This window comes from Actinophytocola algeriensis (assembly GCF_014203735.1).
GTDB lineage: Bacteria > Actinomycetota > Actinomycetes > Mycobacteriales > Pseudonocardiaceae > Actinophytocola > Actinophytocola algeriensis.
In genome coordinates this window covers 339,811-396,959 of record NZ_JACHJQ010000003.1, presented here as the reverse complement: position 1 = coordinate 396,959, position 57,149 = coordinate 339,811, and the positions used below count along the sequence as shown (strand labels likewise).

51 protein-coding genes and 1 pseudogene (2 of these 52 only partly in view) are annotated in these 57,149 nt (G+C 70.3%); 27 read left to right on the top strand and 25 right to left on the bottom strand.

Annotated features, from left to right (window positions below):
* The 3 genes in view from FHR82_RS14150 to FHR82_RS14140 are tightly spaced (at most 24 nt apart) and all read left to right on the top strand, a layout consistent with a single transcriptional unit that may run on beyond the window.
* Window positions 1-440: the 3' portion of a deoxyribonuclease IV gene (locus FHR82_RS14150; protein ID WP_184810843.1), read on the top strand. The gene continues 331 nt to the left of window position 1, outside the view; only the last 440 of its 771 coding nucleotides appear in the window; the start codon falls outside the window, past its left edge; the stop codon is at window positions 438-440.
* A complete protein-coding gene (locus FHR82_RS14145; protein WP_311771069.1) occupies window positions 437-1,888 on the top strand; it encodes a glycosyltransferase family 87 protein in 1,452 nt (483 codons plus the stop codon). The genes FHR82_RS14150 and FHR82_RS14145 overlap by 4 nt, the downstream gene beginning before the upstream one ends.
* Window positions 1,889-1,912: 24 nt before the next feature.
* Window positions 1,913-2,404, top strand: a complete 492-nt coding sequence (locus FHR82_RS14140) for a hypothetical protein (protein ID WP_184810842.1) — start codon at window positions 1,913-1,915, stop codon at window positions 2,402-2,404.
* Window positions 2,405-2,925: 521 nt separating this feature from the next.
* On the opposite strand, the gene FHR82_RS14135 is transcribed toward FHR82_RS14140, so the two are convergent.
* From FHR82_RS14135 to FHR82_RS14125, 3 genes are all read right to left on the bottom strand, one after another.
* Window positions 2,926-4,506, bottom strand: a complete 1,581-nt coding sequence (locus FHR82_RS14135) for a glycosyltransferase family 87 protein (protein ID WP_184811516.1) — start codon at window positions 4,504-4,506, stop codon at window positions 2,926-2,928.
* A gap of 116 nt (window positions 4,507-4,622) precedes the next feature.
* On the bottom strand, window positions 4,623-7,565 hold the full coding sequence (locus FHR82_RS14130; RefSeq protein WP_184810841.1) for a transglycosylase domain-containing protein: 2,943 nt from the start codon (window positions 7,563-7,565) through the stop codon (window positions 4,623-4,625).
* Window positions 7,566-7,647: 82 nt separating this feature from the next.
* Complete coding sequence (locus FHR82_RS14125; protein WP_311771068.1) at window positions 7,648-8,052, bottom strand: DUF5318 domain-containing protein; 405 nt, start codon at window positions 8,050-8,052, stop codon at window positions 7,648-7,650.
* Between the two features lie 265 nt (window positions 8,053-8,317).
* Here FHR82_RS14125 and FHR82_RS14120 point away from each other — a divergent pair, with 265 nt between their 5' ends.
* Together FHR82_RS14120 and FHR82_RS14115 are read left to right on the top strand one after the other, a co-directional pair.
* A complete protein-coding gene (locus tag FHR82_RS14120; RefSeq protein ID WP_184810839.1) occupies window positions 8,318-8,887 on the top strand; it encodes a PadR family transcriptional regulator in 570 nt (189 codons plus the stop codon).
* A gap of 96 nt (window positions 8,888-8,983) precedes the next feature.
* Window positions 8,984-10,075: an inositol-3-phosphate synthase gene (locus FHR82_RS14115; protein ID WP_184810838.1), complete on the top strand. Its 1,092-nt coding sequence runs from the start codon at window positions 8,984-8,986 to the stop codon at window positions 10,073-10,075.
* Here the strand turns inward: FHR82_RS14115 and FHR82_RS14110 are convergent.
* A complete protein-coding gene (locus FHR82_RS14110) occupies window positions 10,072-10,449 on the bottom strand; it encodes a winged helix-turn-helix transcriptional regulator (protein WP_311771067.1) in 378 nt (125 codons plus the stop codon). The two genes, FHR82_RS14115 and FHR82_RS14110, sit on opposite strands and share 4 nt — an antisense overlap.
* A gap of 110 nt (window positions 10,450-10,559) precedes the next feature.
* Between FHR82_RS14110 and FHR82_RS14105 the strand changes: the two genes are divergently transcribed.
* The 7 genes from FHR82_RS14105 (at window position 10,560) to FHR82_RS14075 (ending at window position 18,163) form a co-directional block, all read left to right on the top strand.
* Window positions 10,560-11,201: an LUD domain-containing protein gene (locus tag FHR82_RS14105; RefSeq protein ID WP_184810837.1), complete on the top strand. Its 642-nt coding sequence runs from the start codon at window positions 10,560-10,562 to the stop codon at window positions 11,199-11,201.
* 31 nt (window positions 11,202-11,232) lie between these two features.
* Entirely contained in the window at window positions 11,233-11,790 is a 558-nt protein-coding gene (locus FHR82_RS14100) for a sigma-70 family RNA polymerase sigma factor (RefSeq protein WP_311771066.1), read from the top strand.
* Window positions 11,787-12,524: a hypothetical protein gene (locus FHR82_RS14095; protein WP_184810836.1), complete on the top strand. Its 738-nt coding sequence runs from the start codon at window positions 11,787-11,789 to the stop codon at window positions 12,522-12,524. The genes FHR82_RS14100 and FHR82_RS14095 overlap by 4 nt, the downstream gene beginning before the upstream one ends.
* Before the next feature lie 125 nt (window positions 12,525-12,649).
* A complete protein-coding gene (locus tag FHR82_RS14090; protein WP_184810835.1) occupies window positions 12,650-14,716 on the top strand; it encodes a PhoX family protein in 2,067 nt (688 codons plus the stop codon).
* Between the two features lie 64 nt (window positions 14,717-14,780).
* Window positions 14,781-16,829, top strand: a complete 2,049-nt coding sequence (locus tag FHR82_RS14085) for a PhoX family protein (RefSeq protein WP_184810834.1) — start codon at window positions 14,781-14,783, stop codon at window positions 16,827-16,829.
* Between the two features lie 9 nt (window positions 16,830-16,838).
* Window positions 16,839-17,528 carry an SDR family oxidoreductase gene (locus FHR82_RS14080; RefSeq protein ID WP_184810833.1) on the top strand — a complete coding sequence of 230 codons (690 nt, stop codon included), beginning with the start codon at window positions 16,839-16,841 and terminating at the stop codon, window positions 17,526-17,528.
* On the top strand, window positions 17,528-18,163 hold the full coding sequence (locus FHR82_RS14075; protein WP_184810832.1) for a hypothetical protein: 636 nt from the start codon (window positions 17,528-17,530) through the stop codon (window positions 18,161-18,163). Before FHR82_RS14080 ends, FHR82_RS14075 begins: the two co-directional genes overlap by 1 nt.
* Here FHR82_RS14075 and FHR82_RS14070 read toward each other — a convergent pair.
* From FHR82_RS14070 to FHR82_RS14035, 8 genes are all read right to left on the bottom strand, one after another.
* Window positions 18,160-19,461, bottom strand: coding sequence for an amidohydrolase family protein (locus tag FHR82_RS14070; protein ID WP_184810831.1), 1,302 nt, complete (start codon window positions 19,459-19,461; stop codon window positions 18,160-18,162). The two genes, FHR82_RS14075 and FHR82_RS14070, sit on opposite strands and share 4 nt — an antisense overlap.
* Before the next feature lie 46 nt (window positions 19,462-19,507).
* Entirely contained in the window at window positions 19,508-20,548 is a 1,041-nt protein-coding gene (locus FHR82_RS14065) for a nitric oxide synthase oxygenase (protein WP_311771065.1), read from the bottom strand.
* 240 nt (window positions 20,549-20,788) lie between these two features.
* The gene (gene trmB, locus FHR82_RS14060; protein WP_221463862.1) at window positions 20,789-21,439 is read right to left on the bottom strand and encodes a tRNA (guanosine(46)-N7)-methyltransferase TrmB; all 651 of its coding nucleotides are present in this window, start codon (window positions 21,437-21,439) and stop codon (window positions 20,789-20,791) included.
* Window positions 21,440-21,501: 62 nt separating this feature from the next.
* A complete protein-coding gene (locus FHR82_RS14055) occupies window positions 21,502-22,110 on the bottom strand; it encodes a hypothetical protein (protein ID WP_311771064.1) in 609 nt (202 codons plus the stop codon).
* A 351-nt stretch (window positions 22,111-22,461) separates the two neighbouring features.
* On the bottom strand, window positions 22,462-23,223 hold the full coding sequence (locus FHR82_RS14050) for an ABC transporter permease (RefSeq protein ID WP_184810830.1): 762 nt from the start codon (window positions 23,221-23,223) through the stop codon (window positions 22,462-22,464).
* A 4-nt stretch (window positions 23,224-23,227) separates the two neighbouring features.
* The gene (locus FHR82_RS14045; RefSeq protein ID WP_184810829.1) at window positions 23,228-24,178 is read right to left on the bottom strand and encodes an ABC transporter ATP-binding protein; all 951 of its coding nucleotides are present in this window, start codon (window positions 24,176-24,178) and stop codon (window positions 23,228-23,230) included.
* A 229-nt stretch (window positions 24,179-24,407) separates the two neighbouring features.
* The gene (locus FHR82_RS14040) at window positions 24,408-25,064 is read right to left on the bottom strand and encodes a response regulator (RefSeq protein ID WP_184810828.1); all 657 of its coding nucleotides are present in this window, start codon (window positions 25,062-25,064) and stop codon (window positions 24,408-24,410) included.
* A gap of 20 nt (window positions 25,065-25,084) precedes the next feature.
* Entirely contained in the window at window positions 25,085-26,242 is a 1,158-nt protein-coding gene (locus FHR82_RS14035) for a sensor histidine kinase (protein WP_446471772.1), read from the bottom strand.
* 134 nt (window positions 26,243-26,376) lie between these two features.
* Between FHR82_RS14035 and FHR82_RS14030 the strand changes: the two genes are divergently transcribed.
* The 7 genes from FHR82_RS14030 (at window position 26,377) to FHR82_RS14000 (ending at window position 34,545) form a co-directional block, all read left to right on the top strand.
* Window positions 26,377-27,156: a hypothetical protein gene (locus tag FHR82_RS14030; protein WP_184810827.1), complete on the top strand. Its 780-nt coding sequence runs from the start codon at window positions 26,377-26,379 to the stop codon at window positions 27,154-27,156.
* Window positions 27,135-27,524, top strand: a complete 390-nt coding sequence (locus FHR82_RS14025) for a GntR family transcriptional regulator (RefSeq protein WP_184810826.1) — start codon at window positions 27,135-27,137, stop codon at window positions 27,522-27,524. The genes FHR82_RS14030 and FHR82_RS14025 overlap by 22 nt, the downstream gene beginning before the upstream one ends.
* A 74-nt stretch (window positions 27,525-27,598) precedes the next feature.
* Complete coding sequence (locus FHR82_RS14020; protein WP_184810825.1) at window positions 27,599-29,185, top strand: dynamin family protein; 1,587 nt, start codon at window positions 27,599-27,601, stop codon at window positions 29,183-29,185.
* Between the two features lie 5 nt (window positions 29,186-29,190).
* Window positions 29,191-29,721 carry a nucleotide exchange factor GrpE gene (gene grpE, locus FHR82_RS14015; protein WP_184810824.1) on the top strand — a complete coding sequence of 177 codons (531 nt, stop codon included), beginning with the start codon at window positions 29,191-29,193 and terminating at the stop codon, window positions 29,719-29,721.
* A complete protein-coding gene (locus tag FHR82_RS14010; RefSeq protein ID WP_184810823.1) occupies window positions 29,718-31,556 on the top strand; it encodes a dynamin family protein in 1,839 nt (612 codons plus the stop codon). Before grpE ends, FHR82_RS14010 begins: the two co-directional genes overlap by 4 nt.
* Before the next feature lie 89 nt (window positions 31,557-31,645).
* Window positions 31,646-32,404 carry a hypothetical protein gene (locus tag FHR82_RS14005; protein WP_184810822.1) on the top strand — a complete coding sequence of 253 codons (759 nt, stop codon included), beginning with the start codon at window positions 31,646-31,648 and terminating at the stop codon, window positions 32,402-32,404.
* A gap of 314 nt (window positions 32,405-32,718) precedes the next feature.
* Complete coding sequence (locus FHR82_RS14000) at window positions 32,719-34,545, top strand: phosphoenolpyruvate carboxykinase (GTP) (RefSeq protein WP_184810821.1); 1,827 nt, start codon at window positions 32,719-32,721, stop codon at window positions 34,543-34,545.
* Between the two features lie 302 nt (window positions 34,546-34,847).
* Here the strand turns inward: FHR82_RS14000 and FHR82_RS13995 are convergent, their stop codons facing one another.
* Both FHR82_RS13995 and FHR82_RS13990 read right to left on the bottom strand, forming a co-directional pair.
* Complete coding sequence (locus tag FHR82_RS13995) at window positions 34,848-36,026, bottom strand: RNA polymerase sigma factor (protein ID WP_311771063.1); 1,179 nt, start codon at window positions 36,024-36,026, stop codon at window positions 34,848-34,850.
* 107 nt (window positions 36,027-36,133) lie between these two features.
* On the bottom strand, window positions 36,134-36,463 hold the full coding sequence (locus FHR82_RS13990; RefSeq protein ID WP_184810820.1) for a YciI family protein: 330 nt from the start codon (window positions 36,461-36,463) through the stop codon (window positions 36,134-36,136).
* Window positions 36,464-36,525: 62 nt separating this feature from the next.
* Here FHR82_RS13990 and FHR82_RS13985 point away from each other — a divergent pair, with 62 nt between their 5' ends.
* Window positions 36,526-37,107 carry a peroxidase-related enzyme gene (locus FHR82_RS13985; protein WP_184810819.1) on the top strand — a complete coding sequence of 194 codons (582 nt, stop codon included), beginning with the start codon at window positions 36,526-36,528 and terminating at the stop codon, window positions 37,105-37,107.
* Here FHR82_RS13985 and FHR82_RS13980 read toward each other — a convergent pair.
* The 4 genes from FHR82_RS13980 to FHR82_RS13965 are packed head-to-tail and all read right to left on the bottom strand — an operon-like array spanning window position 37,097 to window position 43,833.
* The gene (locus FHR82_RS13980; RefSeq protein ID WP_184810818.1) at window positions 37,097-38,029 is read right to left on the bottom strand and encodes a bifunctional helix-turn-helix transcriptional regulator/GNAT family N-acetyltransferase; all 933 of its coding nucleotides are present in this window, start codon (window positions 38,027-38,029) and stop codon (window positions 37,097-37,099) included. The genes FHR82_RS13985 and FHR82_RS13980 overlap by 11 nt on opposite strands.
* A gap of 34 nt (window positions 38,030-38,063) precedes the next feature.
* A complete protein-coding gene (locus FHR82_RS13975; protein WP_184810817.1) occupies window positions 38,064-38,933 on the bottom strand; it encodes an ROK family protein in 870 nt (289 codons plus the stop codon).
* 2 nt (window positions 38,934-38,935) lie between these two features.
* Window positions 38,936-39,697 (bottom strand): peptidylprolyl isomerase, encoded by a 762-nt coding sequence (locus FHR82_RS13970; protein ID WP_221463781.1) that lies wholly within the window; start codon window positions 39,695-39,697, stop codon window positions 38,936-38,938.
* Complete coding sequence (locus FHR82_RS13965) at window positions 39,694-43,833, bottom strand: glycoside hydrolase family 38 N-terminal domain-containing protein (protein WP_184810816.1); 4,140 nt, start codon at window positions 43,831-43,833, stop codon at window positions 39,694-39,696. The genes FHR82_RS13970 and FHR82_RS13965 overlap by 4 nt, the downstream gene beginning before the upstream one ends.
* A 158-nt stretch (window positions 43,834-43,991) precedes the next feature.
* On the opposite strand from FHR82_RS13965, the gene FHR82_RS13960 reads away from it, so the two are divergent.
* Both FHR82_RS13960 and FHR82_RS13955 read left to right on the top strand, forming a co-directional pair.
* A complete protein-coding gene (locus FHR82_RS13960; RefSeq protein WP_184810815.1) occupies window positions 43,992-45,188 on the top strand; it encodes an ATP-binding protein in 1,197 nt (398 codons plus the stop codon).
* Between the two features lie 228 nt (window positions 45,189-45,416).
* The gene (locus tag FHR82_RS13955) at window positions 45,417-45,563 is read left to right on the top strand and encodes a hypothetical protein (protein ID WP_184810814.1); all 147 of its coding nucleotides are present in this window, start codon (window positions 45,417-45,419) and stop codon (window positions 45,561-45,563) included.
* 424 nt (window positions 45,564-45,987) lie between these two features.
* On the opposite strand, the gene FHR82_RS13950 is transcribed toward FHR82_RS13955, so the two are convergent.
* A complete protein-coding gene (locus FHR82_RS13950; protein WP_184810813.1) occupies window positions 45,988-47,259 on the bottom strand; it encodes an acetyl-CoA C-acetyltransferase in 1,272 nt (423 codons plus the stop codon).
* A gap of 104 nt (window positions 47,260-47,363) precedes the next feature.
* Here FHR82_RS13950 and FHR82_RS13945 point away from each other — a divergent pair, with 104 nt between their 5' ends.
* Window positions 47,364-48,698 (top strand): 3-oxoacyl-ACP reductase, encoded by a 1,335-nt coding sequence (locus FHR82_RS13945; protein ID WP_184810812.1) that lies wholly within the window; start codon window positions 47,364-47,366, stop codon window positions 48,696-48,698.
* Window positions 48,698-49,522 (top strand): annotated as a pseudogene (locus FHR82_RS13940) (MaoC/PaaZ C-terminal domain-containing protein); the annotation flags it as partial. The gene FHR82_RS13945 and the pseudogene FHR82_RS13940, both read left to right, overlap by 1 nt.
* 130 nt (window positions 49,523-49,652) lie before the next feature.
* On the opposite strand, the gene FHR82_RS13935 reads toward FHR82_RS13940, so the two are convergent.
* Both FHR82_RS13935 and FHR82_RS13930 read right to left on the bottom strand, forming a co-directional pair.
* Window positions 49,653-50,246, bottom strand: coding sequence for an NAD(P)-dependent oxidoreductase (locus tag FHR82_RS13935; protein WP_184810811.1), 594 nt, complete (start codon window positions 50,244-50,246; stop codon window positions 49,653-49,655).
* A complete protein-coding gene (locus FHR82_RS13930) occupies window positions 50,198-51,094 on the bottom strand; it encodes an EamA family transporter (protein WP_184810810.1) in 897 nt (298 codons plus the stop codon). Before FHR82_RS13930 ends, FHR82_RS13935 begins: the two co-directional genes overlap by 49 nt.
* 64 nt (window positions 51,095-51,158) lie before the next feature.
* Here FHR82_RS13930 and FHR82_RS13925 point away from each other — a divergent pair, with 64 nt between their 5' ends.
* On the top strand, window positions 51,159-51,644 hold the full coding sequence (locus FHR82_RS13925; protein WP_184810809.1) for a MarR family winged helix-turn-helix transcriptional regulator: 486 nt from the start codon (window positions 51,159-51,161) through the stop codon (window positions 51,642-51,644).
* 36 nt (window positions 51,645-51,680) lie between these two features.
* Here the strand turns inward: FHR82_RS13925 and FHR82_RS13920 are convergent, their stop codons facing one another.
* Window positions 51,681-52,337, bottom strand: coding sequence for a TetR/AcrR family transcriptional regulator (locus FHR82_RS13920; protein WP_184810808.1), 657 nt, complete (start codon window positions 52,335-52,337; stop codon window positions 51,681-51,683).
* Between the two features lie 103 nt (window positions 52,338-52,440).
* On the opposite strand from FHR82_RS13920, the gene FHR82_RS13915 reads away from it, so the two are divergent.
* Window positions 52,441-53,055 carry an SCP2 sterol-binding domain-containing protein gene (locus tag FHR82_RS13915; protein ID WP_184810807.1) on the top strand — a complete coding sequence of 205 codons (615 nt, stop codon included), beginning with the start codon at window positions 52,441-52,443 and terminating at the stop codon, window positions 53,053-53,055.
* A gap of 40 nt (window positions 53,056-53,095) precedes the next feature.
* Window positions 53,096-54,427: a pentapeptide repeat-containing protein gene (locus FHR82_RS13910; protein ID WP_184810806.1), complete on the top strand. Its 1,332-nt coding sequence runs from the start codon at window positions 53,096-53,098 to the stop codon at window positions 54,425-54,427.
* Here the strand turns inward: FHR82_RS13910 and FHR82_RS13905 are convergent.
* The 3 genes in view from FHR82_RS13905 to pdhA are tightly spaced (at most 3 nt apart) and all read right to left on the bottom strand, a layout consistent with a single transcriptional unit that may run on beyond the window.
* Complete coding sequence (locus FHR82_RS13905; RefSeq protein ID WP_184810805.1) at window positions 54,365-55,687, bottom strand: dihydrolipoamide acetyltransferase family protein; 1,323 nt, start codon at window positions 55,685-55,687, stop codon at window positions 54,365-54,367. The two genes, FHR82_RS13910 and FHR82_RS13905, sit on opposite strands and share 63 nt — an antisense overlap.
* 3 nt (window positions 55,688-55,690) lie before the next feature.
* Window positions 55,691-56,713 carry an alpha-ketoacid dehydrogenase subunit beta gene (locus FHR82_RS13900; protein ID WP_184810804.1) on the bottom strand — a complete coding sequence of 341 codons (1,023 nt, stop codon included), beginning with the start codon at window positions 56,711-56,713 and terminating at the stop codon, window positions 55,691-55,693.
* Window positions 56,713-57,149, bottom strand: the 3' end of a protein-coding gene (pdhA, locus tag FHR82_RS13895) for a pyruvate dehydrogenase (acetyl-transferring) E1 component subunit alpha (protein ID WP_184810803.1). The gene runs 769 nt beyond the window's last position; 437 of the gene's 1,206 nt are visible here — the last part of the coding sequence; its start codon lies off the right edge, out of view; the stop codon is at window positions 56,713-56,715. The genes FHR82_RS13900 and pdhA overlap by 1 nt, the downstream gene beginning before the upstream one ends.

The window sequence follows — 57,149 nt, the reverse complement described above, 5'->3', positions numbered from 1 at the left end:
TGAACTGGCGCAAGTTCTTCGAGCGCCAGGCCGAGGCCGGTGGCTTCCCGCTGCCGATCCTCATCGAGAACACCGCGGGCGGCGACAACGCGATGGCGCGCAGCTTCGACATGCTGGCGCGGTTGTGGGACGAGGTCGGCGAGTTCGGTGCCGGGTTCTGCCTGGACACCTGCCACGCGTTCGCCGCGGGTGAGGACCTGGTCGGCATCGTCGAGCGGGTCAAGGCCATCACCGGCCGCATCGACCTGGTGCACCTCAACAGCTCCCGCGACGAGTTCGGCTCGTCGCGGGACCGGCACGCCAACATCGCGACTGGCATGATCGATGCCGAACAGCTCGCCGCGGTGGTCAAGGAGGCCGGCGCGCCCGTCGTGGTGGAGACACCGGCGGACGGTCAGGCGGACGACATCGCGTTCCTGCGTGAGGCCACGGGGCGGTGAGTATCGTGCCCGCCGGTGCGGCGGCACCCGAGTCGCAACCGAGGTCAGGAGAGGACGAGGTGCCCGAGGAGGTGGGCGCGGCGGCGGACGCCGCCGGGCCGGGTGTCGGTGCTCGCCTCACCTCGCTCGGCCTGATCGTGCTGACGGTGCTGTGCGGGATCACGCTCGTGCTCGGGTTCGTCAACAAGGACCGCTGCACGGGGCCCCGCTTCGACGAGTACGGCCGCAGCCAGCCGGACTTCGACCAGCGCCGCTACCAGGACTTCTGCTACTCGGACATCCAGACGCTGTGGATCGGCCGGGACATCGACCGGCACGTCTTCCCGTACGTCCACGGCAGCCTGACCGACGAGGGCCAGCCGGTCGGCGGCGTCGTCGAGTACCCGGTGCTGACGGGTGTGTTCATCTGGGCGTCGGCGATCTTCGCGCACACCGACGCCGACTTCCTGCTGTACTCGGCGCTGCTGCTGGCTCCGTTCGGCCTGGCCACGGCGTGGCTGCTGGGCCGCATGGCGGGCTGGCGGGCGCTGTTGTGGGCGATCAGCCCACCGCTGGTGCTGTACGCGTTCCACAACTGGGAGCTGCCGGTCGTCCTGTGCGCGACGGCGGCGTTCTACGTCGTGCACAAGGGCTGGGGCAAACGCGGCGCGGACCGTCCGCTGATGACCCGCGCGGCGGTCGCCGCGGTGCTGCTGGGGCTGGGTTTCGCGTTCAAGGTGTACCCGGCGATCTTCGTGCTGCCGCTGATGCTCTACGTGCTGACCGGCGGCCGAGGCGGCGCGGAGTACGGGGGCCGCGCCGGGCCGGACTGGAAGGGCGCGGTGCGGGTCGCCGTGATCGCGCTCGGCACCGCGGTGGCGGTGAACGTGCCGTTCGTGGTGGCTGGTTTCGAGGGCTGGCGGGCGTCGTTCACGTTCCAGCTGCTGCGCAAGGCCGACATCACGACGAACTCGATCTGGTTCTGGGGCCTGCGCCCGGACTCCGACCCGGACAACGTGCCGGTGCAGGAGCTGATCGGCGTCCTGTCCCCGCTGCTGATGCTCATTTCCTTCGTGGTGGCCTGCGGCATCGGCTGGGTGCGCTACCAGCGCGAGGGCACGTACCCGTGGCTGCCGGTGTCGGCGGCGATGCTGTGCGGGTTCCTGCTGCTGCACAAGGTCCACTCGCCGCAGTACACGCTGTGGCTGATCCCGATGTTCGTGCTGCTGCGGATCCGGTGGGGCTGGATCCTGGCGTACCTCGTCGCGGACCTGGCGATGGGCATCGGCATCTTCCGCTGGTACTACGAGATCTTCTACGACAAGCACGGTGACATCTTCGACGGCTTCGCGGCACAGGCGGTCATGATCGGCGTGTGGGGCCGAGCGGCGTTGTTGGTGGGCCTGTTCTGCGCGTTCCTGACGGCGAAGGAGATGTTCCGGCCGGAACGCGAACGCTTGACAGTGTGAGTGGCGCTGCCCTTACATTCGCGCATGGTGGCAGGCGAGGGCACCGACGCGAGCGTACTGGCGGGCATCGTCGTGGCGTCGTCGCTGGCGTTGTGCGTGGCAGGGCTGGCCGCGCTGTCGGGAACCACCTTCGGCATCACCGGCGCGACGCTCGTTCCACTCTTGCTGGGTGCGGCGGCGTTCCTGGTGATGATGCTGGTGGTCGACCCGGTGCTGACCCCGAAACACCCGCCCACCCGCGACGAGATCCACATCTGGCTGTCGAAGACGGTGCTCTGCAGGCTGCCCGCGATCGAGGTGCCGATGCTGGCCGGCCTGCTGATCGCGTTCGTCGGCCAGGAACGCGGAATGCTGCTGACCGGAGTGCTGGGCACGCTGGTGCTGGCATCGGTCTGGTGGCCGGGCGAACAGTTCTTCAACGCGATGCGCCGCCGCCTGCAACCCCTGTCCGCGGACCGGCTGCTGGACGAGTTGCTGACAAGGTCGAACGGCCGCCTGAAACTGCGCACACGCTGAGTTGTCCACAGGCCCGCTTCTCGCACACGAAAACCGTCGGTGGCCCCGGGTAGCGTGGTTCGAGGGGGCCGGAGGCCAAGCCCGGCCCGGCGCGCGACGGGCCGGAAACCCAGGCACCCCAAGCATTTCGGTCCGCGCCCGTGCCGCGGGGCGGCCTCCGGCCCCGGTTGCCGGCGTACGCGCGGCCACCGACAGCGCTGGTCTTCACGAGCCGAGTTATCCACAGGTCTGGGAGTTATCCACAACGGGCGAACGCTGCGATACGCGGGGTGACAACGGGCACTTCGGACGTCGGCGCCGGGTGGTCCACGCGGCACTGGTCTGCTCTCGCGATGCTCTGGATTCGCGACCCCGGTGGCCTCCGGCCCCCGGATTCCAGCGTACGGGGCCGGGGCGACGGTCCTCGGCGCTGTGAAGGGAGTTGTCCACAGCGGAGCGAGTTGTCCACAGGGCGCTGCGCGGGCGGGCGAGCCTGTCGGTGGTCGCCGGTAGCGTGGTGACCGGGGCCCGGAGGCCGGCCCTCACACCGGTTCCGGGATAGCCACCTTCTCGCGGCGGCGGCCGCCCAGCACCACCTTGTCCGGGGCGCCGTCCAGCACGCCGCCCGCCGGGTCGTCGTCGCCGTTGTGGCGGAGCAGGTCCCGGGCGGGGTGGTAGATCTCGTAGATGATCAGGACGCACAGGGCCACCACGGCGAGGTCGCGCAGCACGACGAACGACAGGAACCAGTCGATCGGCAGGCCCTTCTTGTCGTCCCCGAGGTAGAACATCATCCGCGGGGCCCAGACCAGCGCGTCGATCGTCATCCAGGCCAGTAGCAGGCGCCATCTCGGGAGCGCCAGCACCGCCAGCGGCACCAGCCACAGCGAGTACTGCGGGCTCCACACCTTGTTGGTCAGCAGGAACGCCGCCACCACGAGGAAAGCCAGCTGTGCCACGCGCGGCCTCGTCGGGGCGTGGAGGGCGACAAACGCGACGCCCGCGCAGCACGCCAGGAACAGGACCGCCGTGACCGTGTTCAACACCGCGGGTGTCTGGCCGAACGGCAGTGGGCCGTCGAAGCCCTGCCAGCCCGTGAACTGGGCGACCACGTTGTACAGCGAGTCCGGGTCGGCGCCGCGGAGGCTGTTGCGGTGGAAGAACTCCCACCAGCCTCTCGGGTAGAGCAGGGCGATGGGCAGGTTCACCGCCGCCCACGTCACCACCGCGGCCACCGCCGTGGTCGTGAAGGCGCGCATCTTTCCCGCACGGAGGCACAGCACGAGCAGGGCACCCAGCAGGAACAGCGGGTACAGCTTCGCCGCGCCGCCGATGCCCAGCAGGACGCCTGCCAGCAGCGGGCGTTGTCGGGCCCATGCCAGCAGCGCGGTGGCGGCGCAGGCGGTGGCGAGGGTGTCGAAGTTGGTGAACGCGTGCACCAGGACCAGCGGTGACGCCGCGATGAGCACCGCGTCCCACGGGCGTCTGCGCGCGGTTCTGGTGACCGCCCAGATCGTCACCAGCCACGCCAGTGCCAGCCAGAAGGCGGAGATGTCGAAGAAGACGGTGACGGCCAGGCCGGTCGGGAGCCAGCCGGAGTCCGCGATCTTCAGCCAGCCGTCGGTGAGCTTCGCGTTCACCCACTGGAAGAGCCCGGTCAGCACCGGGTACTCCATCCAGCGCTCGTGCTGCGTCGGCTTGCCCGCGTCGTCGTACCAGCTGGTCTTGTACGGGAAGCCGCCCTTGTCGAGCTGTTCCGCGGAGTACAGCGGGATGATGTCCGAGTAGCACATGGCGGTGAACGGGCGGTTCGACCGCCAGTCCAGCTCCAGCTGCTTCGCGTCCTCGTTGTAGTACTGCTGCACGCACGCGGCCTTGCCGAACCAGCCGATGGTCAGGCCGATCACGGCGATCAGCAGTGCCACCCGCAGCGGCGTCCAGAACCAGTGGCGGCCGATGACCGCGTGCACACCCAGCGGTCCGCCGATCGGTGCGCTGCCCGCCCGTGCCAGCGGCTCCGTCCACGTCGGGATGACCCGGTCCGACGGGCTGAGCGTCGCGGTGTCGGTGCTGTCGGAGGCGTCGGAGGCACCGGTGCGCGCGTCGTCCTTCGCGTCCGCCACCCCGTCTGGCTCCGTCTCGCCTGGCACGGCCGCGATGCTACGGGGCCCGGTGATCGTCCGGCCGCGCACCTCTCCCCGGAAACGAACAGAGGCCCCGCTCGGGGGCCTCTGTTCGTTCAGTTCTCGCTCGGGGGCCTGCCGCCCAGACCCAGGGTCGGGATGGGCGGGTCGCCGGGCTCCGTCGAGTTGGGCGGGGGGTCCTCCGAGGTCTCGGTGTCGTCCGTCTCCGTCGTCGGCTCGCTGTCGGTCGGCGGCTTGTCGCCACCCGACGGCGGCTTGTCGTTGCCGGACGACCGGTTGTCGTTCGATCTCCGGTCGCCGCGGTCGTTGTCGCCGCCCTTGTTCTCGTCCTCGTCCGACGCGACCTTGCCGATCGGGTCGAACTTGCCGAAGGTCATCTTCGTGGCGCCGTCCAGCCAGCTGTTCATGAACGCCTGCCAGATCTCGCCGGGCAGACCGGAGCCGTAGATGATGTCGCCGTCCTGGTCCTTCAGCGGCACCTGTTTCTGGTTCTCCTCGGCGGCCAGCGACACGGCGACCGAGATCTGCGGGGTGTACCCCACCATCCAGGCCTTGGCGTTGTCCTCGGTGGCGCCGAACTGGTGCGTGCCGGTCTTGCCCGCGCACTGGCGGTTGTCGTCACACCCGATGTCCGAGTACTCCGGGATCGGCAGCAGCGACTCGGTCACGTTCCGCGCGATCTGCCGGTTGCGCTCGCCGTTGCCCGCGTCGAACGCGGGTTTGCCCTTCACGCCGGGCTTCCACACGATGTCACCCTCGGGGCCGATGATCGCCTCGATCAGGTGCGGCTTGTAGTAGGTGCCGCCGTTGGCGAACGTCGCATACGCCGACGCCATCTCGTACGTGCTGACCAGTGTCTTACCGCCGCCGATGGAGATGTTGGCGTCCGGGTTCCCGCCCTCCTCCGGCATGAGCGGCGACGTGATGCCCGCCTGGCGCGCGGCGTCGGCGACCTTCTTCGTCCCGACCTCGTTCAGCGCGATGTCGTAGAACACCGTGTTGATCGATTTCTTCATGGCCGTGGCGACCGTGCAGTTCTCGCCACAGGTCGCGCCGCCGGAGTTGCGGACCTTGCGGCCACCGAGGATCCGGTCGGTGCGGCCGTCGTAGGTCTCGCCGAGGCCCTTGCCCTCCTCGAGCAGCGCGACCAGGTCGAACGGCTTGAACGACGAACCGGGCTCCTGCCGGGCCTTGGCCCAGTCGAGACCGTTGCCGTCCTCGCCGCCGTAGTAGGCGAGCACCGCACCGTTCCTCGGGTCGATCACGACCATGCCGGGGAACAGGTTCCCGGGTTCGCCTTCCATTATTTCCGCGATCGCGTCCTGGGCGGTTTTCTGTGCGGCCTTGTTGATCGTGGTCTGGATCTTGTAGCCCTTTTGCCGCAGCGTCTCCAGCGGGTAACCGGCGTCCTCGGCCTCTTCGAGGACGGCCTGCTGGATGTGCGCGCCGGGACCGGTGATGGCCTGCGGGCGGGCCTTCTCCAGCGGGATCCGGTCCGGGAACGTCGCGGCCTTCCGCACCTCCGCCGTGACCCAGCCCTTGTCGAGCATCTGGTCCATGACGAACTTCCAGCGGCGCTGCATGTACTTCTCGTTCCTGTACTCGCCCGGCCGCTGGATCATGCCCGCGAGCAGCGCCGCCTCGGACGCGGTCAGTTTGTCGAGCTCCTTGCCGTAGTACGCCTTGGCGGCCGCCACGATCCCGTTGGCGCTGCGGCCGAAGTAGATCGTGTTCAGGTAGGAGGTGAGGATCTGCTCCTTGGTGTACGTGTTGTTCATCTTGTACGCCTTGACCACCTCGGTGGCCTTGCGCGAGTAGCCGCTGAGGCCGGAGGCCTCGTCGTTGCCGGTCGCCATCTTGATGTACTGCTGCGTGATCGTGGAGCCACCGCCGGCACCACCGGTGACCTGGTTGTAGCCCGCGCGGAGCACACCGCCGATGTCGAAGCCCGGGTTCGTCATGAACTCGGCGTCCTCCGCCGCGAACACGGCGTGCTTGACGACGTCCGGCAGCTCTTCGTAGGTGACCATCTGCCGGGTGCCGTCCGGCGGCACGATCTCCGACAGCTTCTCGCGCTGCGAGTCGTTGGAGTACGTCAGCGTCACGACCTGGCCCTGGCTGTCCGCCACGGCCTTCGCGTCGGGCACCTCGACCACCTGGTACGCGACGAAGAACGCGACGATCGGGCCGATGACCCCCAGCGCGGTCAGCACGTAGGCCGTGCGCCGCACCCGGCGCCAGATCTTCTTGCGCCGCTGCCTGCGGTCCCCGTCGCTGAGCGGGGCGTCCTCGTCCTCGTCGTAGTAGAGGTCCGGGTCGTCGTTGAGGTCCTCGTCGTAGTCCGGCTCGCGGTGGGTCAGCAGCTGCGGCTCCGGGCCGGTGCCGTGGTGCGTCCTCGGCAGCAGCTCGGTCGGGCCCTCGACGTCGGGGCCTACCGGACCACCCTGGCGCGGCGGGCCCGCGGGACGGGGTCGCACGATGCGGGTGGTCGGACCGGCGGGCGGCCGGGGACCGCCGGGGCCGGGCGCACCGTTCGGACCGGGGGCACCGTTCGGCAAGCCCGCGCCGGGCGGCGGCGTGTGGGGGCCACCGGGCCTGCGGCCACCGGGCGTACCGGGGCCCGCCGGCGTGCCGGCTTCGGCACTCGGCCACGCGGGGGCTGACGAGCGCGGGGCAGGACGGCGCGGCGCAGGCCGCGGTGCGGCGGGCGGCTCGGCGTCGGGCCAGCGGTGGTCGCTCGCGTCGGCGTCCGGCCAGGCGTGACCGGCACCACCGGCGCTGTCAGCGGCCTGGTGGCGTGCGTGCCCGTTGCCCGCGGCCTCGTGGCGCGCGTGCCCGTTCGAGTGCGCGGCGCGGCCGTGCCCGTTCGCGGGACGGCCGGCCTGCTCGTCGTCGTCCTCCCACAGGGGGCTCCAGAAGCCGGTTCGCTCCTGGGACTCCTCCTGTGCGCCTCGGGCGGACGCGCGCGGGTCCGGGTTGTCACCACTCGGCCATGCCGGTTCGCTCTCGCGATACCGGTGGTTGCGATGGTCGTTCACGTGAACAGGCCTCCCAGAGCGGCGCACGACAGGGTGCGCCGTGTGGTGGTCATCGGCGGCTGAGCAGGCAGAATCGAGCGTGTCACTCCGCCGCTGTCCTCCTCCGTGGCTTATGGGTGTCGAGTCCACCCGTCCCCAGGACGTATGACTGCACCAGGTGGTTCCACCCACAGGTGCGGCAAACCTCGACGGCGTACACAGTGAACTCGGTGAACAGCGCCGCCATCCGCGCGAGCTCGTCGGTCGCGCGCGCCGAGCCCGACGCGTGCTTGAGCTCGTCACCGTAGACCCAGGACACCTTCGTCACCGGTTCCTTGCGGCAGACCGGGCAGGTCACGTCACTGGGTTCACCGTGGAACTTGGCGGCGCGCAGCAGGTACGGATTCGCGTCGCACACGTCCATCGTGCCGACACGACCGGAGTGCACCTCCGCGAGCAGCGCTTTGCGCTGCAACGCGTAGTCGACCACCTGCCGCTGTGTACGCACGGAGCACAGCGTACGCGGCCCCGTTACCACGTCCATGCGCTGTTTGGCATACGGCGCGCGGCAGTGTCGCCACTCTGCGTTGAAGAAGTGATGTGGTCACCGGTTGTCAACGGCCGTGACCTGCGGTTGCGCTGTGACCTCACCGAGACGTCACCGTGTCCTGAGAGTTCGTGATCACGGCCACGTCCACCTTCATGTCACCTCTCTGATGTATCGGCGCGATATAGTGACCGAGTAGGTCAAGTGCGCACGAGAGGAGTGGCGGATGCTCGAGTTCGCGATCCTCGGGTTGCTGCACGAGGCCCCGATGCACGGCTATGAACTGCGGAAACGCCTGTTCGACATGCTGGGAACGCTCCGCGCGTTCTCCTACGGCTCGCTCTACCCGACGCTGCGCAGACTGCTGAAGGCCGGCCTGATCGTCGAGGACGACCCGAGCGAGCCGGACGACGAGCGTGCCGCCCGCACGTGGGGCAAGCGCGGGAAGCGCGTCTACAAGCTCAGCGCGGAAGGCAAGGAGCGCTTCGCCGAGATGCTCGCCGACGTGGGCCCCCAGGCCTACGACGACGAGGGCTTCGGCGTTCACATGGCGTTCTTCTCCCGCACGCCGGCCGAGATCAGGATGCGCATCCTCGAAGGCCGCAGGCGCCGGGTGGAGGAACGACGGGAAGGGCTGCGCTCCTCGGTGGCGCGGGCGGGTGAGCAGATCGACCGCTACACCCGCGAGCTGCACCGGCTCGGGCTCGAGCACAGCGAGCGGGAGGTGCGCTGGCTCAACGAGCTGATCGCGACCGAACAACGGGAGCAGAAGGAACGGCAGGACGGCGTCGAGTGACGGCGCTGACTGACACCGGCAGGTCAGCGCGGATCTGCGACTTCGGACCACCACGACTCGCGAGTCGTGGTCCACACAGGGAGAAGGAGAACCGGCATGGGCGAACAGCGTCGCAGCGTCCGGGTGGCCATCGTGGGCGTCGGCAACTGTGCCGCGTCGCTGGTGCAGGGCGTCCACTACTACCGTGACGCCGACCCGGAGGCCCGCGTCCCCGGCCTGATGCACGTCCAGTTCGGCGACTACCACGTCCGCGACGTGGAGTTCGTCGCAGCGTTCGACGTGGACGCCAAGAAGGTCGGCCGCGACCTTTCCGAGGCGATCGTCGCGAGCGAGAACAACACGATCAAGATCTGCGATGTCCCGCCGCTCGGCGTGACCGTGCAGCGCGGGCACACGTTCGACAGTCTCGGCGAGTACTACAGCGAGATGATCACCGAGTCCGACGAGCAGCCGGTCGACATCGTGGCCGCGCTGCGCGAGTCGCGGGCCGACGTGCTGGTGTCCTACCTGCCGGTCGGCTCCGAGGAGGCGGACCGCTTCTACGCCCAGGCGGCGATCGACGCGAAGGTCGCGTTCGTCAACGCGCTGCCGGTGTTCATCGCGTCGGACCCGGAGTGGGCGGCGAAGTTCACCGAGGCGGGCGTGCCGATCGTGGGCGACGACATCAAGTCGCAGGTCGGCGCGACCATCACCCACCGAGTGATGGCAAAGCTGTTCGAGGACCGCGGGGTGGAGCTGCTGCGCACCTACCAGCTCAACTTCGGCGGCAACATGGACTTCATGAACATGCTGGAGCGCAAGCGGCTCCAGTCGAAGAAGATCTCCAAGACGCAGTCGGTGACCTCGCAGATCCCGCACGAGATGGCGAAGGCCGACGTGCACATCGGCCCGTCGGACCACGTGCCGTGGCTGGACGACCGCAAGTGGGCCTACGTGCGCCTCGAGGGCAGGTCGTTCGGGGACACCCCGCTGAACCTGGAGTACAAGCTCGAGGTCTGGGACTCCCCGAACTCAGCGGGCGTGATCATCGACGCGGTGCGCGCCGCGAAGATCGCGCTGGACCGCGGCATCGGCGGCCCGATCCTGTCGGCGTCGTCGTACTTCATGAAGTCGCCGCCCGAGCAGTACTCCGACACGGAGGCCTACGACGCGGTGGAGAAGTTCATCGCGGGCGAGCTGGAGCGCTAACCCGCCTGGTGGTCCGCGCGGCGGTCGTACGCCGCGCGGGCCTCGTCGATCTCGTCGCCGTGGTCGACGGCCCAGTTCATCAGCGCGCACACGGTCTCGGACAGGGTCAGGCCGAGCTTCGTGAGCCGGTAGTCCACACGTGGCGGCACCACCGGGTGGACGGTGCGCTCGACGAGCCCGTCCCGTTCCAGCGTCCGCAGGGTCGAGGTCAGCATGCGCTGGCTGATGCCGTCGATCGCGTGGCGCAGCTCGGTGAACCGCAGGGTGGTGGCACCGAGCGCGTAGATCACCGAGATCGACCACTTGTCGCCGACCCGGTCCAGGATGTGGCGTGCGTGACACAGCCGGGGATCCGGTGTGGCCGGTAGCTCCACGGTTACCTCCAGCTCACCGAGGCAGAAAAAGGTGCCGTCTTCTCAGCGCCACCATAGTTCCTCACGATGGGGTCAGTTACCAATCGGAACTGCCCTTGAAAGGGAACTTCATGACGATCGAGGCCACCGCAGACCCGCTGCACGTCGACGAGGCGTTCGCCCGGCCCGCGGACCACGAGGCGATCAGCCGGGCCGCCAAGGGCCTGTCCGAGCGCAACTACACCACGCACGTCGTCGACACCGTCGCCGCCGCCCGTGCGCTCGTCCGCGACCTGCTCCCCCGCGACAAGGCGATCTTCACCGCCAACAGTGAGAGCGTCCGCCTCTCCGGCCTGGGTGCCGACATCGACGAGGGCGGCGAGTTCGTCTCCGTCCGCGCCAAGCTCGCCGGGGCCGACCCGGCCGACATCCGCGCGCAGATCACCATGGGCGCCACGCCGGACGTGATCCTCGGCAGCGTGCACGCGGTCACCGAGGACGGCCTGCTGGTCGTGACCTCCTTCAGCGGCAGCCAGCTCGGCCCGTACGCCGCGGGCGCGGAGCAGGTGGTCTACCTCGTCGGCGCGCAGAAGGTCGTCCCCGACCTCGACACCGCGCTGCGCCGCGTCCGCACCCACAGCCTGCCGATCGTGCGGAACGTGATGCGGGAGCGGGGCACGGACTCGTTCATGGGCAAGACCCTCATCCTGGAGCGGGAGTTCCTGGACGACCGTGCGACCGTGGTGCTGACCAGGGAGGCGATCGGCTTCTAAACCCGGGAGCCGGGGCAGGCGTCAAGAGGCCGTGCAGTATCAACAGTCCGCTCCGCGAGCCGCGCGGACCGCCGCATCCGGCCACGCGTCGGAACCCCGCGCGGACAGTGCGGGGTTCGACGCGTTGTTCGACGAGTCCTTCGAGCGCATGAAGCGCCTGGCGTTCCTCCTCGGGGCGGACGACCCGGAGAACATCGCGCAGGAGGCGTTCACCCGGCTGCACGGCAGGTGGCGGAGCCTGGGCGGTCCCGACAAGGCGCTGCCCTACCTGCGGCGGACCGTGGTCAACCTGTCGCGCTCGCGGCTGCGGCACCTGCGGGTGGTGCGCAGGGCGCCGAAGGAACCGAACCGCGACATCGTGTCCGCGGAGGCCACGGTCCTCGCCGGGCACGCCAACCGCGCCGTGCACGAGGCACTGCTGGGGCTGACCCCGCGCCAGCGCCAGGTGCTCGTCCTCCGGTACTGGCTGGACCTCGACCAGCAGGCCATCGCGGAGACACTCGGCATCGCGGTCGGCACCGTGAAGGCCACCACCAGCCACGCCATGACCGCACTGCGCGCCGCGCTCCCCGAGGAGGACGACCGATGAAGGACCTCGAGCAGCGCCTGCGCTACACGCTCCACGAGCTCGCCGACACCGTGCCGAGTAGCGAGAACCCGAAGGCCGACTTCGAGCGGCGGCTCGTGAGCCGCCGCGGCATCCGCAGGCCGGTGCTGGTCGCGGCCGCGGTGGCCGCGGTCATCGCGGCGGGGGGCGTGGCGATCCCGCTGAGCCTGCGCGACACGCCCGCTCCGCCCGCCGCCGAGGAGCAGGACGGAGACGGGCTCGTGTGGTCGCGGGACTACGACTGGCTGCAGGCCGACGGCGGCCCGTACGTCGTCGCCACCTTCACGAAGGACGGTGCGGCCGTCGACGCCGTCGTCTGGCTGCGGGACGGTGACCTGTGCATGGCCGAGGGGCACCACGTCGGTGTCGGCGGTTCGACCGACCGCACGCCGGGCGCCATCGTCGGCACCTCGTGTGTCGCCGTGCCGGACTGGCCGACGGAACCGGGACGGGGCTCGTACGTCGTGTCGAGGTCGGTGCTGTCCACGGGCGTCCCCGACAGCGGCCCGGTGCCGGGGCTGATGGTGTTCATGACCGCCCCGGCGGTCGAGGCCCTCGAGGTGTACCGGGGCGACGGCTCGTACGTCCAGCCGGAGCGGTTCGAGACGCTCGCCGGGGCGACGCTGTACGTCGCCGACTTCAAGTCATCGACCCAGGGCTTCGGCTACACCGCGCGGGACTACGCCGGTGACGTGCTGGAGAGTGCGATCACCTGATCACAGTCCGTGTGACCTGGGCAGATGATCCAGCTGTTCATCTTGACTTCACCTGCACCACGCGTGCCGCTGGTCTTCGCCTCCTAGCGTCGGGCCGTTCCCAGACCTGACAGTGGAGGCCAAGCGTGTCCTCAGCCGACAAACCCCGGCTCCTCCCGTTGCTCACCACCAACCCCAAGGGCGGGCGGTCCTCGATCACCTGCCTGTACCGGTGCGGCAACGCCTGCGCGCACGACGCGCCGAACACCTCGGACAACACCTACTTCGCCGACGTGGTCGCCGACGTCGTGAACCGCCGCAAGATGCTCAAGGCAGGCGCGGTGATCGCGGTCGCGGGTGCCGGCATGGCCACCGCCGCCGGGACCGCGGCCGCGACGCCCGGTCACGGCGGCGGTCACGGTGGTGGCCACGGCGGCGGTCACGGTCACGGTGGCACCGGACTCGACTTCGAGCCGGTCGCCCCGAACGACCTCGACGCGCTCGTCGTGCCGAAGGGCTACGAGCAGGGTGTGGTCATCCGCTGGGGCGACCCGGTCGTGCCGGGCGCGCCGCGGTTCGACTTCGAGAAGCAGACCGCGGCCGCGCAGGCCAGGCAGTTCGGCTACAACAACGACTTCTGCGGGCTCGTGCCGCTGGGCCGCGACCGGTACCTCATGGTGTCCAACCACGAGTACACGACCGAGTCGGCCATGTTCCACGGCTACGACCCGGAGAACCCGACCCGCGAGCAGGCCGAGATCGCCTGGGCCGCACACGGTCTGTCGGTCGTCGTCGTGGAGGAGGGCCGCCGAGGTGGCCTCGAGGTGAAGCTGGACCGGCACTACAACCGCCGGATCACGATGACCACGCCGTTCGAGGTCAGTGGCCCCGCCGCCGGGTCGAAGTACCTGAAGACGAAGGCCGACCCGACCGGCCGCCGCGTCCTCGGCACGCAGAACAACTGCGCGGGCGGGGTGACCCCGTGGGGCACGATCCTGTCCGGCGAGGAGAACTTCAACCAGTACTTCGCGAACGCCGACGGCGTCACCGACCCGGTCGCCAAGGCGCGCAACACCCGCTACGGCGTCACCGGCGGCGCGTCGCAGCGCAAGTGGGAGCGGTTCGACGAGCGGTTCGACCTGGCCAAGAACCCCAACGAGGTCAACAGGTTCGGCTGGGTCGTCGAGATCGACCCGCTCGACCCGCACTCGACGCCGGTGAAGCACACCGCGCTGGGCCGGTTCAAGCACGAGGGCGCGAACGTCATCGTCGCCAAGTCCGGGCACGTGGTCGCGTACATGGGCGATGACGAGCGCTTCGACTACCTGTACAAGTTCGTCACCGACGGCAAGTACAAGCCGGGCAACAGCCGCTACGCCCGCGAGCACAACAAGAAGCTGCTCGACTCCGGCACGCTGTACGTCGCCAAGCTCACCGGTGACAGCCCCGCCGCCGAGATCGACGGTTCCGGCGCGGTCCCGTCGGACGGCGAGTTCGACGGCAGCGGCGAGTGGATCCCCCTGGTGCGCAACGACAAGTCGTTCGTGCCGGGCTTCACCGCCGAGGAGGTCTACGTCTTCACGCGCCTCGCGGCCGACGTGGTCGGCCCGACCAAGATGGACCGTCCCGAGGACGTCGAGCCGAGCCTCAAGAACGGCCGGATCTACGCCGCGCTCACCAACAACACCGACCGCGGCAAGGCGGGCAAGGAGGGCGCTACCGAGCCCAACCCGCGCGTCGCCAACAAGCACGGCCACGTGCTGGAGCTGGCGGAGCGCAGGGGCGACCACACCGGCACCCGGTTCTCCTGGAAGCTGCTGCTGCTCTGCGGTGACCCGGCTTCTCCCGACACCTACTTCGCCGGCTACGACAAGTCGCAGGTCAGCCCTATCTCCTGCCCGGACAACGTGGCGTTCGACAGCAAGGGCAACCTGTGGATCTCCACGGACGGCAACGCGCTGTCGCACAACGACGGCCTGTTCGCGGTGCCGGTCGAGGGCCGCGAGCGCGGGCACGTCAAGCAGTTCCTCACCGTGCCCGACGGCGCGGAGACCTGCGGCCCGGTCGTGACCGACGACTTCGTGCTGGTCTCGGTGCAGCACCCGGGTGAGCTGGACGGCGCGAGCGCCGACACCCCGCTGTCGCACTGGCCGGACGGCGGCACCTCGCAGCCGCGGCCGTCGGTCGTCGCGGTGTGGAAGAAGCGCCGCTGACCCGGAACAAACCGATCACCGCGTGCCACTTGGCAGGGAGCATCAGCCGTTCTACGGTCGGCTGATGTTCCCTGCTGATGAACGCAAACTTCTGCCACTGTTCACCGGCCATACACCTCGGCGTGCCGCCGCGACCTGCCGGTACCGCTGCGGCAACGCATGCGCCCACGAAGCGCCCAACACCTCGGACAACCCCTACTTCGGCGACGTCGTCCGCGAGATCGTCAGCCGCCGCAACGTGCTGAAGGCGGGTGCCGTCCTCGCCGTCGCCGGTGCCGGCGTGGGCGTGGTCGCCGCGCCGGTCGCCGCCGCACCGGGTAACCCGGGCGAGCCGGGACACGGCACCGGTCTCGACTTCGACCCGGTCGCCCCCAACACCCTCGACGCGGTGGTCGTGCCGGACGGCTACGAGCAGGACATCCTCATCCGCTGGGGCGACCCGGTGCTGCCGGGCGCACCCGAGTGGGACTTCGCGAACCAGACCGCGGCCGCGCAGGCCAAGCAGTTCGGGTTCAACAACGACTACTGCGGCCTGGTGCCGCTGCCGGGGCAGCACGGTCGGCACCGCGAGCGCTACCTCATGGTGTCCAACCACGAGTACACCAGCGAGAACTACATGTTCCACGGCTGGGACCCGGACAACCCGACCCGTGAGCAGACCGAGATCGCCTGGCAGGCGCACGGGCTGTCGGTCGTCGTCGTGGAACGCGACCGGCGCGGCAAGCTCGAGGTGAAGCTCGACCGGCACTACAACCGCCGGATCACGCTCACCACGCCGTTCACCGTGCGTGGGCCCGCGGCGGGATCACCACTGTTGCGAACCAACGCCGACCCGGCGGGCCGGACCGTGTTCGGCACGAAGAACAACTGCGCCGGCGGGGTCACGCCGTGGGGCACCATCCTGTCCGGCGAGGAGAACATCAACCAGTACTTCGCGAACGCCGACGCGGTGACCGACCCGGTCGCCCGCGCCCGGCTCGCGCGCTACGGCTTCCCCGCCGGCGCGACCGAACGCAAGTGGGAGCGCTTCGACGACCGCTACGACCTGGCCAAGGAGCCCAACGAGGCCAACCGGTTCGGCTGGATCGTCGAGATCGACCCGCTGTCGCCGCACGAGAACCCGGTCAAGCACACGGCCCTGGGCCGGTTCAAGCACGAGGGCGCGAACGTCATCATCGCGCACGACGGCCGGGTCGTCGCGTACATGGGCGACGACGAGCGGTTCGAGTACCTGTACAAGTTCGTGTCCGACGGCAAGTACAAGCCCGGCAACAGCCGCCACGCCCGCGAGCACAACAAGAAGCTCCTCGACTCCGGCACCTTGTACGTCGCCAGGTTCACCGGCGACAGCCCCGCCGCGGAGATCGACGGCTCCGGCCGCCTCCCCTCCGACGGCGAGTTCGACGGCAGGGGCGAGTGGATCCCGCTGGCGCACAACGACAAGTCCCTCGTGGACGGCTTCACCGCCGAGGAGGTGTACGTCTTCGCCCGCGCGGCCGCCGACGTCGTGGGCGCCACCAAGATGGACCGCCCGGAGGACGTCGAGCCGAGCCTGAAGAACCGCAGGATGTACGCGGCGCTGACCAACAACAGCGAACGCGGCAACCCCGGCAAGGAAGGCGCCACGGAGATCAACCCGCGCGTCAGGAACCGGCACGGTCACGTGCTGGAGCTGGAGGAACGCCGCAGCGACAACACGGCGACCACGTTCTCGTGGCAGCTGTTCCTCGTCTGCGGCGACCCGGCCGCCGACGACACGTACTTCGGCGGCTACGACAAGTCGCAGGTCAGCCCGATTTCTTGTCCCGACAATGTCGCGTTCGACAGCAAGGGCAACCTGTGGATCTCCACCGACGGCAACGCGCTGGACTTCAACGACGGTCTCTTCGCCGTGCCGCTGGAAGGCCGCGAACGCGGGCACGTGAAGCAGTTCCTGACGGTCCCGGCCGGTGCGGAGACGTGCGGCCCGATCATCGAGGACGACTTCGTGCTGGTGTCGGTGCAGCACCCGGGTGAGCTGGACGGCGCGAGCGCGGACAACCCGCTGTCGCACTGGCCGGACGGCGGTGACTCGCAACCACGTCCCTCGGTCGTGGCCGTCTACCGTTCGTAGAGTGGGGGCATGACTGATCGTCCGCTCGCTCTGATCACCGGCGCGTCGAAGGGGATCGGCCGGGCTGTCGCCGACTCCCTAGCCGGTACGCACGACCTGCTGCTCGGCGGCCGCGACGAGGAAGCACTCGCGTCGCTGGCCGCCGGGCTGCCGTCGGCCCGCCCGTGGGCGGTGGAGCTGACCGACGAGCGGGCCCTGGCCGCGGCCGTCGCGGACATCGACCGCCTCGACGTGCTCGTGCACTCGGCGGGCATCTCCCGCCTCGGCCCGCTGACCGAGGTCACGGCGGCGGACTGGCGCGAGTCGTACGAGCTGAACGTGGTCGCCGTCGTGGAACTGACCCGGCTCCTGCTGCCCGCCCTGCGCGCGGCGGAAGGTCATGTGGTCCTGATCAACTCGGGTTCTGGCATCAAGGCGAACCCGAAGTGGGGCCCGTACGCGGCCAGCAAGTTCGCACTGCGCGCGTACGCCGACGTCCTGCGCGCGGAGGAAGAGCCGAACGGCCTGCGCGTCACGTCCGTGCACCCCGGCCGCACCGCCACCGGCATGCAGAAGGCGGTCCGCGACTTCGAGGGCGGCGACTACGTGCCCGAGAAGTACATGCGCCCCGAGTCGGTGGCGGCGGTCGTCAAGGCCGCGGTCGACACCCCGCGCGACGCCCACGTGCACGAGATCGTGATCCGGCAGCCCAACCGCTGATGGACGACGACCCGGTTGGGGTACCGGAGGGGCTGACCCAGCGTGCCCGCGCGTTCGTGCGTCAGAACGGCGTGCGCGTCGACGCGCTCGACGTCACGCGGTGGCGGGAACCGTGGCTCGGGTTCGGCATCCCCGCCGAGGAGATCGACCGGGTCGCGGCCTACCAGCGCAGCTGGGGCGGGCTCGTCCTCCCGCCCGCGCTGATGTACGGCGGCGGTCCCCGCTACCTCAACGCCGACACCCCGGAGCCGTCGCCGGACGACGGCTGGTGGTTCGAGGCCGGTCTGCGGCGCACGGCCGTGCAGTACGGGTTCATGATCGGCCCGACCGGCGAGTTCGGCATCCACGGCGACCACTGGGTGCCGCTGCACGCGTCCGTCGAGGGCTGGGTCGAGTCGCTCTCGCTCGCCCACCACGCCATCGCCTCCGCACACCGGGTCACCCGCCTCACCGGCGACGAGGTGGAGATCATCGACCTCGACGAGTACGAGCTGGTGCCGGAGGTCGAGGGCCTGGCCGACTCGTGGTGGCGCGACGACGACACCCTCATCGCCGTCTACACGGGCGAGGCCGAGGCCTTCGCCGCCCAGGAACACCGCACGACGATCGTCTACGAGTTCGCCAGCAGCGGCTAGGACCTGCGCAGGCGGGCGGTCACCGCACCGGCCTGTGCCTGGACCTTCGCGCGCTCCACCTTCGTCGGCTCGTGGTCGGCCACCACCTGCTCGCCGCCCACCCACACGTCCCGCACGTTCCGCGCGCCCGCGCCCCACACGAGGTTCGCCAGCAGGTGCTCGTCCGGCACCGACAGGCCCGCCGCGAACGCCTCGGTCGACGTGTCGACGTGCACGACGTCCGCCCAGCGGCCGGCCGCCAGCACACCGATGTCCTCGCGGCCAAGGGCTTCCGCGCCACCGCGGGTCGCCATCAGCAGCACGTCCGCCGCGGTCAGCACCGCCGAGTCCATGGCCGACAGGCGGGCGACGAGCGCGGCAAGGCGCATCTCCTCCCACAGGTCAAGGTCGTCGTTGCTGGCCGGGCCGTCCGTGCCCAGCCCCACCGGCACCCCGGCCGCCCGCAGCTCCGGCACCCGCGCGATGCCCGACGCGAGCTTCGCGTTCGAGCCAGGGCAGTGCGCCACGGCGACGCCGTTGTCCGCGAAGATCCGGATGTCCTCCTCCGACAGGTGCACCGAGTGCGCCGCCAGCACCCGGCCGCCGAGCAGCCCGATCTTCGCCAGCAGCTTCGGCACCGACCCGTGCGACGCCCGCTGCGCCGCGTCCTCGCCCTGCGACTCCGCCACGTGGATCAGCAGCAACGCGTCCCGTGCGCGGGCGGCCTCCGCCACCATCGTCAGCGACTCCGGCGACAGCGTGTACGCCGAGTGCGGGCCGTAGCCGATCTCGATCCGGTCGTGCGGGCGCAGGCCGTCGACGTCGATGCGCGCGCTCACCTCGTCGAGCTGCGCGCGCCAGCTCCACCCTGCCGTGTCCACGATCGCGGGCCCCAGCACCATCCGCCCGCCGGTCGCGAGCACCGCGCGCACCACGTGGTCGGGCTGGAAGTACTGCTCGACGCTGGTCGTGATGCCGTTGCGCAGCATCTCCACCGAGCCGAGCAGCATCCCGGCCTCGATGTCCGACGGCACCAGCTTCGCCTCGGCGGGCCAGATGATCTCCCGCAGCCACCGCATCAGCGGCACGTCGCCGCCCATGCCGCGCAGGACCGTCATCGGGCTGTGCGCGTGCAGGTTGATCATGCCGGGCAGGAGGATGCCGTCCAGCGAACGCACCGGCGCGTCCGTCGCGGGCGCACCGTCCGCCGGGCCGACGTAACCGAGGCGGCCGGACGAGTCGACGTCCACCACCGCGTCGCGCAGGACAGCGCACGAAGGATCGCAGGGCAGGACGATCGGGGCACGCAGACGGAACATGCCGCGATCCTGCCAGGGCGGCAGCGGAGCGCCCCATCGGACACAGCTAGGGCGACGCGTCCTCCCACGTGGTGAACGACGGCCGGGAACCGCCGCCCGTCGTGGGCAGGAACCCGTCCACCGAGTGCTTGATCGTCACGCCGGCCGCGTCGAACGAGTGCACCACCGCGCGGTTCAGCTCCACCACCGCGCGGTCGCGCCACAGCGTCCGCGCGGACGTGGTGTCCAGGCCGAGCCGGTCGGCGATCACCCGCGCGAGGCCGTAGGCGGAGTCGTCGGCGAGCACGTCCTCACCGATCGCCTGGCAGATGTACACGCCGTTGTAGGGCGCAGCCGGGTAGGTGATGCCACCGATCCGCAGCCTGCGGTTGCTGATCACCGGCACCGCGTGCCACCGCAGCCCGAGCGTGGCGAACCAGGGCAGCTCCGGGTGTTCGAGGGGCACCTCGTGCACCACGTCCCTGGGCAGCGGGAACACCGCGACCCCTTCGTGCGGGGTCTGCACCACCAGCGGCAGCTTGTCGAACGCGGTGCGGCCGGTCGGCGGGCGCCAGCCGAGGCGGCACACGGCGGTCGTGAAGTCGACGTACCTGCGGTCGCCCAGCACGCGGCCTGGTTCGGCGTAGCCCGCGTACCGGACCAGCTGGTCGTTGCGGATCCGAGGGCCCGGCCGCCACGGGGTGTCCGGCGCGAACACGCTCACCATGGGCCGCACGGCGCCGTCGTTCGTCGACATCCGCAGGTGCTGCACGCACTGGGTGGCGACCTCGGTGCTGTCCCGGATCTGCCGCAGGTCGCGGACCAGCAGCCCGCGCCACGGCACGTTCGCCGGGCACCACCCGCTGTCCCGCAGCGCGAGCCGCGCGCCGTACGCCAGCTCGGCGGGCTTGTGGCGGTAGGTGCCCGTGGCCATGATCTCTTCGCGCACCTTCGCGAGCCGCGCCTCCACCTGCCCCGCCCTGGGTCTGGCGTGGTGGAACGCGCGGATGAACTCCTCGGCCTCGCCGTAGAGCGACTGCGCTCGCAGCCGCGGTCGCGCGGAGGCGGGCACCGGGGTGAGGACGGGCTCGTCGCGCAGTGCGGTCACACCATTGGGTATCGGCCCCGGTTGTGCAGTACTGGATTACCTGGACGTGTGGCGGGCCGGGTGAGAAAGCTACCGCCGGTTGGTCCGGATCCGGTCATTTCGCCGTCGCCGTGCTCCGTCGGGAACCCGCGGACCACCCAATCCGGTCACGGTGTCACTCACGCCGTCTTCCCTCGTCACGTGCTCGGCGCTGGCGCGCCTGCGCGCGCTCCTCAGTCCAGACGGCGCCCGCTCCTTCGCTCAGCTCACGGTCCGTTCGAAGATGAGGTCGCGGCTGACCCGGCCGTCCTGCTCGGCGCGGCTCTCGAACTTCGTCAGCGGCCGCCACACCGGCCGGGGCGCCCAACCACCCGGCTCGTCCGCGTGGCGGTTCCGCAGGCTTGGCTCGGCGGAGCACACCTCCATCATGTGCTCCGCGTAGTGCTCCCAGTCGGTCGCGAGGTGCAGCGTGCCGCCGGGCACGAGCCGCGACGCCACCACCGACACCAGCGAGGGCTGCACGAGCCTGCGCTTGTGGTGCTTCTTCTTAGGCCACGGGTCCGGGTAGAAGATCCGCACCCCGGACAGCGACTGCTCCGGCAGGTGCTCCTCCAGCAGCACGACCGCGTCACCGCGCAGCAGGCGCAGGTTCTTCAGGTCCGCGGTCTCGGCACGCATCATCAGCTGCGCGAGCCCCGGCTGGTACACGTCGACCGCGACGTAGTTGACCTCCGGCGCGGCCTCGGCCAGCGCGGCGGTGGTCTCGCCCATGCCGGACCCGATCTCCAGCACCACCGGCGCGGACCGGCCGAACCACGCGTCGAGGTCCAGCGGGCCGGGCGGCAGGGACGTGATGTCCCGGCCCATCGACGGCCACTGCCGTTCCCACGCGCGGGTCTGCCCGACGGTCATCCGACCGCCGCGGTTCACGAAGCTGACGACAGTGCGCCTGGGTGCGTCCACGGGTGGAGAGCCTAGGGGGCGAGCGATTCCACCCTCGCGAGGTTCGCGCGCAGGTCCGCGAGGCCGGCCACCGCGATCGGCGCCGTGCTGGCCTCGCTGGGGTGCACGCGGATCACGTCGATCCAGCCGGTGTGCCGGTCGGTCAGCATGAGGGTGGTGGGCACGCCGGGTGCGGTCAGCTTGCGTTCGGAGGGCACGTACTCCCAGAAACCGGAGTCGCCGTCGGCGCCCCAGGGCACGTACACCCAGCCGGTGCGGGCGGTGAGCAGCTTCGACACGCGGTCCTCGACCGTGAACCCCTCCAGGCGGGAGGTCAGCGTGCCCGCCGCGAGCGCACGCAGCCACCAGGGCGCTGGTGCGTCCGGGTCGGCCTCCTGGATGGCGCGGTAGAGCGTGAGGACCTGCTGCTCCGGGGCGCGGTGCAGCCAGGAGCGTCTGGTCTCCGCCGGGGTGGTGGCGTCGTTCTCCCCACCCCACTGTTCGACGGCCTGCGACCACTCGAGCCCGATCATGGGCTCGACCCGCAGCGCTTCGGCCGTGGACGGTTGGTGTGACGAGCGCCGTTGCTCCTCAGCCGCCGCGGCGGCATCAGTAATGGGGCCGGTGTCAACCACCGTCACAAGTCCACCTCCAGGTGCGCCCTGCAGTGGGGGCGGGTTGGGGACTACTGATTCGATCTGACCTCAGTAAACTGAGTCTGTCCGCACGCTGTGGGCAGGATCACGGCGGCTTTACGTGGTCTTAACCGCGCGGTGTGCTGTACAACACCAAATCCCGCCCACATGGCACATCGACCACCTAAGTCCGGCCGTTACCTTACGGTGGGCATCTTGTGGCTTTTTCACCCGTTTGGCAGACAAAATAAGGGACCCGAGCCACCCCCCGAAGGTGACCCGGGTCCCTTTCCCCCGTGACGGCGCAGCATCTATCTGGGGAGCGATCCCCCAGACCCCCGGTCCCTCCCCCGAGTGCTACGCGTCCCGCTTGTTGGCGGTGAACAGCGCCGCCAGCAACATGATCAGTGCGAACCCGGCGAAGTAGGCCAGCGACCACCACGGGCTCAGCGACGACAGCGACGGCGGCGGGCCCTCCTGGATCGGCCGGTTCGTGATGTCCGGGTCCCCGGTCAGGAACTTGTTGACCACGTAGAACGGCATCCACTTCTGGATGTCGTCGCCGACGTTCGGGATCAGCGCGACCAGGCTCTCGACGAGCAGCACGTAGATCAGCGTCAGCGACACCGCGCCCGCCGAGTGGCGGATCATGACACCGACCGCCACCGAGATGACCGCCGCCAGCGCGTAGACCAGGCCGACGCCCGCGGTGGCACGCCACTCGAACGGCGTGTTGATGGACAGGTCCGCGCCCGACTGGATGAGCTTGGAGATCCCGACCGCGCCGAACGCGGCCAGCTCACCGACGATGCCGGCGAACAGCGCGACGACGGTCGTCTTCGCGATCAGCGTGGCGGACCGGTTGGGCACCGCCTGGAACGTGGCCCGGATCGTGCCGAACCGGTACTCGGTGGTGATCGCCAGCGTGGCCATCACCATGATCACCATCAGGCCGAAGTTCATGCCGAACTGGGTCGAGGCGATCGTGGGCAGGTTCTCGGTGTCGACGCCGGCGAGCAGCGCGGCGAAGCCGATGGTGACCGCGAGCGCGGCCAGGGTGCACCACAGCGGCGACCGCGTGGTGAAGAGCTTGATGCGTTCGACTGCGAGCAGAGTCATCGGGTCACTTCCCCAGCGGCATGAGGTCGGCGGGCTGCGCCGGTGCGGCGTCGCCCAGCGCGGCGTGGTATTCGACGGCGTCGCCGGTGAGCTGGATGAACGCCTCCTCGAGCGAGCCGCGCTGCGGGCTCAGCTCGTGCAGTGCGACGTTCTTCGCGGCGGCCAGCTCGCCGATCTTGGCGATGTCCATGCCGGAGACGACCAGGCTCTCGCCGTCGTCGCGGATGCTCGCCCCCAGTTCGCCGAGCGCGGAGCGCAGCAGCGCGAGCTGCGGGCTGCGCACCAGCACGGTGTTCTCCGTCGCCTGCGCGACGAACTCCTCGGTGCTGCACTGCGAGATCAGCTTCCCCTTGCCGATCACGATCAGTTCCTGCGCGGTGAGCGCCATCTCCGACAGCAGGTGGCTGGACACGAACACGGTCCTGCCCTCCTCGGCCAGCCGGTGCATGAACCGGCGGATCCACAGGATGCCCTCCGGGTCCAGGCCGTTGACCGGCTCGTCGAACAGCAGCACCTGCGGGTCGCCGAGCAGCGCGGCCGCGATGCCGAGCCGCTGCGACATGCCGAGCGAGAACCCGCCGGCGCGGCGGTTCGCCACGTCGGTGAGGCCGACGAGGTCGAGCACCTCGTCCACGCGCTTGGGCGACAGCCGGTTGGACTTCGCGAGCCAGCGCAGGTGCGCACGGGCGGACCGGTTCGGGTGCACCCACTTCGCGTCGAGCAGCGCGCCGACGGTGCGCAGCGGGTTGTGCAGTTCCTTGTAGCGCTTGCCGTCGATGCGGACGTTGCCGCCGGACGGCTTGTCCAGGCCCAGGATCATCCGCATCGTCGTGGACTTGCCCGCCCCGTTCGGGCCGAGGAAGCCGGTGACCCGCCCCGACTGGACCGAGAACGACAGGTTGTCGACGGCGAGCGTCTTCCCGTATCGCTTGCTGAGGCCTTCTGCCTCAATCATGGTCTCTCCCTGAGATGTTGAGATGCTGCGCTCCGCAAGCTCCGCGAAGGTCGGTGTTCCCCATGGTGTGAATCCTGTCGGTACGCGGTGTTCGCGCACGTCCACCTGTGGTCGCCAGTTCGGGTCAACCGCTGGGAGTAGCCTCCATCAACCGAAAGGCTGGCGAAATCGGTTACCACCCTGAGGCAACCCTGATTCGGTGTCACCCTGAGGTAGGGGTAACCCCCGGTCACGCCTCGCCTGGGCGCACCAGACCGGTCTCGTACGCGAGCACCACGGCCTGCACCCGGTCGCGGAGGTCCAGTTTGGACAGCACACGGCCGACGTGGGTCTTCACCGTCGCCTCGGAGAGGAAGAGCTTCCGCGCGATCTCGGTGTTGGACAGGCCCTGCGCCATCAGCAGGAGCACCTCACGCTCGCGTTCGGTGAGCACGTCGAGCATCGAGGCGTCCCGCAGCTCCCCGCCCGTGGCGCCGAGGAACCGGTCCAGCAGGCGGCGGGTGACGCTCGGCGAGACGACCGCGTCGCCGGACGCGACCGACCGCAGCGCGGCGACCAGCTGCACCGACGGCGTGTCCTTCAGCAGGAACCCGCTCGCGCCGTTGCGCAGGGCGGACAGCGCGTACTCGTCGAGGTCGAACGTCGTCATCACGAGGACCTTCGCGAGGCCCCGCCCGGTGATCAGCTTGGTGGCCTCGACCCCGTCGAGCACCGGCATCCGGACGTCCATCAGCACGACGTCCGGGCGGTGCTCCTCCGCGAGCTCGACCGCCTCCGCGCCGTTGCCCGCCTCGCCGACGATCTCCATGTCGTCCTGCGCACCCAGCACCATGCGGAAACCGACACGCATGAGTTCCTGGTCGTCGACCAGCAGCACCCGGATCACGTAGCCCAAACTAGTTGCCCCTATATGTTGCCGAACGGCAGGCTCGCCGTCACCTGCCAGCCGCCTACCGAGCGCGGCCCTGCCTCGAGCGTGCCGCCGAACACCAGCGCCCTCTCCCGCATGCCGATCAGCCCGTTCCCGCCGGACACCCCGACCAGTGATCTGCTGGACCGCCGTCCGTTGTCCACAATGGACAACTCGACGCGGTCGCCGGTCCGCTCGACGCGCACGGTCGCCGCGGTGCCGGGGCCCGCGTGCTTGAGCGAGTTCGTGAGCGCCTCCTGGACGATCCGGTAGATCCCGAGTCCCACGCCGGCCGGCAGGTCGTCCACGTTCCCGACGATGTCGAGCTGCACCGGCAGCCCCACCGCGCGCACGCGCGCGGCCAGTTCGGAGAGCGACTGGGTGCCGGGCTGCGGGGTGCGTTCGCCGCCGGTGTCCTCGCTGCGCAGCACGCCGAGGAGGCGCCGCAGCTCGGTGAGCGCGTCCCGCCCGGTGCCTGCGATCGTCTTCACGGCCCGCTCGGCGAGCTCGGGCTGGGTCCGCACCGCGTAGGCGGCACCGTCGGCCTGCACCACCATCACGCTGACCGCGTGCGCGACCACGTCGTGCAGCTCACGGGCGATGCGGGCGCGTTCCTCGGCGACCGCGATGCGCGCCTGCTGACCCCGCTCGGTCTCCAGCAGCCGCAGCCGTTGCTCCAGCTCCGCGTGGTAGGCGCGCCGCGCCCCGACGAACTCGCCGAGCGCCCAGGAGAACGCGAGCGACAGGTTCACGACGATCAACGTGGTGATCCACTGCTGCGGGAACTGCCACGGCGACTGCACGAGCGTGATGACCTCGTTGACCGCGAAGAACAGCAGCGCGCTGCGCCTGCTCACGTACGCGACCAGCGTGTACAGCGCGATGCACGTGGTGAACATGCTGGCGATGCCGATCTCCAGCACCGAGTGCGCGACCCCGATGCCGAGCGTCAGGTAGGCGGCGGTGATCGGGTACTTGCGCCGGAACACGAGCGGCGCCACCACCCCGAAGACCAGCGGCAGCGTGATGTACCAGGGCTCCGGCTCGAGCTCCCCTTCCGGCGACACGGCGACCCGGCTGATGTAGAGGAGCAGGTCGAGCGACGCGATGAGGGCGGCGAGCAGCGAGTCCCCGACCATGGGGTGTGCCTTCATCCACAGGCTGAACCGCCGCACCCGCTCAGCGTAAGCAGCCCCGGCCGCCAACGGCGTCAGGCCGAGGTCTGATCGCGCGTACGCCGCACGGCTGACGGCGTTGCTGATACTTTGTATCAAAGGGGTGATACAAAGTGGCGCACTGGCTCGAGACCTCCGTCCTGCCCGCCGCCCTCGCGGCCTGCCTGCTTCTCCTCGTCCTCTGGCCGACCAAGCACAGCGGCGGGCGGCTCCTCCAGCGGTGGGGCGTCCCGCGACCGGAACCGGCGCAGGTCACCGAGGCGGTCCGCTACCTCCGGCAGCGGCGCGTCCTCTACGTGGCCCTCTTCCTCCTGTTCCCCTCGGTGGCCGGCGCGGTAGACAGTGGTGACAGTCCCGCGGGCGTCGTGATCCTCGTCCCGCTGCTCGTCGCCATGCTCGTCGCCGAGGCGATCGCCACCCTGCGGCCCGTGTCCGGTGTCCGCACCGCCTCGCTCGACCGGCGCACCTGGCGGGACCTGGTTCCCCGCTGGGCCGTGCGCACCACCGTGGGCGGTGCGGTCGTCACCGCCGTGCTCGCCGTGGCAGGCGCCTCGTGGCTCACGCTCGGGTACGTCCTCGCGTGCCTCCTCCTCGTCTGCGGGCTCATCGCGCTCGCGGTGCGGCGGCCCGCCGTGGACGACGAGGCCGTGGACGCCGCTCTGCGGACCAGGACCGCGCGGGTCGCGGTCGGGATCGGGTTCGGCTGGCTCGTGACCGCGCTGAGCATCGCCTTCGGGCAGTTCCAGGACCGCTGGTTCCCCCAGGATCCGTTGTGGTACGAGCCCGGCGACAACGTGCTCACCATCGCCCGCGTCGCGGTCATCGTCGCGGCGCTCGTGTGCTGGCACTGGGTGGCGGTACCGAGCAGACAATGGCCGGCCACCCGTCCGTGAGCGGGCCGCGGATCACCGTCGACCCCGAGAGCGGGGTCGCGCCATGGCGGCAGGTGCGCGACCAGCTGATGCACCTCGTCCGCGTTGGCGCCCTGCCGGTCGGTGCGCGGCTGCCGGCGATCCGCCAGCTCGCCGGTGACCTCGGGCTCGCAGCGGGCACCGTCGCGCGGGTCTACCGGGAGCTGGAGGCGGACGGAGTGCTGCGGACCGCACGCAGGCAGGGCACGGTCGTGGCGAGCGTGCCCGCCGCGCCGGGCAACGAGCTGGCGCTCGCCGCGGCCGCGTACGTGGCGCGGGCCGTGGAGCTGGGTGCCGACCCGCACACGGCCGCGGCCGCCGTGTTCGCCGCGTGGCCGTCCGATCGGTAGGACCCGGCCCGCGTGCGGAGCCGTCATGGCACGATCAACCCTGCACGGACGCTTGTTGTTCGAACGGGGGTGACATGACGACGGCTACCGAGCAGCAGCACCTCGCCGGTCCGTTGTCCGCCGCGGTGGCCAACCTGTGCACGCGCCTGCAGCCGCAGGTCTCCGCGCGTACGGCCGCCGGGTTCCGCGAAGTGCTGCGGCGGCTGTCGGCACCACTGCAGGTCGCGGTCGCCGGGCGTATCAAGTCCGGCAAGTCCACGCTGGTCAACGCCCTGATCGGGCGGCGGGTCGCGCCGACGGACGTCGGTGAGTGCACCCGGCTGGTCACCCGCTTCCAGTACGGCACCGTCGACCGCGTCGAGATCGTGTTCGACGACGGGCGCAAGCAGGTGCTGCCGTTCTCGGCGGACGGCATGATCCCCAACGACCTCGAGGTCGACTTCGACAAGGTCTCGCACCTCGAGGCGTACCTGACCAACGCCGTGCTGCGCGACCTCACGGTGATCGACACGCCCGGCCTCGGCTCGCTGGACGCCGCGTCGGTCAAGCGCACCGAGCAGCTCCTCGGCGCCGCCAAGCACCGCAAGCCCGAGGACGGTGCCGACGGTGCGGATGATGACGAGGGCTCCGACGACCTCGACGACACCTCCCGCAACGCCGTCGCAGGCGCGGAGGCCGTCCTCTACGTCGTGACGCAGGGCGTCCGGGCCGACGACCAGCAGGCACTCGCCGCGTTCACCGCCGCCACCGCGTCCCGCGAGGCGGGCCCGGTCAACGCGATCGCCATCCTCAACAAGGCCGACACGATCGCGCCGGAGTCCGTCGCTGGTTCGGACGGGGACGTGTGGAAGGCCGCCACACTGCTCGCCGAGAAGCAGGCCGCCACGCTGAAACCCCGCGTCGCCGACGTCATCCCGGTCATCGGCCTGCTCGCCGAGTCCGCCGAGTCCGGCGGGTTCACCTCCGCCGACGCGGACGCGCTGCGCGCACTGTCCAAACTGGACGACGCGACCTGGGAGACGATGCTGATGTCCGCGGACATCTTCGCCACCTGGGACTGCGAGGTGCCCACGGCAACCAGGACGCTGCTGCTCGAGAAGCTCGACCTCTACGGCATCCGCACCGCGGTCGACGCGCTGCGCCGCGACCCCGACATCACCGCGGGCACACTGCGCCGCGTGCTGCTGACCGCGTCCGGGCTCTCCGGCGTGCGCGGCAAGCTCGACGCCGTGTTCCGCGCCCGCGCCGACGGCATCAAGGCCGCCGCCGCGCTCGCCTCGGTCACCGCACTGGCCCAGGCCTCCGGTGATCCCGGTGAGCGGCAACGGGTCCACGACGCGATCGAGGTGCTGCTCGCCAAGCCGGAGGCGCACCAGCTGCGCCTGCTGGAGGCGCTCACGCTCGTCACGTCCGGTGCGGTCGCCATGCCGGAGGACCTCGCGGAGGAGGTGCTGCGGGTGGGCAGCAGCGCCGACATCGGCGAGCAGCTCGGGCTGAAGGGCAGACCCGCCAAAGAGCTTTCCGCCTACGCCCTGGAGCGGGCCGGGTGGTGGCGGTCGTTCGCGTCGTTCGGCGCGACACCGGCGCAGAGCCGCGTCGCACACGTGGTGCACCGCGCGTATTTCCTTATCTGGCAACAGCTTCGCGAACAGGCGGGGTGAGGCACATGGCATCGTGGTTCAAGCGCCGCGACGGTGAGGACACGGTCGACGAGGCGGAGACCGACCCGACGATCGAGGTGAAGGCACAGGTGATCGCGGACGCGGTCCGTGCCGCCGACCAGCAACAGCAGGCACAGGCGGGCTCTGCCGCCGGGATAGCGTCCGACGGCCTGGTGGCGGGCGGTGACTTCGTCGAGCCGGACGAGACGCCGCAGAGCGCGGCGGCCATCGCACTCGACCAGGCGCTCGCCGAGCGCAGGTCGCTGGTGCAGCTGTGCCTCTACGCGCTCGACCGGGCCAAGAGCGCCGGTGTGGCGGAGCGGCTGCAGGAGGGCCTGGCCGGCGTCGGGGTCGACGCCATCCGCCCGGACGGCGTCCGGTTCGACCCGGCGCACCACGAGGCGGGCGGCACCGTCGCCACCACCGACGAGACCCTCGACGGCGTGGTCGCCGAGACCGAGGTCGTCGGCTTCGCCGACCGCGGCGAGGTGCTGCGCGTGCCGATCGTGACGGTGTACAGCAAGGGCGCGTCGTGACCGCGCCAGCGCAGCAGCAGAAACCCTCGTTACCCCAGCAGGTCAAGGCGACCCGCGAGAAGCTCCTGACGCTGCTCAAGGACGTCAACCCGGACTCGGCCCGCTGGGTCGAGGAGATCAGGGGCAAGCGCAGGAGCGCCCCGTCCGCGGTGGTGGTCGGCGAGACCAACCGCGGCAAGAGCTCGCTCGTCAACGCGCTCATCGGCCAGTCCGGGCTGTCGCCGGTGGACGCCGAGGTGGCCACCGCGACCTACCTGGTGTTCGGCCACGCCGAGGAATGGCAGGCCCGCGCCTGCTACCCGGGCCAGGTCGCGCCGGTGCCGATCGAGCTGCCGGAACTGGTCAACTGGGTGTCCGCGGCGCACGAGCTGCCCGGCAACCACATCCCGCCCAGGTACGTGGAGATCGACGGCCCCTCCGAGCTGCTCGGCAAGGTGTCCGTCGTGGACACGCCGGGCGTCGGCGGCCTCGACTCGATGCACGGCGAGCTGGCCAAGGAGGCCGCCGCCTCCGCGACCGCGCTGCTGTTCGTGGTGGACGCGTCCGCGCCGTTCACCATCGGCGAGCTGAACTTCCTCGCGACCGTCGGCGAGAGCGTCGAGACCGTCGTGTTCGCGTTGTCCAAAGTGGATGCCTACCGCGGCTGGCGCCAGGTGCTCGAGGAGGATCAGGCGCTGCTCGCCGAGCACGCGCCCCGGTTCGCGGGCGCCAAGTTCCACCCGGTCTCCGCCCGGATGTACGAGATGGCCGCGAAGGCACCCAGCCCCGAGGCCGCGGCCATGCTGCGCGAGCGGTCCGGTGTGGAGGAGTTGCGGTCCGCGCTCGAGACCCTCATCGGTGGCCGGTCGGCGATGCTCGGCGAGGCCAACACCATGCGTGCCCTGTCGACCGCGCTGGCCGAGCTGCAGGTCCGGCTCGAGTCCGAGAAGCGCGCCCTGTCGACCGGTGAGGACGAGGCCGAGAAGCTGCGCGCCCGCAAGGACGAGCTGACCTCGGAGCGGCGGTCGTCCACCAAGGGCTGGCAGGTCCGCATGCGCTCGGAGATCCAGCGCACCCGCGTCGAGAACAACCACGAAGTGCAACGGCAGATGCGCGACGTGCAGTCGTGGTTCCGGCAGGCGATCGACGCCGCCGACCGGGACAACCTGCGGGAGCTGCCCGCCCAGGTGGACGCCGCGCTGCAGATGGTGTCCGGCCGCATCAGCCAGTCCGTGGCCTTCCGGCTCAACCAGGTCGCCGAGATCGTGCTGGGCGAGCTGTTCACGCCCGACGAGCTGTCGGTGATCCGTGCCCAGTTCGCGCGGACTGGGCAGCCCATCGTCGTGCGGCCCGCAGAGAAGCGCCCGCCCACCACCGAGGACAAGCTGCTCGTCTTCATGGGTGCCACCGGCGGGCTCAGCGCGGGCAAGATGGCCCTCCTGCCGCTGGCCGGTGTGGTCGCGGCGCCGATCCTCCTCGTGCCGACGATCGCCATCGCGCTCGGCGCTGGCTGGTGGCTCTCCTCGACCCGCAAGCACTCGGCCAACAAGCAGCACATGAAGCAGTGGCTGACCGAGGCCATCGCCGACGCGCGCTCCACTGTGGACCAGCTGCTGGCCGAACAGCTCATCGAGGCGGAGCAGCAGCTGTCGCTCTCCCTCGACGAGGCGCTCGGAAAACGCATCACGGGTATCGAAGAAGAGCTGCGTGAGGTAGACAAGGCACTGCGACTGGACACCGCGGAGCGGACGAAGCGCCTCAACGCGGTGAACAAGCGCCTGACCGACGTCAGCGCCGGCCGGGACCGGGCGGAGAAGCTCCTCGCGAGCATCCGGTCCGTACGGGACCGGGCCTGACCTCCGCCATGAATTGTTGAGGGAACCGACCGGCCCTACGGTCAGTCATACCTGCCAGAAAGCCAGAAGAACACATAAGGGGGCACCCCGTGTACGTGGACGACGACACCACCACCGACACGACCGACACCACCGAGGACACGACTGACTACAGCGACGACTCGTCGGCCACGACCGGCGACGACGAGCTGACCGTCGAGATCGACGGCGAGGAGTACACCGCCGAAGAGAACGTCGACATCGACGCGGACGGCCAGAACGACGCCGCCGTGGTCGAGACCGAGGACGGCTACCTCGCGTTCGCGGACACCGACGGTGACGGGACCGCCGACGTGGCCGTGGAGTACGACGCGGACGGCAACCCGATCGCGGGCGCCGAGTACGACGCGACCACCGGCGAGTGGACCGAGGAGGACGTCGAGACCCTCCCGACGCCGACCGGTGACGGCGCTGACGATGCCGATGGGTCCGGCACCGACAGCACCGACACGACCGACTCGACGGACACGACCGACACGACGAGCACCGACGGTGAGAGCATGACCGTCGACCTGCCGGGTGAGGACGTGGACGCGGGTCCGGCCACGTACGACACCGACGGTGACGGCGACAACGACACCTCGGTCGTCACGGACGCGGACGGCACCACGTACGCCTTCACCGACACCGACGGCGACAACGAGGCCGACCAGGCAGTGATCATCGAGGCCGACGGTGACGTGACGGTCGCCGAGCACACGGGCGAGGACGAGTGGACCACCACCGAGGAGGGCCACATCGACTCCTCCGGCGAGTACGTGCCGGACAGCGGCGCGTCGTCCTCGGACGCCGTCTGGGCCGAGCGGTGACCTGAACCACTCGGTCACCAAACAGCTACGCAGCCGATCCCGGCAGGCGCTCTGCCTGCCGGGATCGGCTTTTGTGCGGTAGACCACTCGTACATCTGTGTACTGAATCGATATCCGAATCGGTCTTGTGGCAGAGCCGACACGTCAGCTCTCGTTTGAGTGGTCGTCACCTGGCTAACCTCATTGACATCCCCAAGCGAAGTCCCGTTCGGAGTCCGGACGGGGGCGTCGCCGTTCACTCAGGACGCCGAAGTCCGGATCGACGGACAACGGCGTCCTGAGTCATTCGGTGTCCAGTCAGGAGATGAAGCGAGATGACGGCAGTGGCAATCCCAGGTGTCGATAGCGCACCGACGACGCACGAGCGGCTTCTTTCCTGGGTGCGGGAGGTGGCCGAGCTGACCACTCCGGACCGCGTCGTCTGGGTGGACGGCTCCGACGAGGAGTGGACCCGGCTGACCGACGAACTGGTCGAAGCGGGCACGTTCACGCGTCTCGCCAAGAAGCCGAACTCGTTCTGGGCTGCCTCCGACCCCGACGACGTGGCACGCGTCGAGCAGCGGACCTTCATCTGCTCCACGAACCCCGACGACGCCGGTCCCACCAACAACTGGATGGACCCGGCCGAGATGAAGGCCACGATGACCGAGCTGTACCGCGGCTCGATGCGTGGCCGGACGATGTACGTGATCCCGTTCTGCATGGGCCCGCTGACCGCGGACAAGCCGATGCTCGGCGTGGAGATCACCGACTCGGCCTACGTCGTGGTCTCGATGAAGATCATGACCCGGATGGGGACCAGGGCGCTGGAGCAGTTCACCGCGCCCGACGGCACCGAGCGTGACTTCGTGCCCGCGCTGCACAGCGTCGGCGCGCCGCTCGAGCCCGGCCAGGACGACGTGCCGTGGCCGTGCAACGAGGAGAAGTACATCTCCCAGTTCCCCGAGACCCGCGAGATCTGGAGCTACGGCTCGGGTTACGGCGGCAACGCGCTCCTGGGCAAGAAGTGCTACTCGCTGCGGATCGCGTCGGTGCAGGGCCGGGACGAGGGCTGGCTCGCCGAGCACATGCTGATCCTCAAGCTGATCTCCCCGGAGGACAAGGTCTACTACGTCGCCGCCGCGTTCCCCAGCGCCTGCGGCAAGACGAACCTCGCGATGCTGGAGCCGACCATCCCTGGCTGGAAGGTCGAGACGCTCGGTGACGACATCGCGTGGATGCGCTTCGGCGACGACGGCCGCCTGTACGCGGTGAACCCGGAGGCCGGCTTCTTCGGCGTCGCGCCCGGCACCGACTACCACACCAACCCGAACGCGATGCGCACGATCGAGAAGGGCAACTCGATCTTCACGAACGTCGCGCTGACCGACGACGGCGACATCTGGTGGGAGGGCATGGGCGAGAAGCCCGCGCACCTCACCTCGTGGAAGAAGCAGGACTGGACCCCGGCTTCCGACGAACTGTCGTCGCACCCGAACTCGCGGTACTGCACGCCGATGTCGCAGTGCCCGATCCTCGCCCCGGAGTGGGACGACCCGAAGGGCGTGCCGATCTCGGCGATCTTCTTCGGTGGCCGCCGCGCCGACACCATCCCGCTGGTGACCGAGTCCCGCGACTGGCAGCACGGCACGTTCATGGGCGCCACGCTGTCGTCGGAGACCACCGCCGCCGCGAAGGGCAAGGTCGGCGTCGTGCGCCGCGACCCGATGGCGATGCTGCCGTTCATCGGCTACCACGCCGGTGACTACTTCCAGCACTGGATCGACACGGGCAAGCGCGCCGACGCGGACAAGCTGCCGAAGATCTTCTACGTCAACTGGTTCCGCCGCGGCGCCGACAAGAAGTTCCTGTGGCCGGGCTTCGGCGAGAACTCGCGCGTGCTGAAGTGGGCCGTCGAACGCCTCGAGGGCAAGGCCGCCGCGGTGGAGACGCCCATCGGCTACGTCCCGACCGCCGCCGACCTGGACCTGTCGGGCCTCGACGTGTCGAAGGACGACGTCGAGGCGTCCCTGAGGTTCGACGCCAACGAGTGGCGCGCGGAGATCCCGCTCATCGAGGAGTGGTTCGAGAAGATCGGCGAGAAGCTCCCGACGCTGCTGCGTGCGGAGCTGGACGCACTGAAGACCCGCCTGGCCGGGTAGTCGCACGACGAGAAACGGGGACCACCTGCGGGTGGTCCCCGTTCTGTGTGCGCGGTGTGGCACTCGCGGGTCTGCTCCTCGTGGGGCGTCACCCGGCCGAGCATCACCGATCGGGTTGGGCGCTCCTAGTTTGTCCACAGCCTGTGGATAACCCTGTGCACAGCCTGTGGAGTCGACCCCCAGGTCGTGACCAGCGACGACGCCGACGTCACGCGTCAGACACGTCGACTTCATCCTGTGGACACCCAGTTTGTCCACAGATGTGGATGTCACCGGCAGTCACTTGGGTCCCGCCGAACGTGTTACCGGCACCGCTCGAGTTGCCGGAGGAGAAACCTTCGAGTGGGTGCCGAGCACTCTCTGCTCAGGGCCTCGGAGTACAGCTCGGCGGCGATGTCGGGCTCCCCGGCCCGCAACCAGAGCGCCCCTAGCGCCGCGGGCAGGCGGTGGTAGTCCCGCAGGACGGGGTCCTGTCGAAGCCGCCGCAGCTCGTCGGGGTCGGCACCACCCGCCATGGCCGCGGCGACCGCCCGGTTGAGCGCGACGACCGGCGACGGTTTCACCGCGAGCAGCTCGTCGTAGAGCCGGACCACCAGGCCCCAGTCGGTCTCGGGCACGACGTGGCAGAGCGCGATGGCGGCCTCGGTGTGGAAGGGCGAGTGCTCGTCCCCGGCACAGGCCGAGGAGAACACCCGGACCCCCTCGGCCACCATCCGCCGATCCCACCGCGCGCGATCCTGGTCGGCGAGGAGCAGCAGGTCCCCGTTGTCGTCCACGCGGGCCCCGAGCCGGCCACCGTGCAGGAGCATCAGCCCGAGCAGGGCCCGCACCCGCGGCCGGTCGGTCCGCGGATCGGCGACGAGCAGCCCGCACAGCCGGATCGCCTCGGCACACAGCTCCCCACGCACGACCCGGTCCCCGGAAGGCGCGTCGTACCCGGCGTTGAACAGCAGGTAGAGCACGGCGAGCACCGCGTCGAGATCACCCAGGTCCGAGAACGACTCGCCCCGCAACACCCGCTTGGCCCGCACGATCCGCTGGGCCACCGCGGCCGGCGTGGTCAGCAAGGCGGCCGCGATCTCACCGACCCCGAGCCCACCGACGGTCTTCAACGTCAGGGCGACCTGCGAAGCGACCGCGAGTCTCGGGTGGCAGCAGAGGAAGACGAGCGCAAGCTCGTCGTCGCCGTCCGGCAGCTCGGCCACGTCATCGGAGGCGAGCACCGGCAACCTGGCCCGCACGACCTCGTCGTGCCGGACCGCGGCGAGCACGTGGTTGCGCGCGACGGTGAACAACCACCCGGCGGGGTTCTCGGGCACGCCGGTGAAGGGCCACCGGTTCAGCGCCCGCAGCAACGCCTCCTGCACGGCGTCCTCGACGACGTCGAGGTGGGCGGGCCCGAGCACCCGCACCAACGTGGCGGTGATCCGCCCGGCACTACGCCGGAACAACCGCTCCACCACCACCCGCGAGTTGTCCACAACCCGGCTCCTCACCAACCCGAAACCGTCGTACCCCACCTGTAGCGTGGAAACCGGGGGCCGGAGGCCAACCGGCCCCACAGCCCCCGCAGCACCACAGCCCTGGATCAGTCCTCGCAGCCCTTTTCGCCGATCTTGCGCACCTCGATCGTGCCGAACTCCAGGTGCGGGTGGTCGCCGAAGATCTTGGTCGCCTCGTCCAGCGACGTCGCCTCGATCGTGATGAACCCGCCCACCACCTCGGCGCCCTCGGCGAACGGCCCGTCCGACACCGACAACCCGTCCACCACCCGCCCCTGCCGCGACAACCCGCCACCACCCGGCGACGGTGTCCGCGCGGCGTTCCAGGCGAGGTACCGCTCCAACGTCTGCTGCGCCTCCTCCGGGCTCAGGTCCCGCGCCGGACCACCGCGGAGAAACCCGACGAACTCAGTCATACCGACCTCCTGTGCATCGACCCAACACCACCTAGATGCGCGGGGCGACCCACAATCGACACATGGCCGAGAACATCAGCCGGTTCCCTGTCGTGGAACCCGACGACCTGCCCGACGACCTGCGCGAACGGGTGAACGCGATCGCCGAGAAGTCCGGCTTCGTGCCGAACGTCTTCACCGCCCTCGGGCACCGGCCGCGTGAGCTGCGTGCCTTCCTCGACTACCACGACGCGGTCATGGAGCGCGAGGACAGCAGCCTCTCCAAGGCCGAGCGGGAGCTGATCGTCGTGGCCACGTCCGGTGCCAACAGCTGCACCTACTGCGTGGTCGCGCACGGCGCCATCCTGCGCATCCGCGCCAAGGACCCCACGATCGCCGACCGCGTCGCCACCAACCCGTGGACCGTCGAGCTCGACCACCGCCTGCGCGCGATCGTCGACCTGGCGCTGGCCCTTGCGGTCGAGCCGAACACCTTCGGCGAGCAGGACCTCGACGACGCCCGTGACGCGGGCCTGACCGACGACGAGATCTGGGACGTCGGCGCGATCACCGCCCTGTTCGCCCTCTCGAACCGCATCGCTCACCTGTCCGCGCTGCGCCCGAACGACGAGTTCTACCTGATGGGCCGCATCCCTAGAGGGTGAGCCGCCACGTCTGCCCCGTCAGCTCCTGCCCGAACCGCAGCGCGGTGTCCTCCTCGGCGAGTGTGAACCCGGCCCGCTGGTAGATCCGGCGGGCCGGGGCGAGCAGCGACACCGTCCACAGCTCCATCTCGCGGTACCCCACCGTCCGCGCGAACCGGACGCACTCCTCCACCAGCACCGACCCGACCCCGGCGCCCCGCGCGCTCGGCTCGACGTGCAGCAGTCGCAGTTTCGCTGTGCCGGGCTTCTGGTCGTCCCGTACGCAGAAGATCGCGCCGACCCGTTCGCCGTTGAGTTCCGCGATCCACGCCCGCTCCAGTTCCGGGTCGTGTTTGTCCAGGTAACCGGCCACGATCCGCGCCACCAGCGCCTCGTACGAGGAGTCGAACCCGTGCTCGGCGGCGTACAGCGCGCCGTTGCGCTCGATCACCCAGCCCCAGTCGCCCGGTGCCGGGTCGCGCAGTGCCACGTCCGGCCGCGAGGTCGGCCGGTCGACCCGGTTGCGGATCATCTCCATGGCCTCGATCAGCCGGACCTGCTCCTCCTCGGTCAGGTCGGCCAGCAGTTCGCGGATCTGCCCGGCCGACTTGGTGTCGAGCACCCGGAACGCGTCCTGCCCCTTGTTGGTCAGCCGGATGACCTGCCGCCGCGCGTCGGCGCCCGACTTCCCGCGGCGCACGAACCCGTTGTCCTCGAACCGGCTGAGCAGACGGCTCAGGTACCCGGCGTCCAGGCCGGTGACCTGCCGCAGCGCGGACACCTCGGTCTCGTCGCGCTGGCCCAGCTCGAACAGGACTCTTGCCTCAGTCAAGGAAAATGGTGTGCTGAGCAGATGTTCACTCAACGCGCCGAGGAACTTCGTGTAACTGCGGTTGAACGCGCGTACTGCGGCGATCCGGTCGGGCGAGACCGTGGCGGCCATGGTGAGCCTCGTTTCCCGTGAAACAATTCGTTGACTAAGTCAAAGAATAGGCCAGGGCGGCCGCACCGTACAGACCCGCCGACGGACCGAGCTTCGCCGGTTCGACCCGCAGGCCACGCAGGTACGACAGCCGGGCGTACGTCGCGAGCGTCGCCCGCACCGGCTCGAACAGCAGGTCGCCGACCTGCGCGACACCACCGCCGATCACCACGAGGTCCAGGTCGCACACCGCGGCCGTGGCCGTGATCGCCATCCCGACGGCCTGCCCACCCCGCCGGAACGCCTCCGCCGCCACCGGGTCACCGGCGTGCGCGGACGCCGCGAGCGCCATGCCGTCCGTGCCCGCCCACCCCTGCGCACGCGCCCACCGCACCAGGTGCGTCCCGCTCGCCACGGTCTCCACGCACCCGCGCCCACCACACGTGCACGGCACCCCGTCCGGCTCGACGACCACGTGCCCGACGTGCCCCGCGTTGCCGCTGCGCCCGCCGAACGGCCGCCCGTTCAGCACGAGCCCGCCGCCGACCCCGGTCGACACGACCATCCCGAGCATCGCCGACGAGCCCTGCCCGGCACCGGCCCAGTGCTCGCCGAGCGCCATGCACAACCCGTCACCCGCCAGCGACACGGGCGCACCGGTCAGCGCTCGCACACGCGCCACCAGCGGAAAGTCCCGCCACGACGGGATGTTGATGGGCGCGACCGTGCCGGCGACGGTGTCCACCGGCCCGGCACACGCGATGCCGACCCCGTCGACCCGCCCCGGCGCCAGCTCGGCCACCACCGCCTCGACCGACGCGAACGGGTCGGCGCCGGTGGGTCTCGTCGCGTGCCGCAGCAGCTTGCCGCCCGGGTCGACGAGTCCTCCGGCGATCTTCGTGCCGCCGATGTCCAGTGCCAGCATCGTCAGTGCCTGTGGGTGTTGTCGGGCTGACCGGGGTCGCCGGGATGCTCGAACCCGGGCGCGAGCGCCACCTCCGCCGCCGCGTGCCGGTCGAGCCAGGCCGTGAACGCCCGCCGCCGCGCACCCGCCACCAGGTGCGCGGTGATCTCGTCCCGCACCTCGGCGAGCGGCCGCACCCGCGCGGGCCGCACCTCCTCGACCACCACCGTGTGCGTGCCGAGCGGGTCCCGCACCGGCCCGGCCGTCTCCCCGGCGGTGGCCGCGAACACCGCCGCCTCGACCGGCCCGGCCAGCTGACCGCGCCGCAGGACCCGCCGCCGCGGCGCCCCGCCGCCGACCGTGTGCGTCACGACCCGCTCCTCCGGCACCCGGAACCGCTCAGGGTTCCGCTCGTAGAACTCCGCCACCACGTCCGGCGGGACCGTCACCCGCGCGGTCACCGCCACGAACACCGCGCGCGCCAACGGACTCCGCGTCAGCAGGTCCGCCGCCACGCTGCCGAGCCCGAGCATCGCGGCCCGGTCCGGCGCGAGGTCGAACAGGCCGGGCGCGTCCGACGCGTCGAGCCCGCGCGCCGCGGCCTCGACCGCCACCAGCCGCTCGGCCACCAGCACCTGCACGAGCCAGCGCCGCAGCTGCCGCCCTTCCCGCGTCTGTTCCCTCGGCAGCGTCGGCCCGACCGGCCCCGATCGCAGCCCTGCCTCCAGCAGGTCTACTTCGGACACGTCGACGGGGTCACCTGCGACCCACGCCACGGCCGTCACGCGGTCACCTCCAGCGGCACCGTCGGCGAGTACAGCAACCGGCCCGCGCCCGCCACGCGGACCAGCGCCCACCACCGGCCCGGTGCGGCCCACGGCGGCACGACCACGTCGAACCCCAGCTCCACCTCGCCCTTCGCGGGCAGTTCGGCGCCGACGAGCCGCGGTCCGGTGAACTCCCAGGTCCCCCACGGGCTCACGAGCGCGGCCTCCAGCGTCACCGGCGCGTTCGCCGTCGACGCCACCCGCACGGCGAGCCGCCCGCGCGCCCCGCGCGCCAGCCGCACCGGCTCCGGCTCGGCCGACAGGCGGATCAGCTTGTCCTGCTCGATCGAGGCGCCGACGGTCACCACGGCGACGTCCTCCACCACCTGCCGCCAGCTCACGGGCAACGCGTCCCCGGTCGGTTCGACGCGCACCCGCACCGGGTAGCGGCCCGGCTCGGCGCCCTCGGGCGCGGTCACGGTGACCTCGCTGGTCAGGTGCCCGCCCGGCGGCAACCCGAAGGGCAGCTCGGCGGGCTCGGCGGTCCACCCGCCGGGCAGCCCGAGCCGCACGTAGCCGTGCAGGTCGACGTCGGTGGCGTCGGACGCGACCGTCACCGTCAGCGGTTCGCCCGCCTCGGCCCGAGTCGGGTCGACGTGCACGGCCAGCGGCAGCCCGCCCAGCGGCGCCGGACCGCGGTTGTGCAGCCAGTACTTGGCGTACAGCGGTTGCACGGGCTCCGCCTCCGGCCCGAGCACCGCTCCGTCCACAGTGGACCACCCGGCGGACGGCCTGGCGAGCACGGTGACCGCGTCGCACCCGGCCACCTCGATCGGGCCGGACACCGGTGCGCCGGGTTCTTCGAGCAGGTTCGCCGCGGTGAGGTCCGACAGCACGACCACGTCCGACTCGAGCGTCGCCGCCGCGGGCGCACCGGTGGGCGCGACGACCCGCACCGCGAGACACTCCCGTGGATCGGCCTGCGCGGCGGAACCGCGGGTCAGCGGGTTGCCCGCCGCCTTCACCGCGGCCAGCCGCACCCGGTCGGCAGGGTCGGCCCGCAGCAGCGATCCCCGCGCCGGAAGGCCACGTGTGCCGCCGTCCACCGTGATCACCGCGTGCAGCGGGCGGCTGAACTCCGCGCTGTTCTCGGCGATCCCCGCCCCGCGCCAGTCCCCGTCGCCGGCCGCGACCGCGTACCGGAACTCGTGGGTCCAGTGCTGCAGCTGGAAGTTCGACCCGTCCGGCACCGTGCGTCGCGGCGGGTCGATCCACACCCCCGACGGCCAGCCGGTGCACGACCGCAGCAGCGACGCGTGCAGCGTGCCCGCCGAGTCGACGGCGAACCCCGGCAGGCCGCGGTTGAGCAGCGCGACCGACCGGCCCGCGTACTCGTCCTGGCCCGGCGACCCGGCACCGACCTCGATCACGTGGTCCGCCAGATCGTCCACAATGGACTGGATGTGCGCGGTCGGCACCACCAGCACACCGAGCGTCCGCGCGTCCCGCAGGTCCGCGCTCGGCCGCCACACCTCGGGAAGCGGCTTCTCCGGCGGCACCCAGTACACCCCGTCGCCGCTCACACCGGACCGTTCCACCACTTCCGCGGTGAACGCGTTGACCTCCGGCCCACCCAGCGTGATCCGCACGTCCGGCAGGTTCGAGTCGACGCCGAGGTCGCCGTACCGCGCACCGGCCGCGCTGCTGACGGTCGACGTGACCCCCGACCGCGCGAGCGCGACGGCCAGTTCGCGGGCCAGCGGAGCCGCCTCCGCCTCGGTCGGCACGATGATCTCGGCGACGCCGATCGGCCGCAGCGCACCGTCCGCCAGCCGCAGCGACGCGGCGGCGGACAGGCCGAACCACGTGTGCGCCGGGTTGTCGAGGGTCCACGGGTGCCGCGCCGAGTCGACGTCGATGAGCCCGAAACCCCGTCCCACCACGGCGTTCCCCACCTCGCTGACCGGCAGGGCCCCCGGCACCGCGCACGGCCAGCGCACGCGCAGGAGCTGGTCCTGGCCGCTGAACTCGTCGACGGTCGTGGTGCAGTCGACCCGGTCAACGCCGTGCCACAGCGCGATCGTCTGCGTGTAGCGGACGGTCCCGACCTGGCCCTCCACGATGATCCGCTCGCCAACGGGACTGCGCTCGACGGTCACCTCTGCCTGGTGCTCCGAGGAAGTCCTGACCGGGCCCTTCGGCAGCAGGTGCCACGGCCCCTCCCCGAACGTCGGATGGTCGTGGTACTCCTCGTACAGCGCCAGTTCGTTGCCGACCGCGCCGGACGTGAGCAGCTCGTGCGCACTGTGCAGCTCGACAAGACTGCGCACGCAGCCACCCTGATCGGCGTCGACGGTCACCCGGAACCGGTCACTGGCCGCCGTTTCTCCGTCGACCGCGGTCCAGCCCTGGTCGTCCCGCGCGGACTCGGCGAGCCGGAACACCTTCCACCCCAACGGGGGCACACCCTCGGCGAGGAACGTGACCGTGCCGTTCTCCACCAGCACGGGCAGTTCGGCGCCGGCGTCGTCGGTGACGGTCGCACCGGTCACGGGCTCGATGAGCCTCACCGTGACCGTGTCCGTGCGCTCGTGGTTGAGCGGATTCCAGACCACCACGGGCTTTCCGGTGCCGTCCGGCAACGAGACCAGTCCCGACAGGACCGTCAGCGCGCTGTCGCGGACACCGGTCGCGAGGTCGTGCGCGTCGCGCCAGCTCGTGAGCAGGTCCAGGTACACCTGGTCGGACTCGGAACCGGTGATGGCGTCGTGGTGCGCGCCGTACGCGAGCTGCACCCACGCCTTCGCGAGAGCCGCGTCCGGGTAGTCCGAGCCGGCGAGGATCGTGGCGAACGCGGCGAACGGCTCCGCCTCCAGCAGAGCGGCCTCGGCGGCGCGCTGCGCCTGCTTCGTGTCGATGTAGGAGACGTCCTTGCCCGTGTAGATCGGGTTCATGTCCCGGGTCTGCGGCGTCGGCTCCTCGTCCCGCGCGGCCAGCTCCGCGCGGACGGCGGCGAAGAAGTCCCTCGGCAGCGAGCACACGAACCGCGGCCACACGTACCGGTTCGCCCAGTCCTTGTGCAGGTCGGTGATCCACTTGTTCGGTGGCGTGTAGTCCCCGCCGACCGGCAGCAGCACGTGCTTCGCGGTCGTCACCTTCTTCAGTTCCAGGAACTCCTGGTAGGCGGCCTCGCCTGCGACCTCGAGCGTCGGCGCGGAGTCCAGGGACCAGCCGGAGCCGTAGTGGTCGGTCATGTAGGCGGTCAGCAACCCCTTGCCCGACGGCGAGATCCACTCGAACTCGCTCGGGAACTGCATGCGCGTCGGGTCGCCCTTGCCCGACGGCGTCTTCTCCATCGGGCCCCACTGGTGGAACGGCCCGCGCGCCCACGAGCTCGTGGTGAGCCCGGCGTCGGCGGCGAACCCGGGGAACGCCGGGTCGTGCCCGAACGCGTCGAGCTGCCACGCGGTGTCGGGGCGGCCGCCGAACACGTCCCGCTGGAAACCCATGCCGTGCACGAAGTTCCGGATGGTCGTCTCGGGGTCGGTCAGGTTGGTGTTCGGCTCGTTGTACGCACCGCCCATGACCTCGACCCGGCCCTCGGCGAGCAGCCGCCGCAGCACCTCGCGGTCCTGGGGGTAGGTGTCCCAGTACGGCTTGAGGTAGTCGACCTCGGCGAGCACGAACCGGTAGTCCGGCTCGGCGAGCGCCAGGTCCAGGTGTGCCCTGACCAGGTCGAACCCGGCGAGCTGTCGCGCGCCACGGTGTGAGCCGGGGAAGTCCAGCTCGTCCCACGCGGTCGTGTACGCGGCCTGCGTGTTCCACCAGACGGGGTCGTAGTGGAAGTGGGAGACCATGTGCATGGTCCAGCCCGGTTCGGCGACGACCAGTTCGAACGCGGTCTCGCCGAGACCGTCGATGACGACGCGTGCGGGCAGCCGCGTCCCCGGCGCGGCGCCGCGGGTGTCGACCGCGACCTCCACCCCGACGTGCCCGGCGGCGGAGACCTCGACAGGCGACGGCGTGGCGACTCTCTCGCCCTCGACGTGCACCCGAGCGGCCCCGACCGCCTCCCACGACACCCGGACAACCTGAAGCGGAGCCTCGACCGACCCGACGAACAGTTCGGTCGACTCCACGGAGACAACACCCATGGTTCGCACTGTGGTGGGTAGATCAAGAGGGCACAACCCGGTGTGAGGATCCTGTCCGGCTCTGTCCTCGGGTCGTTCAGCGTGTGTCCCACGACACGCCGTAGCGCTTTCTGCCTCAATATCGGGAACTTGCTAGAAAGCCGGATACCGTCTGATGCGTGGACCCGGTGCGCAACCCGTTCGCTCCTGGAGCCGGACAGCGACCCCCGGAACTGGCGGGCCGCGAGAAGGAAGTCGCGGCGTTCGACGTCGTGCTGGAACGGGTCGCGCGCGGCCGACCGGAACGCAGCCTGGTGCTCACCGGCCTGCGCGGCGTCGGCAAGACCGTGTTGCTGGGCGAACTCCGCTCGATGGCCATCCGCCGCGGCTGGGGTGCCGGCAAGATCGAGGCCCGTCCGGACGCCGGTCTCCGCCGTCCCCTGTCGGCCGCGCTGCACCGGGCCGTCCGCGACCTGGCCGTGCGGCATCGTGCGCCGGACCGCGTCGAGCAGGTGCTGGGTGTGCTGAAGGCGTTCGCCCTGCGCGCGAGCCCCAGCGACTCGAAGCTCCGCGACCGGTGGCAGCCGGGCATCGACGTGCCGCCCACACAGGGTCGTGCCGACTCCGGTGACATCGAGATCGACCTCGTTGAGCTGTTCACGGATGTCGCGGAGCTGGCGCAGGACGTCGGCACGGGGGTCGCGCTGCTGATCGACGAGATGCAGGACGTCATGGCCGACGACATCTCCGCGTTGTGCGCGGCCTGCCACGAGCTGTCGCAGTCCGGCGCCCCGTTCGTGGTGGTGGGAGCGGGTCTGCCGCACCTGCCCGCGGTGCTGTCGGCGTCGAAGTCGTACTCGGAACGCCTCTTCCGCTACGTGCGGATCGACCGCCTGGACCGCGCGGATGCCGACCAGGCGGTGGTGGCCCCGGTGTCCCGCGAGGACGCGACCATCACCGACGAGGCCCTGGACGCGTTGTTCGACGCGGCGGGCGGCTACCCGTACTTCATTCAGGCGTACGGCAAAGCGGCCTGGGACGCGGCGCCGAGCGACCCGATCACGGCGGAAGACGTCGGTGTCGCGGCCCCGGAAGCGGAAGCCGAACTGGCGGTGGGCTTCTTCGGCTCCCGCTACGAACGCGCGACCCCGGCCGAACGCGAGTACCTCCGCGCGATGGCGGAGCTGACGAAGGGCAAGACCGACGAGGGCGCCGCGACCGCGGACATCGCCGGTCAGCTGGGCAGGAAGCCGTCGTCACTGTCGCCGGCGCGGGACAGCCTCATCAAGAAGGGCCTGATCTTCTCCGCGGAGCGCGGACGGATCGCGTTCACGGTGCCGCACTTCGGCCGGTACCTGCTGAACATGGACGACTGACTCAAGCAGTATCCAGCTCTCTAGCTCTGTTCCTATAGAGCGGTATAAGCCTGCATGCGCCACGATCGTAGGATCGTCCCACGTCCTGCGCAGATGACCAGCTACCGATGATTCACCGGAGTGTGCCCCGCTTCACCGAATAAACGGGTGACTTGATGTGTTGGAAGAGGCATAATGGTCAGTGGCTGGAGAAACCAGCAGAGCACGAAGAGGGAGTGCAGAACCAAGATGAACATCGCCGCCAAGCTCCGCGCCCGCCGCGTCGAGTCCCGCAACCGCCGGGCGGTGAACCACGCGATCGCCACCGCCGCCACCCCGGCCATGCGTGACGAGATCCTGATCATGGCCCAGCGTCAGGCCACCATGATCCGCTAACCAAAAACTTTTCTCGAAGCCGTGTAACACCCGTGGCTCGCCCCACGATGTTCCGGTTGACCCCGTAGTGCTGGCGGACCCCCGACCTGGCAGCACTACGGGGTTTCCATATGGGTGCTCGGTGCTTGCGCACCTTCGCGCCCGCCCCTTCGTCATCATGCTGGGGGGGCCGAGCCCCCCAAACCCCCCACGGTGCCGTTGCTTCTGACCCAGCGTTCGCGCGTTCGGGGGGTTCCTGCTCGGTGCTTGCGCACCTTCGTTGTCATGGTGGGGGGCCGAGCCCTCATACCCCCCATGGTGCGGGTGCTTCTGACCCAGCGTTCGCGCGTTCGTCCGGTTGTGGGGTTCCCGCTTCGCTGCGCTCAGGGGGCTGGCGTTCCGTCCAAGTCGGTGGGGTTCGACGGAGACTTTCCTGGTGGCTGGGCTACGCCGCTTCCAGGATTGCTGTTGTGCCTTGGCCTCCTGCTGCGCAGATGGAGATCAGGCCTCGGCCTTTGCCGTTTTCCTGGAGGAGTTTGGCCAGCGTTGCCACTATGCGGCCGCCTGTCGCGGCGAACGGGTGGCCTGCTGCCAGGGACGAGCCGTTCACGTTCAGCTTTGACCGGTCGATGGCGCCTGGGGGGTTGTCCAGGCTCAGGCGGGTTTTCGCGAAGTCCGGGTCTTCCCACGCGGCCAGTGTCGCCAGGACCTGTGAGGCGAACGCTTCGTGGATCTCGTAGAAGTCGAAGTCCTGCAACGAGAGACCCGCGCGGGCCAGCATCCTCGGTACCGCGTACGCCGGGGCCATCAGCAGGCCCTCGTGACCGTGTACGTAGTCGACCGCCGCGGTTTCCGAGTGGGTCAGGTACGCCAGGACTGGCAGGCTTCGCTCCCTCGCCCACTCCTCTGACGCCAGCAACACCGTCGACGCGCCGTCGGTCAGCGGGGTCGAGTTGCCCGCGGTCATCGTGCCCTCGGGGCCGCCGAAGGCCGGCTTCAGTGTCGCCAGCTTGTCCGCTGTCGAGTCCGGGCGGAGGTTCGCGTCCCGGGTCAGGCCCTGGAACGGGGTCAGCAGGTCGCCGAAGAAACCGCGTTCGTACGCCGCCGCCAGCTTCTGGTGGGACGCCGCCGCCAGTTCGTCCTGTGCCTCGCGCGTGATGCCCCACTCCTTCGCCGTGATGGCGGCGTGTTCGCCCATCGACAGGCCCGTGCGGGGTTCCGCGTTTCTCGGGATGTCCGGGACTATCTGCGTCGGACGGATCCTCGCCAGCGCCTTCAGGCGGGCGCCCACCGACCTTGCCCGGTTCAGTTCCAGGAAGACCTGGCGCAGGTCCTCGTTCACGCCGAGGGGCGCGTCGCTCGTCGTGTCCACGCCGCCTGCCACGCCGGACTCGATCTGGCCCAGTGCGATCTTGTTCGCCACCTGGATGACCGCCTGCAGTCCGGTGCCACACGCCTGCTGCACGTCGTTCGCCGGGGTCTCCGGGGACAACCTCGAGCCCAGCACGCTTTCGCGGGCCAGGTTGAAGTCACGGCTGTGCTTCAGCACCGCACCCGCCGCCACCTCGCCCAGTCGCTCGTCCTGCAGACCGAAACGGCTCACCAGGCCATCGAGCGCCGCGGTGAACATGTCCTGGTTCGACGCCGTCGCGTAGTGCTTGTTCGACCGGGCGAACGGGATCCGGTTGCCACCGACGATCGCCACCTTGCGCGTCATGTCTTGTCACACCCCTGCGAACTTGTCCCGGCTGGCACTCCTAACCTACTCGCGAGTAGGCTTGACGTCGAGTGAGGCCCCGAACACGTCAGAAGCGGAGCATCATGTCCGACCGCTACCAGCAGTTTGCCCGGTCCGGCCTCGGTCGGCAGCTCGTCCGCCGCCTCGGACTGCCCGATCCGACGCCGCTGCGGCGCCACGAGCCCGGCGCGCCGGCGCTCGACGGGCCCGCGCTCGTCGGCGGCAAAGGCAGGCTCGCCGACACCGTCCACGCGGTGCTCACGGCCATCGGTGCCGAGGAGGTCGCCCGCGACGACGACACAGCCGACCGCTACGCCGCGCTGGTCTTCGACGCCACCGACATCGACGACCCAGCCAGGCTGCGCGAGCTGTACGACTTCTTCCACCCGCTCATGCGCAGGATCGGCACCTGCGCCCGGCTCGTCGTGCTCGGCACGCCGCCGTCGGGCAGCGGCCGGGACGCCGTGGCACAGCGGGCGCTCGAAGGGTTCACCCGTTCGGTAGGCAAGGAACTGCGCAAGGGCGCCACCGTCCAGCTCGTCTACGTCGCGCCCGGGCACGAGGCCGCGGCTGAGTCGACACTGAGGTTCATCCTCTCCGCCAAGTCGGCGTTCGTCGACGCGCAGGTCATCCGTATCGGCACCCACGGCGGCGAAACCGTGGTGCCCGACGACTGGGACCGGCCGCTCGCAGGCAAGGTCGCCCTCGTCACGGGGGCGTCGCGCGGGATCGGCGCGTCCATCGCCGAGGTGCTGGCCCGCGACGGTGCGCACGTCGTCGCGCTCGACATCCCCCCGCAGGGCGCAGAGCTGTCCGACGTCGCCAACAGGATCAAGGGCGCCGCGCTCCAGCTCGACATCACCGCCGACACGGCACCCGCGCAGCTCGTCCAGTACCTGCGCGAACGGCACGGCGGCGTCGACATCGTCGTGCACAACGCGGGCATCACGCGGGACAAGCGACTCGCCAACATGTCCGACACCGCCTGGGACGCCGTCCTCGCGGTCAACCTCTCCAGCCAGCTCGCCGCCAACGACGCGCTGCTCGCCGAGGACGTCCTCAGGCCGAACGGTCGCATCATCGGCGTCTCCTCGATCGCGGGCATCGCGGGCAACAACGGGCAGACCAACTACGGCACCAGCAAGGCGGGCGTGATCGGCATGGTCGACGCGTACGCGCCGGTCCTCGCCGAGCGCGGGGCCACGATCAACGCGGTCGCGCCCGGGTTCATCGAGACCAAGATGACCGCGGCCGTCCCGCTGTTCATCCGCGAGGCGGGCCGTCGCATGAGCAGCCTGCAGCAGGGCGGGCTGCCGGTGGACGTCGCCGAGACCATCGCCTGGTACGCGAGTCCCGCGTCGGCCGCGGTCAACGGCAACGTCGTGCGGGTGTGCGGCCAGAGCCTCCTGGGGGCGTGATGGTCGAGCTGTCCTCCCCGCCCAGCCTCCGCGTCCTGTACCCGAAGGCCGTGCTCACCGGCTTCCGGCGCAAGGGCGGTGAGCTGCCGGACACCGTGTACACGCTGTCCGGCGTGCGCACCGACCCCGCGCACCTGGCCGCCTACAACCGGGTCTGCGGCTTTCGCCTCTCCGACGAGCTGCCGTCGACCTACCCGCACCTGCTCACGTTCCCGTTGCAGATCAAGCTGATGGCGGGCGACGACTTCCCGTTCCCGCTGGTCGGCTCCGTGCACGTGGCCAACAGGATCACGCAGACCCGGCCGCTGCGCGTCGGCGAGTCGTATGACTTGCGTGTGCACCTGGAGAACCTCCGCGACCACCCGCGCGGCCGCCAGTTCGACGTGGTCGGCGAGGCGCTGGTGGACGGCGAGGTCGTGTGGACCGACGTGTCCACCTACCTGCGCCGCGGCGGTGGCACGGGCCGGCCCGAGAGGTCGGAGCGGACCGAACCTCCCGCCCCGACCGCGATCTGGCGCGTACCCGACGACATCGGCCGCCGCTACGGCGACGTGTCCGGCGACCGCAACCCGATACACCTGTACAAGCTGACCGCGAAGATGTTCGGTTTCCCGCGTGCGATCGCGCACGGCATGTGGACGAAGGCCCGCTGCCTCGCGGCGTTCGAGGGCAGGCTGCCCGACGCGTACACCGTCGACGTGGCCTTCAAGCTGCCCGTGCTGCTACCGGCGAAGGTCGCCTTCACCGCGCGCGAGGACGGCGACGGCTGGACGTTCGACCTGTTCGGCGCGACTGTGCCCGGTGTTCGCTCCGCGAGCTCCGCGACTGTGCCCGATGTTCGCTCCGCGAGCTCCGCGACTGTGCCCGATGTTCGCTCCGCAAGCTCCGCGACTGTGCCCGATGTTCGCTCCGCAAGCTCCGCGAAGAACGGGAAGCCGCACCTGACGGGGACCATCAGTAGCCAACGGTGAAGCGGGTCCGGTGGTGCTTCGGCCGCTCGGCCTCGTCGAGCAGTGCCACGGCCAGGTCGGCGTTCGTGATGCGGGACGTGCCCGACTCGTCCGCGATGAGGTCGTCCGCGCCCAGCCGGTAGTGGCCCGTGCGTGGTCCCGGCTCGAGCAGCGCGGGCGGGCTCAGGTAGGCCCAGTCCACATCGGACTGCTCCTGGCACACCGCGAGCTGCTCGGCGCACGCGTTCGCGATCGGCACCAGCGCGGCCGGGAAGTCCGGCGCGTCCTGCACGAGGAACCCGCCGGGCGTGCGCAACGTGGCGGCACCGCCCACGACCAGGAGCCGCGTCCCGCTGCCCCGCAGTCCGGCGAACAACGCACGGGCGACGGCCACGAGTTCCGGTTCCCGCCCCGGCTGCGGCCGGGTCGCACTGATCACCAGGTCCTGGCCGGCGGCGAGCCGGGCGACGTGCGCGGGATCGGTCGCGTCCACGCCGGCCGAGCGGCTGGCAGGCCGGACCTCGTGGCCGCGGGCGCGTGCCTCGGCGACTACTTCGCGACCGACGGCACCAGTGGCGCCGAACACGGTGATGCGCATGGCTTCTTCTCCTTCACGAGCTGGGGAGCGAGGACGGCGGACAGCACGAGCAGCGCGCCGACCAGTTGCAGGGCCGTGAGCCCCTGGCCGAGCACCGCCCAGCCGAGGACGGTGGCGACGAGCGGGCTGAGCAGGGTCAGGAAGGTGACCTTCACCGGCGACAGGGCCCGGATGCCGAGGAACCACAACGAGTACGTGACCGCCGCGCCGATGGTCGACAGGTAGACGTAGCCGGCGATGTTCGTCCCGGTCACGGTCGACGGCAGGCCCTCGAACAGCAGCAACGGCGGCACCAGCACGAGCCCGCCCGCGGTGAGCTGCCAGCCGGTCGTGGCGAGCACCGGCGCCGTCGAACGCCACCGCTTCGCGAGGACGACCCCGAGCGCCATGACGACCGCACCACCCAACGCCGCCGTGACCCCGAGTGCGTCGAGCCGCGCGTCGGCACGCAGTACGAGCAGGCTGACACCCGCGATCCCGGCCGCACCGGCCACGACCGTGCGGGTCCGCAGCCGTTCGCCGAGCAGACCCGCGGAGAGCGCCCCCACGAGCACCGGCTGGACCGCGCCGACCGTGGCCGCCACCCCGCCGGGCAACCGGTAGGCGGCAATGAACAACAGCGCCAGGAACGCGCCGATGTTGAGCGTGCCGAGAACGAGCGCGCGCCACCACCAGTCGCCGGCCGGGAGCCTGCGGGTGAACGCGATGAGCAGGAGTCCGGCCGGGAGGGCACGGACGACCGCCGCGAGCAGTGGGCGGTCCGGAGGCAGGAATTCGCTGGTGACCAGGTATGTCGTGCCCCAGACCGCGGGCGCGATGGCGGTGACCAGAAGGCGGTTGCTTAGCACTAAGGTAAAATATCTCATCGCTAAGAGACATGGCAAGGAGTTATCTCACCGCTAAGGTGTCGGCATGGGTGACCACCTGGACTCGGTGCTCGAGCAGTGGGCGGCGGTCCGTCCGGACCTCGACGCCTCCCCGATGGGGGTGATCGGGCGGCTCTCGCGGCTCGCCCGGCTGGTCGACACGGAGCTGCAGCGGACGTTCGGCGAGCACGACCTGGACCGCTCGTCGTTCGACGTGCTGGCGACCCTGCGGCGCAACGACCGGCCGCTGACCCCCGCCGAACTGATGCGCTCGTCGATGATCACCTCCGGCGCGGTGACGCAACGCCTGGACCGGCTCGTGGCCCGTGGTCTGGTCGCGCGGACGCCGAGCCAGAAGGACGGGCGGGTCGTGCACGTGTCACTGACGGACGAAGGCCGCGCGGCGATCGACCGCGCGCTGCCCGATCACGTGGCGAACGAGCACCGGATCCTCGCCGAGCTGAACGACGAGGACCGCGCTGCCCTGGCCGACCTGCTGCGCAGGCTGCTGACCAGCCTGGAGAGGAACTAGGGCGCCAACACTTTCGAATGCGGGGAGGCGGACTGCCTAGTCCTCGCTGGGGTGCCAGGTGTTGCCCTCGACGAGCCCGCCGAAGCCGATCCACGCGAGGTTCATGAGCCGCGACGCGACCGCCCGGCTCGGCACGTCGGGGTTGTCGAGCCACCAGTCCGCGAGCGACTCCGCCGCGCCGACCAGCGCGGCGGCGAGCGACTCGGTGGCGCCGCGGTCAAGGCCTTCCTTGGTGGCGACCCGGACCAGGAGCGTGTCGACCAGGCTGATCGCCTGGCGGCGCATGTCGAGGAGTTCCTCGGAGAACGGCCCACCCTGGGAGATCGCCTGGCGGTGCAGGACCCGCCAGCTCTCCCGGTGCGCGCCGACGTACTCGAAGAACGCGCCGAGCCCGTGCCACAACTGCATGTCGGCGGGTAACTCCGTGCGCACCCCGGCGGCGACGGCTTCGAGCAGCTGCGTGGCCTCGCGGTGGATGCACGCGGCGAAGAGGTCTTCCTTCGAACCCAGGTAGGCGTAGATCATCGGTTTGGAGACGCCCGCGACCTCGGAGATCTCGTCCATCGACGCGTTGTGGTAGCCGTGGTCGGAGAACACCCGGACCGCGGCGTCGAGGATCTGCCGCTCCCGAACCTCGCGCGGCAGTCGCTTGACCCGCCGCCGCTCGTGAACGGAGCTTGCGGAGTGATCCATCAGACACTCTTCTCCACGGTCGCCGATCCTCCTGCGGTTCGATCAATCCTTGCCAGGGTACAGAGTCGAACGTAGCGTTACCCGCCAGTAGATAAGGTGGAACATGCGATTCAGGCGCAAATCGGGGGCTTCGACGCTGAGCAGTCCGGTGGTCGAGAGCACGGTCGACATCGACGCGTTCGCCCGCGCGGTCGACCCGGCGCGGCTCGACGAGGAACAGTTCGTGCAGCTGATCGACGTCCTCGACATGCTCGGTCGCGTCGGCACGGGCATCGAGCTGGCCGCGATGCGCACGGACACGTTCGTCTGGTTCGTCTCCAGGGCGTCCACCACACAGCTGGAACACCTGATGACCCACCCGCACCTGCGCCTGGTCGTGTTCGAGGAGATCTTCCGGCGCATGGGCGAGCACCTGGACCCGGTGAAGGCGGCTTCGCTGAGCGCGGTCGTGCACTGGCGCCTGTCGGGCGGCGCGGGCGCGGGCGGCTACGACCGCTACGAGACGGTGATCGACAACGGCACGTGCACGTCCGGCCAGGCCCCGACCGCCGACGCCCGCGTCACGCTGACCCTGTCCCCGACCGACTTCCTGCGCGCGGTGACGGGCAGCGTCAACGTCGCGATGTTGTTCATGCGCGGCAAGGTGAAGGTGAAGGGCGACATCGCGTTCGCGGCCGGCCTGATCAACTACTTCGACCTCCCCCGGCCCGCCCAATAGGGGAGTCGCGGGCCTCGGCCGTCGGTAGGCTGCGGGGTCGATGAGACCCCGAGACCACGCCGACGCCTCGGCGGGCTCGATGACACTGTCCATCCTGGGCTGGGTCGTCGTGGCGCTGCTGGTCGGCGCAGGCACGAGCACACTGCTGCTGTGGGCGTTCGGCTGGCCGGGCCTGCCGAGGTCGGCGACGTTCACCGCGGCCGACACGATCGAGCTGCTGAAGATCGTCCTGGCGGTCATCGCGGGCTTCGGCGGTGTGGTGCTCCTTTCGGTCAACCACCGCAAACAGAAGGTCGCCGAGGGCGACCACCGCCTGGCGCTGCGGCAGGAGGAACGCGAGAAGTCCAAGCTCCTCAACGAACGCTTCGCCGCGGCGGCCGAACAACTGGCCCACGAGAGCGACCAGGTCCGCCTCGCGGGCGTCTATGCCTTGGCAGGCCTCGCGGACGACTGGGACGACGGCCGCCAGAAGTGCGTGGAAGTCCTGATCGCCTACCTGCGGCTGTCCGGATCGCGCGGGGGCGAGGTCGTGGACACGGTGTTCCGGCTGTTCCGCGAACGCCTGACCGGCGATTCCCCCTGGTGCGACGCCGACTTCGACTTCACCGGCATGAAGCTGATCGACATGGACTTCGGGGGGTTCACCTTCCGCGGCACCGTGACGCTGGACGACGTGGTCTTCCGAGGCGAGCGGACATCCTTCGCGGGCGCGGAGTTCCTGGGCACACTCCGTTGCCACGACGGGGAGTTCGCGGCGAGCCTGACCGACTTCCACGAGGCACGCTTCCTCGGCAGAGTCGAGTTCCACCACACCGTGTTCGGCTCGGCGCTCAACCTGAACGATCTGCGAGTGCGCGGTGGCCGGGTCGAGTTCGAACACTGCGTCTTCGAGCGGCCGATCACCGCGCGGAAGATCGTGGTCGACTCGGGCACGCTCCGGTTCGACAACTGCGTGTTCCAGAACGCCCCCGCAGACTTCCAGTACGGCCAGTTCGGGGCGCTGTGGGACGAACGAGACTGGTTCAACCAGCTCTTCAGCCGCGGGCACGGGCCGTCGCTCGGCACTCTCCACCTCGTCGAGTGCGTGATGGAGAAGTCGCCCGTGTCGCTGGTGGACATCCTCACGGAGCACGGACGGGTGGTGCTCCGGGACCTCGTGCTGGAGGAGAGCGTGCTGCGTATCACGTCGGCCGAGCCGCGGCACCCCTGGCTCGATATGCGGCGGATCGACGCCCGGAACGCCGAGGTGGATGTTCCTGTGCCGGAACGGTTCTGGAAGGGGCGTGCCCCGGAGGGCACGCCCCACCGATCAGAACGTGATGGCCATGGCGGGGTCGGCCATGATGGCGCCGACGTCCGCGAGGAACTGTGAACCCTGCTGGCCGTCGACCACCCGGTGGTCGAAGCTCAGCGACAGCTGGCACACCTTCCGCACCTTGATCTCGCCGTCCACCACCCACGGCATGTCCTTGATCGCGCCGAGCGCGAGGATCGCGGACTCACCCGGGTTGATGATCGGCGTGCCGGTGTCCACACCGAACACACCGACGTTGGTGATCGTGATCGTGCCGTGGAGCATGTCCGCCGGGGTGGTCTTGCCGTTCCGGGCGGTCACCGTCAGCTGCTCCAGTGCCTCGGCCAGCTCCCGCAGCGACATCCCGTCCGCGTCGCGGATCTTCGGCACCACCAGGCCGCGCGGCGTGGCGGCCGCGATGCCCAGGTGCACGTAGTCCTTGTAGACGATCTCCTCGCCCGCCCACGTCGCGTTCACGTCCGGCGTCCGCTTCGCCGCCAGGCACACGGCCTTCGCGGCGAAGGTGAGCGGGGTGATCTTGACGTCGCGGAACGACGGGTGCGTCTTCAGGCGCGCACGCAGCTCCATCATCGGCGTGACGTCGACCGTCAGGAACTCGGTCACGTGCGGCGCCGAGTACGCGCTCTCGACCATGGCCTGCGCGGTCATCTTGCGCACGCCCTTGACCGGGACCCGCCGCTCGCGGTCGCCGGACGCGACCGGGGCCGGGACCGGGGTCACCGCACCGTGGGCCGCGCGCTCGACGTCCTCGCGCGTGATCACGCCCGAGCCGGCCAGCGACCGCAGGTCGACGCCCAGGTCCTTGGCCAGCTTGCGCACCGGCGGCTTCGCCAGCGGCACCAGGGCCGACGGCTCCAGCAGCGCGGCGGGCGAGTCCGGCACGGTGACCGGCTTGGCGACCGGTGGCGGCGGGGCGGTGGCGACCGGCGCGGCCGGAGCCGGAGCCGTGTCCTTGCGGGCCCGCCGTTTCGCCGTCGACGCCTTGGGGCCGTAGCCGACGAGCATGGCCTGCCCGTTGCTCTCGGCAGCCGGAGCAGGGGCGGCGGCAGCGGCAGGCGCCGCGGCACCACCCGGGTCGACGTCGATCGTCACGATCGGCGCGCCCACGTTGACCGTCTGGCCGGGCTCGGCGTGCAGTTCCGTGACCACACCGGCCCATGGGCACGGCAGCTCGACCGCCGCCTTGGCCGTCTCGATCTCGACGATGATCTGGTTGACCTTGACCTCGTCCCCCGGCTTGATGTGCCAGGTCAGGATCTCGGCGTCGACCAGCCCCTCTGCCGTGTCGGGCAGGGGGAAGACCTTGAAGTCAGGCATGCCTCACCAGCCCAGCGAACGGTCGACGGCGTCCAGCACCCGGTCGAGGTCGGGGAGGAACTCCTCCTCGAGTTTCGACGGCGGGTACGGGGCATCGAAGCCCGTCACGCGCAGGATCGGCGCCTCCAGCGAGTAGAAGCACTCCTGCTGCACCCGCGCGGCGATCTCCGACGACAGCGACGCCTCGCCAGGCGCCTCCGACACGACCACCAGGTGACCGGTGCGGCGCACCGAGTCGTACACGGGCGTCAGGTCCATCGGGGACAGCGCACGCAGGTCGATGACCTCGAGCTCCTTGCCCTCCTCGGCCGCGGCGGCCGCCGACTCCAGGCACGTCTTCACCATCGGGCCGTACGTGGCGATGGTCGCGTGGGTGCCCTTGCGCAGCACCCGCGACGCGAACAGCGGCTCCGGCTTCGCGTCGAAGTCCAGCTCCGCCTTCTCGTAGTACCGCCGCTTCGGCTCGAAGAACAGCACCGGGTCGTCGCACCGGATGGCCTGCTGGATCATCCAGTAGGCGTCGACCGGGTTGGAGCACGACACGACCTTGAGGCCGGCGGTGTGCGCGAAGTACGACTCCGGCGACTCGGAGTGGTGCTCGACCGCGCCGATGCCGCCGCCGAACGGCACGCGGATCACCATCGGCAGGTTGATCTTGCCCTGGCTGCGGAACCGAAGCTTCGCCACCTGCGACACGATCTGGTCGAACGCGGGGAAGATGAACCCGTCGAACTGGATCTCGCACACCGGCCGGAAGCCGCGGATCGCGAGACCCACCGCCGTGCCGATGATGCCGGACTCCGCGAGCGGCGTGTCCAGCACGCGCTGCTCACCGAAGTCCTTCTGCAGCCCGTCCGTGATTCGGAAGACGCCGCCGAGCTTGCCGACGTCCTCGCCCATGACGATGACCTTCGGGTCCGCCTCCATGGCGGCACGCAGGCCCAGGTTCAGGCTCTTGCCCAGGGTGACGGTCTGGCTGCTCGTCCTGGGCGACTCCGCTGACTTGTTCATGACTGGCGCCGCCATCAGTGCTCACCTCCATCGAACCCGGCCGCGTACTCGAGGTAGGCGTCGCGCTGCGCATCCAGCACCGGGCTGCCCTCCGCGTAGACCTCGGAGAACATCCGCCCCGGAGGCGGTTCCGGCATGTTCTGGCAGAACTCGCGCAGCTCGGCCGCGAGCTGGTCCGACTCGTCCTGGACCTGGTCGAAGAACTCGTTCTCGGTGTCCATGTGCCGCACCAGGTGCACGCGTACCCGCTCGATCGGGTCCTTCAACTTCCACGCCTCCAGCTCGTCGGACAGCCGGTAGCGCGTCGGGTCGTCGGTCGTGGTGTGCGCGTCCATGCGGTAGGTGAACGCCTCGATCAGGACCGGGCCGTTGCCGTGGCGGCACTCGTCGAGCGCCCAGCGGGACACGGCCAGGGTCGCGAGGACGTCGTTGCCGTCGACGCGGATGCCGG

What these genes read in the sequence shown, in the direction of transcription:
- FHR82_RS14020 (WP_184810825.1), top strand. Translation starts at nt 27,599, where the DNA reads ATGACGACGGCTACCGAGCAGCAGCACCTCGCCGGTCCGTTGTCCGCC.
- FHR82_RS14120 (WP_184810839.1), top strand. Translation starts at nt 8,318, where the DNA reads ATGCTCGAGTTCGCGATCCTCGGGTTGCTGCACGAGGCCCCGATGCAC.
- FHR82_RS13965 (WP_184810816.1), bottom strand. Translation starts at nt 43,833, where the DNA reads ATGGGTGTTGTCTCCGTGGAGTCGACCGAACTGTTCGTCGGGTCGGTC.
- FHR82_RS14035 (WP_446471772.1), bottom strand. Translation starts at nt 26,242, where the DNA reads ATGAAGGCACACCCCATGGTCGGGGACTCGCTGCTCGCCGCCCTCATC.
- FHR82_RS14085 (WP_184810834.1), top strand. Translation starts at nt 14,781, where the DNA reads ATGTTCCCTGCTGATGAACGCAAACTTCTGCCACTGTTCACCGGCCAT.
- FHR82_RS14050 (WP_184810830.1), bottom strand. Translation starts at nt 23,223, where the DNA reads ATGACTCTGCTCGCAGTCGAACGCATCAAGCTCTTCACCACGCGGTCG.
- FHR82_RS13980 (WP_184810818.1), bottom strand. Translation starts at nt 38,029, where the DNA reads ATGGCCGCCACGGTCTCGCCCGACCGGATCGCCGCAGTACGCGCGTTC.
- FHR82_RS13910 (WP_184810806.1), top strand. Translation starts at nt 53,096, where the DNA reads ATGAGACCCCGAGACCACGCCGACGCCTCGGCGGGCTCGATGACACTG.
- FHR82_RS13915 (WP_184810807.1), top strand. Translation starts at nt 52,441, where the DNA reads ATGCGATTCAGGCGCAAATCGGGGGCTTCGACGCTGAGCAGTCCGGTG.
- FHR82_RS14140 (WP_184810842.1), top strand. Translation starts at nt 1,913, where the DNA reads ATGGTGGCAGGCGAGGGCACCGACGCGAGCGTACTGGCGGGCATCGTC.
- FHR82_RS14045 (WP_184810829.1), bottom strand. Translation starts at nt 24,178, where the DNA reads ATGATTGAGGCAGAAGGCCTCAGCAAGCGATACGGGAAGACGCTCGCC.
- FHR82_RS14080 (WP_184810833.1), top strand. Translation starts at nt 16,839, where the DNA reads ATGACTGATCGTCCGCTCGCTCTGATCACCGGCGCGTCGAAGGGGATC.
- FHR82_RS14075 (WP_184810832.1), top strand. Translation starts at nt 17,528, where the DNA reads ATGGACGACGACCCGGTTGGGGTACCGGAGGGGCTGACCCAGCGTGCC.
- FHR82_RS13985 (WP_184810819.1), top strand. Translation starts at nt 36,526, where the DNA reads ATGGCCGAGAACATCAGCCGGTTCCCTGTCGTGGAACCCGACGACCTG.
- FHR82_RS14000 (WP_184810821.1), top strand. Translation starts at nt 32,719, where the DNA reads ATGACGGCAGTGGCAATCCCAGGTGTCGATAGCGCACCGACGACGCAC.
- FHR82_RS13935 (WP_184810811.1), bottom strand. Translation starts at nt 50,246, where the DNA reads ATGCGCATCACCGTGTTCGGCGCCACTGGTGCCGTCGGTCGCGAAGTA.
- FHR82_RS14095 (WP_184810836.1), top strand. Translation starts at nt 11,787, where the DNA reads ATGAAGGACCTCGAGCAGCGCCTGCGCTACACGCTCCACGAGCTCGCC.
- FHR82_RS13955 (WP_184810814.1), top strand. Translation starts at nt 45,417, where the DNA reads ATGAACATCGCCGCCAAGCTCCGCGCCCGCCGCGTCGAGTCCCGCAAC.
- FHR82_RS13950 (WP_184810813.1), bottom strand. Translation starts at nt 47,259, where the DNA reads ATGACGCGCAAGGTGGCGATCGTCGGTGGCAACCGGATCCCGTTCGCC.
- FHR82_RS13900 (WP_184810804.1), bottom strand. Translation starts at nt 56,713, where the DNA reads ATGGCGGCGCCAGTCATGAACAAGTCAGCGGAGTCGCCCAGGACGAGC.
- FHR82_RS13990 (WP_184810820.1), bottom strand. Translation starts at nt 36,463, where the DNA reads ATGACTGAGTTCGTCGGGTTTCTCCGCGGTGGTCCGGCGCGGGACCTG.
- FHR82_RS14025 (WP_184810826.1), top strand. Translation starts at nt 27,135, where the DNA reads ATGGCCGGCCACCCGTCCGTGAGCGGGCCGCGGATCACCGTCGACCCC.
- FHR82_RS13920 (WP_184810808.1), bottom strand. Translation starts at nt 52,337, where the DNA reads ATGGATCACTCCGCAAGCTCCGTTCACGAGCGGCGGCGGGTCAAGCGA.
- grpE (WP_184810824.1), top strand. Translation starts at nt 29,191, where the DNA reads ATGGCATCGTGGTTCAAGCGCCGCGACGGTGAGGACACGGTCGACGAG.
- FHR82_RS13925 (WP_184810809.1), top strand. Translation starts at nt 51,159, where the DNA reads ATGGGTGACCACCTGGACTCGGTGCTCGAGCAGTGGGCGGCGGTCCGT.
- trmB (WP_221463862.1), bottom strand. Translation starts at nt 21,439, where the DNA reads ATGACCGTCGGGCAGACCCGCGCGTGGGAACGGCAGTGGCCGTCGATG.
- FHR82_RS14115 (WP_184810838.1), top strand. Translation starts at nt 8,984, where the DNA reads ATGGGCGAACAGCGTCGCAGCGTCCGGGTGGCCATCGTGGGCGTCGGC.
- FHR82_RS13945 (WP_184810812.1), top strand. Translation starts at nt 47,364, where the DNA reads ATGTCCGACCGCTACCAGCAGTTTGCCCGGTCCGGCCTCGGTCGGCAG.
- FHR82_RS14105 (WP_184810837.1), top strand. Translation starts at nt 10,560, where the DNA reads ATGACGATCGAGGCCACCGCAGACCCGCTGCACGTCGACGAGGCGTTC.
- FHR82_RS13905 (WP_184810805.1), bottom strand. Translation starts at nt 55,687, where the DNA reads ATGCCTGACTTCAAGGTCTTCCCCCTGCCCGACACGGCAGAGGGGCTG.
- FHR82_RS14070 (WP_184810831.1), bottom strand. Translation starts at nt 19,461, where the DNA reads ATGTTCCGTCTGCGTGCCCCGATCGTCCTGCCCTGCGATCCTTCGTGC.
- FHR82_RS13975 (WP_184810817.1), bottom strand. Translation starts at nt 38,933, where the DNA reads ATGCTGGCACTGGACATCGGCGGCACGAAGATCGCCGGAGGACTCGTC.